The sequence below is a fragment of the Massilia sp. LC238 genome (assembly GCF_000735635.1).
Taxonomy (GTDB): Bacteria; Pseudomonadota; Gammaproteobacteria; order Burkholderiales; family Burkholderiaceae_D; genus Telluria; species Telluria varians.
In genome coordinates this window covers 1-56,238 of record NZ_JNNN01000074.1, presented here as the reverse complement: position 1 = coordinate 56,238, position 56,238 = coordinate 1, and the positions used below count along the sequence as shown (strand labels likewise).

Below are 56,238 nucleotides of genomic sequence, written 5' to 3'. Positions count from 1 at the left end.
GCGCGCAACCTGCTGCGCCTGCTGTCCTTCCGCGTGCGGGCGGCCAACGCCCAGCTCAAGCGGCGCCAGAAACTGGGCGAGTTCTACCGCCAGCTCTCGCTCAACGACGGCCTGACCGGCCTGTACAACCGCGCCTGGCTGGCCGAGATGCTGCCCAAGCTGGCGATGCGCGCGCGCCAGGACGGCAGCCCGCTGTCGGTCATCATGATCGACCTCGATCACTTCAAGCGCTTCAACGACACCCACGGCCACCTGGCGGGCGACGCCGCCTTGTCGAGCGCCGCCGGCGTGATCCGCGAATCGCTGCGGCCCTCGGACTTCGCGGTGCGCTACGGCGGCGAGGAACTGATGGCGGTATTGCCGGACACCCCGACCGCCCTGGCCGAGATGGTGGCCGAACGCCTGGCCGAGCGCCTGCGCACGACCCTGGTCTTCCCGGACATGCGCCTGCCGCTGCCCCACGTCACCGGATCGTTCGGCGTGGCCAGCCTGGCGCCGGGCGGCGACGAGCAGGGCCTGATGGCGGCGGCCGACGCTGCCTTGTATCGTGCCAAACAGGCAGGCCGCGACCGCGTCAGCATCTAGTCACGCTGCCAGCCCTTTGGCTGACGCCGCGCCGATTCTGTGCCACCATGGCGCCTGCCCGCCCCAACGGCGACACAAGAACAATACCTGAGCAATACATGAGCACGCATACCTTCCTCTGGCACGACTATGAAACCTTTGGCGCGACCCCGCGCCGCGACCGCCCGGCCCAGTTCGCCGCCATCCGCACCGATGCCGAGCTGAACGAGATCGGCGAACCGATCATGCTGTACTGCCAGCCGGCGCCGGATTTCCTGCCCGACCCGCAATCCTGCCTGATCACCGGCATCACCCCGCAGCATTGCCTGGAACATGGCGTGCCGGAACACGAATTCGCCCGGAGAATCGAAGCCGCCTTCAGCGAGCCCGGCACCATCGGCGTCGGCTACAACACGATCCGCTTCGACGACGAGGTCACGCGCCACCTGTTCTGGCGCAACCTGATCGACCCGTATGCGCGCGAGTGGCAGAACGGCTGCGGGCGCTGGGACCTGCTGGACGTGGTGCGCATGACCTACGCATTGCGCCCGGACGGCATCGAGTGGCCGCGCAAGGAAGACGGCAAGCCGAGCTTCCGCCTGGAAGACCTGAGCAAAGCCAACGGCCTGGTCCACGATGCGGCCCACGACGCGTTGTCGGACGTGCGCGCCACCATTGCCCTCGCTCGCCTCATCCGCTCGAAGCAGCCCAAGCTGTTCGACTTCTGCCTGGAACTGCGCCGCAAGGAGCGGGTGGCCGCCGAGATGGGCCTGCACCTCGACCCCGGCCAGCGCCAGCCCTTCCTGCACGTGTCCGGCATGTTCCCGGTCGAGCACGGCTGCCTGGGCCTGGTCTGGCCGCTGGCCCAGCACCCGACCAACAAGAACGAGATCCTGGTCTGGGACTGCCGCCACGACCCGTCCGAGCTGTTCGAGCTCGACGTCGAGACGATCCGCACCCGCCTGTTCACCCGCAGCGCCGAGATGCCGGAAGGGATGACCCGCCTGCCGATCAAGAGCGTGCACCTGAACAAGTCACCGATGCTGGTCGGGAACCTCAAGACCCTGCAGCCCGCCATGGCGGCGCGCTGGAACATCGACGTCGAGCAGGCGCGCGCGCACGCGGCGCTGGCTGCGGGCGGACGCAACATGAGTGCGGTCTGGGCCGAGGTGTTCAAGAAGCCGGCCGCGGGCGGCGTGGTGGACGTCGACGAGGACTTATACGGCGGTTTTGTCGGCAACGGCGACCGCCGCAAGCTGGAGTCGCTGCGCCACGAAAAGCCGCAAGCGCTGGCCGGCATGCGGCCCTCGTTCGAGGACGAGCGCCTGGGCGAGCTGTTCTTCCGCTACCGCGCGCGCAACTTCCCCGCCACCCTGTCGGCAGACGAGCGGGAACTGTGGGAGGCGCACCGGGCGGCGCGGCTGTTCGAGGGCGCTGCGGGGGCGCGCACCGTCGACCAGCTGTTCATGGAAATCGACACCCTGTCCGAGAACGCGGACGAGCGCGCGGAGGAGATCCTCGGCGCCTTGTACGACTATGCGGAGACGATTGCGCCGAGCAGGTATTGAGTTTTTTGTTCGCGCTGCGCGCTTGGATGCGTTAGCGGCTGCGGCACGAACTTGGGTCCCGGCCTGCGCCGGGACGACGGTTTTAAGAATAACGGTAGAACAAAGCTAACGTATTTCGCGTGTTGACTGTAGAACGTCGTTCCGGCGAAGGCCGGAACCCAAGTCTCAGCAAACCACCAGCGCCTCCTTACCCCCGCGCCGCATTGATTGCGTCGCGCGTCTCGGTGGCCACCCGCCTTGCCGCAGCGGCGAAATCTTCCCCTGCCTGCGGCGCCGCATACAGGATCGCGCGCGAGGAATTGATCATCATCCCGGTGCCGTTCGCCGTACGCCCGGCCTGCACGGTCGCCTCCACGTCCCCGCCCTGCGCGCCCACGCCCGGGATCAGCAGCGGCATGTCGCCCACCAGCTTGCGCACCTGCGCGATCTCTTCCGGGAAGGTCGCCCCCACCACCAGCGCCAGCTGGCCGTTGCGGTTCCACTTCTCGGCCACCAGCTGGGCCACGTGCTGGTACAGCGGGCGTCCGCCCACGTCCAGGAACTGCAGGTCCGAGCCGCCCGCATTCGAGGTGCGGCACAGCACGATCACGCCGCGGTCGGCCCACTCCAGGTAGGGCTCGACCGAGTCGAAGCCCATGTAGGGGCTGACCGTGACCGCGTCGGCGCCGTAGCGCTCGAAGGCTTCGCGCGCGTACTGGTGCGCGGTGGCGCCGATGTCGCCGCGCTTGGCATCCAGCACCAGCGGAATGTGCGGGTAGTGCTCGCGCAGGTAGCGGCAGATTTCTTCCAGCTGCGCTTCGGCGCCCAGCGCCGCGAAGTAGGCGATCTGCGGCTTGAAGGCGCAGGCCAGGTCGGCGGTCGCGTCGATGATCGCCTTGCAGAACTGGACGATGCCGTCCGGCTGGCCTTGCAGGTGCGCGGGGAAGCGCGCCAGGTCCGGGTCGAGCCCGACGCACAGCAGGGAATTGTTGCGGGTCCATGCTGCGGAAAGTTTGTCGATGAAAGTCATCCGGGCCTCTTGTTTGTCAGTGATTGCGAACCCAATATTGTACCGCCAGCCGTGGCGCTGGACGGGTGCAGCCCGGGTTTGGCCCCGGACGATGCGCCAAAATATCTTTACATCATGTATATTTTGACCATTCGACAACCTGCCATGGAATGATCATGACATCTACCCTCTTCTCGCGCTGGACCCGAACCCTGGCCGTGGCCGTCCTGACCGGTACACTGCTGTCCGGCTGCGGCTACAACGAGTTCCAGACCAAGGACGAGGCAACCATCGCTGCCTGGGGCGAGGTGGTCAACCAGTACCAGCGCCGCGCCGACCTGATCCCGAACCTGGTCAACACGGTCAAGGGCTATGCCTCGCACGAGCGCGAGACGCTCGAGGCCGTGACACGGGCCCGTGCCGCCGCGACCAGCTTCCAGATCACGCCGGAGGTCTTGAACGACCCGGCCGCGTTCAACAAGTTCCAGCAGGTGCAGGGCGAGCTGTCCGGCGCGCTGTCGCGCCTGATGGTCGTGGCCGAGAAATATCCGGACCTGAAGGCCGACACCAGTTTTCGCGACCTGCAGTCGCAGCTGGAAGGCACCGAAAACCGCATCACGGTCGCACGCCAGCGCTACATCGCCTCGGTGCAGGACTACAACGTCACCGTGCGCAAGTTCCCGACCAACCTGACGGCGATGGTGTTCGGCTACGAGACCAAGCCCTCGTTCACGGTCGAGAACGAAAAGGCGATCTCGACGGCGCCGACGGTCGATTTTGGTAAATAAGCGGCACACAGCGATGCACGCGCCGACCGGAGCCGGTTTCCTTCGTTGCCTGTGGGCCCTGCTGCTGGCCTTTGTGCTTGCAGCACCCGCCTTCGCCCAGCTCAAGCCGGTGCCCCCGCTGAGCGGGCGCGTGGTCGACGAAGCCGGCATGCTCGACGCCAGCCAGCGCGAGCGGCTCACGGCGGTGCTGGCCGACTACGAGGCGCGCACCGGAAGCCAGATCGCGGTGCTGCTGGTCAAATCGACCGAACCCGAAGCGATCGAGCAGTTCAGCATCCGCGTCACCGACGCCTGGAAGCTGGGCCGCAAGGGCATCGACGACGGCGTGCTCCTGATGGTGGCGCGCGATAACCCGAGTTCGCTGCGCCGGCTGCGCATCGAGGCCGGGCGCGGCGTGCAGGGCGTGCTGACGGACGCCCAGTCGAAACGCATCCTGCAAGACGTGATCGCCCCGCACTTCCGCCAGAACCATTATTACGAAGGCCTGGTGGCCGGCGTCGGCGCCATCGCAACGCTGCTGAACAAGGAAAGCTTCCCTGCCCCGCAACAACAAAACCCGCAGCCGGCGCCGCAGCGTCAAGTGCAGGTCGACAGCGGCGCCGGGTTTTCCCTGTTCGGCATCATTCCTCTCCTGATCGGCTTTTTCCTGCTGCGTTCGATCTTCCGTCCGCGCCGCAGCCGGCTCTCGCCGCACCACTGGGGCCACCGCCGCAGCAGCGGCCTGGGCGATGTCGCGACCGGCATCATCCTCGGTAACATCATGAGCGGCATGGGACGCGGCGGCGGCTTCGGCGGCGGCGGAGGCGGATTCGGTGGCGGCGGATTTTCCGGCGGCGGGGGCAGCTTCGACGGCGGCGGCGCCTCGGGAGACTGGTAATGGGTATCGGACAACGCATCAAACGCGCCTGGCGCCACCTGCGCAGCAGCGACGGCGAGGCCAAGCGCGCCTTCCCGGAAACCACGCTCAGCGCGATCAGCGAGGCGATTACCGCCGGCGAGCAGACCCACCGCGGCGAAGTGCGGCTGATCGTCGAAAAGGGCCTGCCCTTCGACGACGCCTGGGACGGCGTCAGCAACCGCCAGCGCGCGCTGGCCCTGTTCGCCGACTACGGCGTGTGGGACACCGAGGACAATTGTGGTGTGCTCATCTACATCAACCTGGCCGAGCACAAGGTGGATATCGTGGCCGACCGCGGCATCGACCGCAAGATCGACAGCGCTACCTGGCAGGGGGTGTGCCGCACCATGACGGACGGCTTCAGGCAAGGCAGCTTCCACGACGCGACCCTGGCCGCCATCGGGCAGGTCAACGAGCTGCTGCGCCAGCACTTCCCGGCCAACGGCAGCCGCGCCAACGAATTGCCGGACAAGCCGCTGATGCTCTGAGCATTCTTTTGATGCCGCGCTGTCGCCGGCGACGGCGCGGCCTTATCATGGGCACCCACGCACTTCATGCAGCGCCCATGGCCCACCGGATCACGACCATCCCGCCACGAATGGCTTGCTGGCGCGCCAGCCTCGAACGCCGGCGCTACCGCAGTGCGCTTGCGCTGGGTACATGCCTGGGCCTCGCAGGAACGTTGTGCGCACTCTGTGTGTCCGCGCTCGTGCTGCAGTTTCTCCCTCCGGAGCTATGGGGACATTCCGCTCCTGCCGGTCTCGCCCGGCTCACCCCGGCCGGCATCTTCCTGGCGGCCGTCGTCTATGCCCCCATCATTGAAACCATGCTCGGCCAGGTCCTGCCGATTGAAGCCGCGCACCGCCTCGGCGCGCCACCCGTCGCCTGTGTCCTGCTGAGCGCACTGGTGTTCGCCTACGGCCACTACCTGAATGGCGGGCTCGCCCACGGGATGACGACCTTCTTCGGCGGGATGATCTTCGCCTGCGCCTACGTGAACATGCGCTGGGCCGGCATCGCGCCGGCCGCCCTGGCTGCGGCGACGGCACACGCCGTGCAGAACGGAACGGTCCTGTTCGTCATCGGGCCCCTGTTTCCGGAATGGCCATAGGCGGCAGCGGCAAAACGCCGGCGCCGTTCGCGGGCTGGATACAATGACGGCTTTACAAGCAAGGATGCCGCCATGAGACTAGCCAACAAGACAGCCATCGTAACGGGCGCCAGCCAGGGCATCGGCCTGGCCTGCGCCACGCGCCTGGTGCAGGAAGGCGCACGCGTCATGCTCGTCGACATCCGCCCCGAAGGCCGGGATGCCGCAGCCAGGCTCGGGGAAGCCGCCCGCTTCCACCAGGCCGACGTCAGCCTGAAAGCCGATGTCGATGCGATGATCGCCGCCACGCTGGAGGCATTCGGACAGGTCGACATCCTCGTCAACAATGCCGGCGTCACGCACGCGGCGGACTTCCTCGAGCTGGCGGAGGAAGACTTCGACCGCGTGCTGCGCATCAACCTGAAATCGATGTTCCTGTGCAGCCAGGCGGCGGCGCGCGAGATGGTGAAGCGCCAGACGGGCTGCATCATCAATATGTCCAGCGTCAATGCCGAGCTGACCATCCCGAACCAGGTGCCGTATGTGGTCTCGAAAGGCGGCGTCAACCAGCTGACGCGCGTGGCCGCGATCAGCCTGGCCGAGCACGGCATTCGCGTCAACGCCATCGGCCCTGGCACGATTCTGACCGAACTGGCAAAGAAAGCGGTACTCGGCAGCCCGGAAGCGCGTCACACGTTCCTGTCGCGCACGCCGCTCGGACGCTGCGGCGAGCCCGAGGAAGTCGCGGCCATCTGCGCCTTCCTGGCGAGCGACGACGCTTCTTACATCACGGGCCAGACCCTGTACGCGGACGGTGGCCGCATGGCGCTGAACTACACGGTACCCGTGCGCGAGTAAGTTCGCCACGCCGGCATCTTGATGAAACAGATATTCGAAATATCAATGTCTGGTATCCGTATTCTAAATTGGACGTATATTTGGCGACGCAGCATAATCTCACCTGTCTCCACTATTCTCCTCCAAGAAAATAGTTTTAAGCCCGCCTCTAGCGGGCTTTTTTTTTGTTCGGCGCGTCCTGCGCGATATTGTTGAGATCACGGACATCCGGAACAGTTCGGTCGTCTCGGTTCACGTTTGATCGCTGTCATAGCGTGGTCACATTCAACTCGTATACTTTGAATCACCTGCGATACACGCAACCGATATGCGTGATGGCAGCAGGTGTGCTGCACCAGGCGTGCAACACACCAACCGATTTACGTCTCTTGGCCCGATCTTGGGTTGTGCCCGTCAGTTCCTGACGGGCATTTTTTTCTTCACATCGGCAACACAATCATAAAAATTACCCCGCTGGGCTTGAAGCCCTGCAGGATTTCGCTATGATGAAGCTCCCGCCCTGCGTTTCCCTGCTGCGCAGGCTTGTGGAGACAACACGATAATGGGAGCTTGTCCTATGAATCTACGTGTATCCGAGAACTACGCGCATCCGCCTGAATCAAGCGCCTGCCGCCGCCACCATACCGACGGCAACCTGGTGCTGAGCGAACTGAATCCCCTGGCCGTCACCGACCAGCTCGACGGTGACAGCGCCCCGCTGAACCTGCTGACTTTCGGCAGCGTGCGCGAAATCTGTCCCAAGTGCCAGCACACCCACCTCAAGCTCGTGCTGCGGCAGAACAGCGTCCGCATGGCACACCTTTTCTGCGCCGACTGCGAAAGCTGTTTCGACGCCCACTATACGAACGGCGCTCCCGCGCTGACGATCTGAACAGGCGACCCGCCGGGATGCCGGCGACCGGTGCGTCGAGCCGGTCGGTGCGACAGGAAAGACAAGTGCTGTGATATCGTTCGCTTTTGCCAGCGTTTCGTCGTCATGCCAGCTTTCCTGTCCTTCCTGTTGCTCGATCCCCGCCTGCGCTCCGCCCGCATCAAGACCGCCCTCGTTCTGTTCGCGGGCATCGTCGTAGCCGGATCGATTCCGGGGGCGCGCGCCGAAGTGGGCGAATTCGCGCCCGGCGTGGTGCTGCATGGCCTGACCTACGCCTTCCTGACCATGCTGTGGTTCTTCGGCAGCACCGGAAGCGGTCCCGTGCGTGCCGCGAAGGCACTACTGGCGATCGCCCTGATGGGCGCCGCCGACGAGCTGGTGCAGAGTTTCCTGCCCTACCGCAGCGGCGACGTGCGCGACTGGATGGTCGACGTGAGCGCAGCGCTGCTGACCAGCACCCTGCTGGCGGTGATCGTGCCGCAGCACGGCAGCGTGCGCCAGCGCTGACCTTCCGCACCGCAAAAAAATCCACCAGCCTCGTGGGCACCTTGATACAGCTCAGGCTCAACCCGAGTCAGCTGGAACGCTGACGCGCTTCCCCCCTCTCACTCCAGTGGCACGTGGCATCGTCACGCATCCGATTGAACATCCACCATAAGGAGTTGACCATGAAGCAAAAACACCAGAGCATGCTCCTGGCGGGCTTGCTGGCTGTATCGCTGGGCCTGGCCGGGTGCGCCGGCATGCGCGGCGGCGGCGACGAGTCATCGAGCGGCACCAGCAGCAGCGGCACTACCACGGGCGGTTCGAGCGGCACCTCCGGTGCGACCGGCACCGGCGGCTCCAGCAGCTACGGCTCCGGCAGCGCCACCGACGCCTCCGGCAACCCCACCGGCAGCAGCGGCAGCTCGAGCAGCCAGGGCACCATGGGCACCGGCACCGGCACCGGCACCGGCACCTCGGGCAGCTCTGGCACCTCGGGCACCAGCGGCTCCTCGGGCTGGGACCAGTCCGGCAGCAGCGGCGCATCGGGCAGCACCGGCTCGTCCGGCTCGTCGGCAGCGGCCGGCACCTCGGCCGCCGGCAGCGCCGCACCCAACAGCACGGTGCTCGCCATCGAGGTCGTGCCGAGCGAAAGCATGAGCTCGGGCAGCTCGGGCACGGCCGGCAGCACCGGATCGAGCGGCGCAGCCGGGCCAGCGGCGCCAACAGCTACCGCGTCACGGTGCGGATGGACGACGGCAGCACCCAGGTCGTCAACCATGCCAGCACGCCCGACTTCCGCAGCGGCGACCGCGTGAACGTCACCAGCGGCGTCATTCAGCGCTAAGCAGTCTCGCTCCGAGCGCGCTGCGGCACGGACTTGCTGCAGCGTTCCCACCGCCCCCCGCCACACGAAAAAAAACGCGCACCGCACCGGTGCGCGTCTCTATCGCTTGCGCGTGCGCTTACGGCATGCCGGTTCCGCCGGGGATGCCATCGCCTTCCGCTTCGACCTCCTTGCGCTGCAGCGCCACGTTGCGGGTGGCGGCGCTGATCACCTCCAGCGGCAGCTTCGGCGTGCGGTCCGCGTTGAGCAGGCCGTTGGCTTCCTGGAAGGTGTCGGTGAACTGCGTGTAGCAGAAGCCGCTGAACATGAAGGTCTCGTTCACCACCCTCAGGAGATCGCGGTACAGCGACAGGTAGCTCTCGGCCGTGTGCGCGCGCGAATACCCCCAGGTGGTCTTGTCTGCGTCCGGATCCTGGGTCGGATCGTAGGCGATGCCGCCGAACTCGGTCAGCACGATCGGCTGGCCGCGGTGCGGGAAGCCGTCCAGGGTCAGGATGCGGCCGCCCGGACGCCGCTGGTCGAACAGGGTGCGCACCGGATCGGTGACCGCGTAGCGCGCCTGCAGCTTCTCCGGGTCGCAGTCGTAGTCGTGGATGCCGAGGATGTCGGTGGCCGAGGCTTCCCAGCCGTCGTTACCGATCACCGGCCGGGTCGAGTCGAGCGTGCGGGTCAGGTGGTACAAGGCCTCGACCGCGTTGCGGTGCGCCTGGGTGAGCGTGAGGTTCGGCACGCCCCAGGATTCGTTGAACGCGACCCACACGATGATGCAGGGGTGGCTGTAGTCGCGCTGGATCGCTTCGGTCCATTCGCTCACCATACGGCTGATGGCGCGCGAGCTGAAGCGGTAGGCCGAGGGCATCTCTTCCCACACCAGCAGGCCCAGCTTGTCGGCCCAGTACAGGAAGCGCGGGTCCTCGATCTTCTGGTGCTTGCGCACGCCGTTGAAGCCCATCAGCTTGACCAGTTCGACGTCGCGCTTCAGGTGCTGGTCGGACGGTGCCGTCATGAAGGACTCGGGCCAGTAGCCCTGGTCGAGCACCAGGCGCAGCTGGTAGGGACGGCCGTTGAGCATGAAGCGGTCGCGGTTGATCGAGACCGAGCGCAGCGCCGTGTACGAACGGATGCGGTCGAGCACGCGGTCGCCGCAACGCAGGGTCACTTCGGCATCCAGCAGGGTCGGTCGCTCCGGGCTCCAGAGGATCTCGTTGCGCGAATCGTCGATGCCGGGGTCGGACAGCGCGATCTTGCGGTTCGCCTCGCCCTGCAGCAGCTTGTAGTAGTCGTCCGCCAGCAGCTGCTCGCCATGCCAGATCTTGACTTCGACAAACAGCTCCTGGTGGGTGTGGCCGGTGGCGAACACCTCGCAACCGATCTCGTAGGTCTCGAAGATCGGGGTCCAGCGCAGCGAGGCGATGTAGGTGTCCTCGACCTGCTCGACCCAGACCGTCTGCCAGATGCCGGTGGTGCGCGGGTACCAGATCGAGTGCGGCTCCAGCAGCCAGTCCTGCTTGCCGCGCGGCTTGGCCAGGTCGGCCGGATCGTCTTCGACGAACACGGTCACCACCTGCTTGCCGTCCGCATTCATGACGTCGGTGATGTCGGCCTGGAAAGGCGTATGGCCGCCCTCGTGCTCGGCCACCAGGCGGCCGTTCACCCACACCCGCGCCGAGTAGTCGACCGCGCCGAAGTGCAGGATGGTGCGCTTGTCGTTGGGCGCCAGCTCGAACTCGCGCTGGTACCAGACGGCGGTATGGAAACCGGTGTCCTGAATACCGCTCAGTTCGGTCTCGACCGCGAAGGGCACGTTGATTTCATGGGTCCACTCGGCGACGTCTTCCGGTTTCGCATAGCGCAGCTCGTCGTCGAAGGTGAAGCGCCATTTCCCGTTGAGGTTGATCCAGTTGTCGCGCACCAATTGGGGACGGGGATATTCAAACTGATTCATTGTTGTCCTTTCTGGTCAGTCGGAACCGGAATCAGGATCCGGCCCTGTCGTCCGTTCTTGTTGTAGGCCGCCAGCGCGGCGGCGGCCGCTTGCTGTGCCTGACCTGCCCGGCACAGCGCCACACATGCGCCGCCGAAGCCGGCGCCGGTGAGGCGTGCCCCGAGCACGCCGGGCGCCGCACGCAGGTGCTCGCACAGCTCGTCCAGCTCGGGGATTGAAACTTCGTAGTCGTCGCGCAGGCTGACATGCGACGCGTTCATCAGTTCGCCGAAACGCTCGGCGCTCACGCCGCCCGCCGCTTCCAGCACGCGCAGGTTTTCCTGCACCACGTGGCGGGCCCGCTCGCGCATCGGCGAGGGCAGGCTTTCGACGGACGATGGGTCGGTGACGTCGCGCAGGGCCTGCACGCCCAGCTTGCGCGAGGCCTCTTCGCACTCGGCGCGCCGTTCGTTGTACTTGCTGGCCGCGAGCTTGCGCGCCACCCCGGAGTCGACCACGATCAGCTCTGTGTCGGGCGGCATCTTGACCAGGCGGTGTTCCAGCGTGCGCGCGTCGATGAACAGCATGTTCGTTTCGTCGGCCAGGCTGGACGCCATCTGGTCCATGATCCCGCAGTTCACGTGCGCGAATTCGATCTCGGCGCGCTGGGCGATGCGGGCCAGCTTGACGTCGTCGAGCTCGAAGCCGAGCAGCGCCCGCATGGCCCGCAGGGTGGCCACTTCGAGCGCGGCGGACGAGGACAGGCCCGAGCCGACCGGCAGGTCGGTGGTGATGTAGACGCGCAGCGGCGGCACCTCTACTCCTTGCGCCTGCACCAGCCGGATGCAGCCTTCGATGTAGCTGCCGTAGCCCTGCGGCGCGCTGCCGCCCTGCGCGAAGGTGACGGTGTTGTCGAAAGTCGGCGAATAGAAGTGAAAGTGGTCGTCGCCACTGCGGCTCATCGCCACCAGGGTGCGCTGCGGGGTCGCCACCGGCAGCATGAAGCCGTCGTTGTAGTCGGTATGCTCGCCGAGCAGGTTGACGCGTCCGGGCGCCGACGCGTTCACCTCCGGCGCGCCGCCGAAGAAGGTGTCGGTGTTCGTCATGATGATGCTTGCGCCTCCAGCCAAAGGGGCCGCTTGCGGCCATGTACGTCCACCGCCGGCCAGCCGGGGTCGAACGTGAGATTCTCGAGCCCGTCGGGGCCGAGCAGGAAAGTGTCTTCGATTTTCAGGCCCGCGAAGCTCGGGTTGAATGCGAATGCCATGCCCTCTTCCAGCAGAGTGGCGGTGGTGGGACCGGTGACGACTTCGCGCGCCCGGTAGCCGGTGATGCCGCCCTGGTGGTGCTCGCGGATCGCCGCCTCGCGGTCGGCGTGCTTGTAGGCCGCCTCGAGCGCGTGGTACACGGCCGACAGCGACTTGCCCGGCTCGATCGCCGCCAGGCCGGTGGCCTCGACTTCCATCAGGGCGCGCTGCGCGTCCAGCGGCACCGAATGCTCACCGGCGAAACTGACGAAGCGGGTCAGGTTGGCGTACAGGCCGTGGCGCCGGGCGCAGAACACCAGCATGGCGCGCGCGCCCAGAGGTTCGCCGGTCGGGGTCGGATGGCGCCAGGCCGGCAGGCGCCGCTCGCCGGCGGCCAGCACCAGGGCCGGGTGGATGCCGCGCCGCCATAGCGCCTCGGCGCCCGCGCCCGCCAGCTGGAATTCGGTCCAGTCGGGCCGCGCACGGCGCAGGGTGTCGCTCATCGCCTCGGCGGCCTCGCGGCCGAGCAGCCGGTAGCGTTCGCGCTCGCTCGGTTCCAGCACCATGCGGCGCTGGCGCAGCGCGTAAGGCAGCGGCTGCTCGCCGTTCGCGGGGCGGTCGGACAGGATCGTGCGGCCGGCCGCAGCGTTCTGCACGTAGCGCTCGCGCAGCTCCGGCTCGGCCCAGGGTTCGATGTGGAAGGTGAAGCCCTCGGGCAGTTCCTCGGCGCGCAGGCGCTCGGCCTCGATCGCATCGGTCAGGATGCAGGCTTCCTCCGGCGTCACCAGGACCTCGGCCACGCCGCCGTCGGTGGTCTGCAGCACGGCGCTCGAGCCGCCCGCCGTCACCCAGGCGAACCAGTCGACGCCGCGCAGGCGGATCGCCCCGGCTTGGGCCCCGGCCAGGTGGGCGCGCAACAGCGCCAGCTTGTCCGCGACCTCGGCGGCGCGCTGCCGGACCGGGGTCATGCGCGGGCCTCCACGAGTTCACCGCTCTCATCCAGGCTGACGTCGACCTGCTGCAGCTCATAGGCGGTGGTCTCGGGCAGCACGTCCATCGCGAACATCCCGGCAGCCAGCTCGGTGCCGGCCAGGTACTTCAGGCGGTCGCGGGTCCGGTACGGCGGGTAGAACTGCGCGTGCAGCTGGGTCTCGGGATGCGCGGCGCCGTCGGTGGGGGCCTGGTACCACGCCATCAGGTAGGGGAAGGGACGGTTCCACAGCGTGTCGAACTTCAGCAGCACGGTCTTGAGCGCGCGCGCCAGGCTTTCGCGCTGCGGCGGCGTGAGCGCGGCGAAATCCTGGCAGGGCGCGGTCGGCATCACCCAGACCTCGTAGGGATAGCGGGCGCAGGCCGGCACGAAGGCGATCGCATAGTCGTCGTGGTACAGCACGCGCTTGCCGTCCGCCGCTTCGTCGCGCGCCATGTCGCACAGCAGGCTGGCGCCGTGCTGCAGGAAGTACTCGCGCTCCTGCGCCAGCATGCGCGCCGGCACCGAAGGCACGAAGGGATAGGCGTAGATCTGGCCGTGCGGATGATGCAGGGTCACGCCGACTTCGGCGCCGCGGTTCTCGAAGGGCAGCACGTAGTGGATGTGCTGGTAGCGGCCAATGCGCGTCGTGCGGTCGCCCCAGACCGATAGCAGCAGCTCGATGCGCGACAGCGGCAGCGAGGACAGCGAAGCCTGCGGGTCCTGGGTGAACACCACCACCTCGCAGTGGCCGTTGGCCGGGGCGGTCGGCACCGTCACGCTGGGCGGCTCGTGCGACTCCAGCGCCAGCGAGGGGAAGCGGTTGTCGAACACCGCGATCTCGTAGTCGCCGGCCGGCATCTCGGTGGGGTGCTGCGGGTCGTTCATCGGCGCCAGCGGGTTGTACTGCGGTGGCGGCTGGTAGGTACGGTTCTGGCGGAAGGCGGCGTAGGTCACCCATTCGCCGCGCAGCGGGTGCCAGCGCAGGTGGGGATTGGCATGCTGGGGATCAGGAAAAGGGCTGGGCGCAACGATACCTTCCGGGATCGGGTGGTTGCTGTACAGGGTCAGGTTGCGTCCGTCCGGCTTCTTGAGATCTTTGCTGTGCATGGCATCCAAAAAATGTCGGGCATTCGTAAAGCAAGGAGCGCGAGCCGGCACCGGGTTCTCCGGTGTCCTCGCGGTCTGTAACAATGATCCTATCATGCTGCTTTCGCCACATTTTCCCTCTAGCACCGTGGCATTTTCCGGCTATCAACGGCAGGGACAGCGGAGCGAAAAGCCGGCTTCGCAGCCTGCCCTGTCGCTCCGAGGGAAAGGCGCATTTACCCCTCAGGCGCCACCCTCTTTTGTAAGTACACTCCTACAAAAGCAGTGGAAATATTTACACATTTTGGCGAGCCAGAGACCTACTAGCTCAACATGAACACGATGGCGGACCTGATGCCGGAATCGAGCGGAAGCGGGCGAAAAAAACCCCGGACGATGCCGGGGCTGGAATGTCAGCGTGCGCGCTTACCTGGCCAGTTCGACCAGCACCGCCGTGTACATCTGCAGGTTCAGCAGCAGCTGCTTCTCGGTGATGAACTCGTGCTCGGAGTGGCCGGTGTAGACCTTGCCCGGCATCGCCGGACCGAAGCTCACCGCTCCCGGGAACAGGCGCGAATTGGTGCCGCCGCCGATCGCGATCGGCTGCGGATCCTTCATGCCGGTGAAGTAAGAGAACACGTTCATCAGGGTCGGCAGGTGCGGCGCATTCTTCTGCACCCAGGGCTCGCCGATGCGGACCTTGACGTTGGCCAGCGGCAGCCGGCGCGCCTGCCACTGCGCCAGCGCGGCATTGACTTCATTGGTCAGCTGCTCGCTGCTCTTGCCCTGCGGGCGGCGCAGGTTGATCTGCACTTCGATGCCGTCGTCGTTCTGCTTGATCACGGTCGGCGCAAAGCTCATCGGACCCATGAAGCTGTCGCGGTAGGCGATGGCGCCGAACTTCTCGCCGTAGATGCCGGTCCCCACCATCTCGTTCAGGTAGTTCACCGCGCCGCCGGCCGTGGTGTTGGCCCAGGGGCGCACGGCCAGCGCATCGGCCAGCATGCTGACTGCGTTGACGCCGTCTTCCGGCTTGGACGAGTGGGCCGATACCCCCTTGGCCTTGACGCTCAAGCTGCTGCCTTCCCAGCTGAAGCTGTACTGCATGCCTTCCTGCCTGGCGCCGCGCGCGCGGATGGCCTGCTCGATCTCCGGGGTCGCGTTGGCGATCACGGCGCTGGCATCCTCGGGAATCTGGGTAATGAAGAAACCGCCGCCGAATTCCGCCACGTAGGCTTCGCCTTGCGGCGGCGCGACCGCGCCCGCCTTCGGGATCGTCACCGCGACCAGGCCGGAGCCCTTCTCCGCCGTCACCGCCGGGTATTCGGCGTCGAGCGTGATGTTGACCTGCGGCGGCTGGTGGGTCTTGAGGAACTCCACCAGCGGCTGCCAGTCGGACTCCTCGCCCATGTACACATAGAGTTCGATGCGCTTGGACAGCGGCAGGCCCTTGTCCTTGATCGACTTCATCGCGTACATGGCGGTGGCGATCGGGCCCTTGTCGTCCTCGGCGCCGCGCGCCAGCAGCTTGCCCGGCTCGCTGGTGCGGTCCAGCACGAAGGGCGACTTCTTCCACTTGCTCGGGTCGACCGGCTGCACGTCGCCATGCGTGATCACGCCGACGCGTTCGCTGCCCTGCCCCAGCCCGATGATCACGGTCCAGCCGTGGTCGGCGTAGTCCAGTCCCAAGCGCTGGGCTTCCGCCTTCAGCGCTTCCTTGAAGGCGATGTGGACCGGGTTCTTGTCGGACGGGACGTTCTTGTCGGCCACCGTGTTGTAGCTCACCAGCTTGGCCAGCGTGTCGACGATGTCCTTGCGGTAGGTGCTGGCCGCGTACTTGGCGGTCTTGACGGCGACCTCGCTCGGGGCCTTGACGGGCGCCGGGGCCGCTGCGGCGGGCAGCGTAAAGGAAGCCAGCAGCAAGCTGGCCAGCAGTGTTTTTCGAATCATGAGGTCCCGTCTCCAGTGCAAAGCGATGGTTGCAAAAGCGCAAGAAGTCTAGCACAGGCGTGTGCGCCCGGGAGGGGCCTTGGAGTATCGTTTAGGACGAATGAACCATAGGAGCGACCCACCATGACAGCCCGCAGTGTCCACCGCCTGCATCCCGCGATGCGCGACGATATCGGCGACCTCATCACGCAGCGCCCGCTGCCCGGCCGCTTGGTCGACCAGATCGATCCCTTCCTGTTCCTCAACCACCACGGCCCGCAGACCTACCCGCCGCACAACCGTGGCCTGCCCTTCGGTCCGCACCCGCACCGCGGCTTCGAGACCGTCACCTTCATCCTGGAAGGCATGCTGGCCCACCGCGACAATGCCGGCCACGAAAGCGTGATCCATGCCGGCGGCGTGCAGTGGATGACGGCCGGGCGCGGCATCGTGCATGCCGAGGTCTCGCCACGCGAATTCCTCGAGCAGGGCGGCCCGATCGAGATCCTGCAGCTATGGGTGAACCTGCCCTCGCGTCTGAAGATGAGCGAGCCGGCCTACACCGGCCTGCAGCGCGCGGAGATCCCTGCCCTGGCGGTCGACGAGGGCAAGGTGTTGCTGAACCTGATTGCGGGGGAATGGGAAGGCAGCACGGGCCCGGTGCATTCGCTGACCGGCGTGTTCATGAGCACGCTGGAGATGCGCGCGGGCGGCAGCATCCGCTTTGGCGGACTGGAGGGGCGCAACGTGTTCCTCTACGTCGCGCGCGGGGTGGTCCAGGTGGGCAACCATGCCGACCTGGTCAGCCCGATGCACCTGGTGGAGCTCGACGAGACCGGCGACACGGTCGAGATCCGCGCCAGCCAGGACGCCCTGGTGGTGTTCGGCCATGCGGAACCGATCCGGGAACCGGTGGTTTCGCACGGCCCCTTCGTGATGACCACGCGCGAGGAGATCGCGCAGGCCATCGACGATTACCAGGCCGGACGTTTCGGCTCAGCGCTGGGCTAGGGCGACCTGGCGGCCGGCCAGGTTGCTGACGCGGACGGTGTCGACCACGCGGCGCTCGTTCGGACGGTCGAAGGACAGGCGCAGGTCCTTGTTCATCGCCACGAAGCGGTTCTTGCCGACGTGGACGATCTCGGTGGCGCCGTCGCCGAGGTCGGCGTACAGCTTGCGCGCCTGGCCATCGCGCTTGCCGCTCACGGTGAGGACGCGGCCGTCGTCGAGCTGGTATTCGCCCTGCACCCGGTCGAACATGAAGGCAGCCATCTGCGCCTGCTTCGGCTGGGCGCCGACCACGTCGACGCGCTCGGAGACGATGCCTTGCGGTGTCGCGCTGGCGGTCAGGGTGAAGAAGGTGGCGGCGGCGGCCAGCAGCAGTTTGGTGCGCATGATGTACTTCCTTTCGGGTCGAAATTGAATGGGTTCGGACCTGTGCGCTTCCTGAAGTATTTCGATTCGCGCCGCGCGGTCCACGTTGTTCAGTTTCGCCAGGGTTTCTCTCGGTTTGTCTGGCGATGAGGGAAGTGTAGCGACCTGCCGTGCAGGCTCAAGCCGGAAGCGCTGGAACGCCGAAAACGCGCGACGAAATGCAGAAAACAGCTACCAAGCGGGGCATGCATATCGGCGCGGGTTCTGGACGTCTGCACGCCGTGCAGATGTCCCGAAAAGCCTGGATTGACGGGCGAAACGCGACGCTTCCATGCATATGCAGGAACGTGCGTCTGCATGTTGCGCAATGCCTTACAGTAGGGTTCCGATCGCTTTCCACACACCTTTTGCCACGACACCATGCAAGCCATTCCCCTCGTCGCCACCACGCGCGGCTACCCCGATTCCGGCTACGTCGTCGAGAACATCCATGCCGGCTCGATCGCGGTCGTCGACGTGCAGGGCCGCCTGCTCTACGCGAGCGGCGACCCGTACTATCCCACCTTCACGCGCTCGGCCCTCAAGCCCTTCCAGGCCCTGCCCTTCATCCTGTCCGATGGTCCCGCACGCTTCGGCTTGAGCCGCGACGAGCTGGCGCTGCTGTGCGCCAGCCACTCCGGCGAAGAGAAGCACCTGCAGGGCGTGGAATCGGTCCTCGACAAGATCGGCCTCGATCCCGGCCACCTGGAATGCGGCTGCGCCACGCCGCTGTTCTACGAGTTCACCGGCCAGCCGGTGCCCCAGGACCGCAGCTGGACCCCGCTGCATCACAACTGCTCGGGCAAGCACAGCGGCTTCCTGGCCTGGTGCCGCCTGCATGGCGCGCCCACCCGCGGCTATGTCGAGCGCAGCCACCCGCTGCAGCAGGCGATCCGCAGCACGCTGGCCGAAGTGGTGGGCATGCCGGCCGACTGGATGCAGGTCGGGCTGGACGGCTGCTCGGCGCCGAACTACGCGATGCCCCTGTCGACCCTGGCGCACCTGTATGCGCGCCTAGCGCAAGGCGCCGCCGACCCGCAGCTGGGCGGCGCCATGGGGATGCTGTTCGATGCCATGACGGCGCGGCCCGACCTGGTCTCGGGCACGGCGCGCACCGACCTGGCCTGGATGACGGCCGGCGGCGGCGACTGGGTGGCGAAGATCGGCGCCGACGCGGTGCAGGCAATCGGCATCCGCTCGGCGGGGCTGGGCATCGCGATCAAGATTGCGGACGGCAACAGCCGCGCCCTGCACCCGGCGGTGTACGGCGTGCTCGACCAGCTCGGCCTGCTCGACGAGGAGCGGCGCGCGCAGCTGGAAGGGTTCCGCCAGCCGCCGATCCGCAATGCGCGCGGCGCCGAGGCGGGCGACATCCGCACCCTGTTCACCTTGATGCCGCAGGCCGATCCGCTGTCCTAGGCGGCCAGGCGGCGCAGCATGGCGGCGATGGCGGCGACGACGGTAGCGTCGTCCCAGTAGCTGTTGTGCGAAAACGGGTTCCAGCTGCGCAGCAGCAGGCTGGCGACGCCGCCGCTGGCGTTGACGATGCGGTCTTCCACCAGTTCGTTGTAGCCGCCCGGCAGGGGCTGCAGCGGCCAGCCCAGCACGTCGTCCGGATCATAAAAATTGATCCACTTGAAGAGCGAGGTCGGCCGCTCGATCGGGATGATGTGCATGATCTTGTGCGCGGCGATGAACACCGGGATGTTGCAGCCGGTCGTGACCAGCGCAGCGCAGGTGCCCGCGCCCAGGAAGGTCTTCTCGCTCGCGGTAAGCGCGCGCCCGATGGCAGCTAGCGCCCAGGCATCGATGTTGCGCCAGATGCCGGCGCCGACGGGCTGGCCCCTGGCGGCCTTCTGGGCGTCGTAGATGTAGCTCGACAGGACCTGGCAGCCGAGCGACTGCGCCACGAACACGACCGGCATGCCGGGCCGCAGCGCGTGCGCCGACAGCAGCGTGCGCGCGATCTCGCCCTGCGCCAGCTCGTAGACCGAACCGGGGATCTCCTTGCGGTTCTCGAGCCCGGCCGCGTCGCCGAAGCCGAACAGCACGAACTTGCGCAGGTCGGGGTAACGCACCGTGCTGTGTTCGCGGGTACGCTCCCACACATAGTTCTGGTTGTCCTGCAGGATCTTCTGGTAGTACACGGAGCGCATCACCACCTGCCCCGCCAGGCTGCCTAGCTGCCCGCGCAGCCGGTCCATCAACCCGTCGGCATAGGTGGGCGGGGTTTCCCCCATCCCGTGCACCGTGATCAGCGCCACGTCGGCCATGGCATCCTCCCCTTCCCGGGCCGCGTGTTTTTGTGAATCCTGCGGCCATCCATCGATGGAGACAGCGTACCAGTTTTCGTGGCAATGCATGCGTTCGCGCTGCCGCGCCGGCGTGCGCTACCATGAGGCTTTCAGCGACCGCCGCTCCCGATGCCAGAACCGCTCTTTCCCCGCTACCGCGAAGCGATCCGCAAGCTCGACCTGGCGCAGGTGGCGGCGCCCGCGCAGATCCCCGAAACCTTCCTGCTGGGTCGCGAAGGACGCTACAGCGCCCATTACATTCCCTTCGAATCGATCCACCCGCAGGCGCGCATCGTGGTCGCAGGCATCACGCCCGGTTTCGTGCAGTGGAAGAACGCGATGCGCGAGGCGCAGCGCCAGCTGGCGGCCGGCAGCGGCGACGCCGAGCTGCTGCGCGCGGCGCGGCTGGCAGGTGCCTTCAGCGGCGCGATCCGGCCCAACTTCGTGGCCCTGCTCGATGCGATCGGCGTGCAGCGCTGGCTCGGCATCGCCGGCTGCGCCACCCTGTTCGGCGAAGATGCCGGGCTGGTGCAGGTGAGCGCGATCCTGCGCCACCCGATCTTTGTGGACGGCAAGAACTACAGCGGCTCGCCCTCCCCGCTGCGTAACGCCTTCCTGCGCGAACAGGTACTGCGCTGGTTCGCGCAGGAGGCGCGCCAGCTGCCGGACGCGCTGTACATTCCGATGGGCGCCAGCGTCAGCGAGACGCTCGACTGGCTGGTCGCCGAAGGCGTGATCCGCGCCAGGCAAGTGCTGCACGGGCTGCCGCATCCGTCGGGGGCGAATGCGGAGCGGGTGGCGTACTTCCTGGGGCGCAAGGAGCGTGCTGCGCTGTCCAGCAAGACCAATGGGGCGCAGATCGATGCGGCGAGAGAAGGACTGCTGGCGCAGATGGAGGCTTTGCTGGCTAAGCGTTTTTCGTAGGGTGGGCAAGTTTCTTGCCCACGCGGTGATAGACATCGGCTCCGCTCTCGTGCACGATGATCTTGCTGCAAACTATCACCGCGTGGGCGGCATAGCCGCCCACCCTACGCGATCGACAACGCGAACTCGGTGACGCCTTCGACGCCGCCGCGCAGCTGGTCGCCCGGCTTCAGGGCCGCGACGCCGGCCGGCGTGCCGGTATAGATCAGGTCCCCGGGCGCCAGCGTGACCAGGCGCGACAGGTGGCCGATCACGTCCGCGATCGGCCAGATCATCTCGTTCAAGTTCCCCTCCTGGCGCAGCTCACCGTTCACCTCGAGCCAGATGCGCGCTTCCCGCGGATGGCCGAGCTTCGCCGCCGGAATGAGCGGGCTGCACGGCGCCGAGGCGTCGAAGCCCTTCGCCATGTCCCAGGGCCGGCCGGCATCCTTGGCCTGCGCCTGCAGGTCGCGCCGGGTCAGGTCCAGGCCCACGCCGTAGCCCCACACGAGCGACATGGCATCGCTCGGGTCGATGTTGCTGCCTCCGGCGCCAAGCGCCACCACCAGCTCGACCTCGTGGTGCAGATCCTGGGTGGCGGGCGGGTATGGCACGGCGCCGCTGGCCGGCACCACGGCGTCGGCCGGCTTGGTGAAGAAGAAGGGCGGCTCGCGGTTCGGATCGCTTCCCATCTCGCGCGCATGGGCGCCGTAGTTGCGGCCGACGCAGAACACGCGGCGGATCGGGAAGCGTTCCTGGCTGTCCGCCACGGCCAGCGAGAGCTGGGCCGGGGCGGTGATGACGTAACTGGACATGCGAATCCTTTCATGGACGAGCGCCCATGATAACCGCCTGGCCGGCGCTTCGTCAGGGCGCGGCCGCCAGCGACTCCGCCCGCGCCGCGCCGGCGCCGACCGATTCCAGGACGCGCCCCAGCGCCGTCATGTCCACCGGCTTGACCAGGTGGTGGGCGAAGCCGGCCTCGATGGCGCGCTCGCGGTCCCTGTCCTGGCCGTAGCCGGTGATCGCCACCAGCACCGTGTGGCGCGTTTCCGGCATCGCGCGCAGCTGCTGCGCCAGGTGATAGCCGTCGATGTCGGGCAGGCCGATGTCGACCAGCATGGCATCCGGGCGCTCGGCGCGCGCGCGGCGCAGGGCCGAGCGCGCGTCGTACTCGACCGCCGTGTGATAGCCCTGCACGCCCAGCAGCTGCGACAGGCTGTCGGCCGCATCGGCATTGTCGTCCACCAGGACCAGGCGCAGCGGCCGGTCCAGCCGCGCGCTTTCTTGCTGCAGCGGCCCCGTCGCCGCGCCGGCGTCGGGCGCCGCCTCCACGCAGGGCAGCACGAGCGTGAAGCGGCTGCCCAGGCCGACGCCGTCGCTGTGCGCGCCAACCTCGCCGCCGTGCAGCTCGATCAGGCGCTTGACCAGGGTCAGGCCCAGCCCGAGCCCGCCCTGCGAACGCGCCAGCGTGCGTGCGCCCTGGGTGAACAGGTCGAACACGCTCGGCAGCAGCTCCGGCGGCATGCCGGAACCGTTGTCGCTGATGTCCAGGGACATGCGCCCGTCCCTGCTGTCGAGCGCCAGCGCGATGCGTCCGTCCTTCTGGGTGTACTTGGCCGCGTTGTTGAGGATGTTGGTCACGCTCTGCACCAGGCGGGTCTGGTCGCCGCGCACGTACACGGGAGCGGGCGGCAAGGCCAGCTGCACTGCATGGCTCTTTTCTTCGAGCAGCGGGCGCGCCTGGTCGAGCGCGCCCGAAACGATGTCGCGGAAGTCGACCACGTCCAGCTTGAGCTTGACGAGCCCGCGCGTGACGCGCGACACGTCCAGCAGGTCGTCGATCAGGCGGCTCATGTGGCGCACCTGGCGGCTGATGATGGTGCTGGTCTGGCGGATGCGCGGCTCGTCCTTGAACTGCATCGACAGCAGGCTGGCCGAACTGCTGATCGGCGCCAGCGGATTGCGCAGCTCATGCGCCAGCATCGCCAGGAACTCGTCCTTGGCATGGCTCAGGCGCTCGGCCTGCACGCGCGCCGCGCGCTCGCTCTGCAGCAGCGCGTCGCGTTCCTGCGCCGACTTCTGGGCCACCTCGTACAGGCGCGCATTGTCCATTGCGATGGCGGCCTGGCCGGCCACGCCGGCGACGATGCGTTCGGTGCGCTCGGTGAACACGCCCGCTTCCGGATGGCCGAAGAACAGCCCGCCCAGCACCTGCCCCGCACGCGACACCACCGGCACCGCCAGGTAGCTGCGCACTGCCAGGTGGCCGGGGGGCATGCCGCTGCCGGGGCCCAGCTGCGCATAGCGCGGATCGGCGGTGATGTCGTCGCTGCGGATCGCGCCTTCGCCATCGAAGGTGGGGCGGAAGATCTCGGTGGCGCGCGGCTTGTCCAGGCGCTCCATGTCCTCGCGCAGGGCGCCGGACAGGGTGTACAGCTGCAGGCGCTCGCCATGCTCGTCTTCTGCGTTATAGAAGAAGGCGCCGAAGCGCGCCCCCGCCAGCTCGGTGCCGGCGTCGGTGATCGCCTGCAGCAGCGTGTCCAAGTCGAGGGTCGAGGCCAGCGCCTGGCCGGTGCGGTTGACCATCTCGAGCACGCGCTTCTCGTCGCGCAGCGATTCCTCGACGCGGGCGCGCCGCACCACCTCGCGAGTATGGCGCGCCACGTCCTCGGCCAGCGCGGCTTCCTGGTCGCTCCAGTGGCGCACGCGCTGCTCGTGCAGGTAGAAGATGGCCGCCAGGCGTCCCTCTTCGATCAGCGGCACGATGATCATCGAGCGCGCGTCGATGCTGGCATAGCCGGCCGCATACGGCGCCGCGTGCTCGTCCAGGGAGATATCGTCCAGGCGCAGGGTGCGCCCGCGGCGCAACTGGTCGATGATGGCCGGCCCGAAGCTGTCGAGTTCGCGCGATTCTCCCGCCAGGCTGGCGATGCCGCCGTCGGTCCAGTCGCGGTCCACGCTCACCAGGCGGCCGGAGCTGTCGATCTCGCCGTAGCCGACCCGCGCCACGCCGAGGTATTCGCCGGTCAGCCGGCTCGCGGCCTGCATCACGTCCACCGCATCGATCAGGCCGCGCAGCGTGTCGCTCAGCTTCAGGTGGAAGGCATGGCGCTGCTCGGCGAGCACGCGCGAGGTGCAGTCGGACAGCACGAAATACACGCCGATGATCTCGCCATCGTGGCGTACCGGGGTGATCGAGGACGAGAAGTAGCGCCGTTCCAGCTTGCCGTTGCGGTGGAACTCCAGCAGCGCATTCTCGAACTGGGCCGGCTGGCCCGACAGGACTTCCATGACGTAGGGCTGCAGGCGCGGCCAGAGTTCCGGCCGCACCAGCGGGAGCGGCTGGCCCATGGCGCCGGGATGCTTGTCGCCCAGCAGGAAGGCATAGGCGTCGTTATAGAACAGCCTGAGCTCCGGCCCCCAGGCGATCGCCATCGGAAACTGCGAGGCGACGATCAGGTCGGCGATGGCTTGCATGCCTTCTGGCCAATTGTCGGGCTTGACGGAGGGGAAGACGGGCCAGGGACGTTCGATCGCCTGGCCGGGCAGCGTCGCGCTACCTTCCGCAAGAAGGGAGAGACTGCTTTCGTTACTCATCAGGATAGTCCCGGTTCGATTCCACGCGGCGCCCGGTCGCAGGAGTGGGAAACCTGTCGCCGTGGTTTGTTGTATCGCCGCTAACTTTTTGTAAGCGGACGATTATAACGAGCTATCCGGATGAGCCGCGCGCGATAGCGCCGGACTAGCTGAAACGCGACTGGTACTCGCTGGGCAGGACACCCAGCTGGGTGGAAAAGGCGCGGCGCAGCTTGTATTCCGTACCATGGCTGCTGTCGCGCGCCGCCCGCTTGACCTGATCGAGCGGCTGGACATCTCACTGGAGTGATCAGCCTTGGCGATCAACAGAGAAGCGGAAGCGCGACTCGGTCTGGTACACCTCGCCCGGACGCAGGATCACGTTCGGGAAATGCGGCTGGTTGGGCGAATCGGGGAAGTGCTGCGGCTCCAGGCACAAGCCGCTGCGATGGGCATAGGTCTGCCCCTTGCCGGTGAGCGAGCCGTCCAGGAAGTTCCCGCTGTAGAACTGCACGCCCGGTTCTTCGGTGAACAGCTCCAGCACCCGGCCGGAGTTCGGCTCGAGCACGCGGGCTGCGCGCGTCATGCCCTTGCCGTTCGGCTTGTCGAGGGCGAAGCAGTGGTCGTAGCCCTGGCCATTGCGCAGCTGGACGTCGTCTTCCTCGATGCGCGAACCGATCGGACGCGGCGTGCGGAAATCGAAGGGCGTGCCCTCCACCGGCGCCAGCGCCCCGGTCGGGATCGATTCCTCGTCGATGGCGACAAACGCATCGGCATCGATGGAGAGGATGTGGCCGAGGATGTCGCCGCCACCGGCCAGGTTGAAGTAGCTGTGCTGGGTCAGGTTGACCGGCGTGGGCGCGTCGGTCACGGCATGGAAGCGGACGACGAGTTCGTTGGCATCGAGGAGTTCATACACCACGGTGACGTCCAGCGTGCCCGGGTAGCCCTGCTCGCCGTCGCGGCTGGTGTAGGCCAGGCGCAGGCTGTCGCCTTCCACCGTGGCGCTCCACTTCACCCGGTCGAAACCGGGGACGCCGCCATGCAGGTGATTGTTGCCGTTGTTGGTCGGCAGCGCATATTCCCGGCCGTCGAGCGTGAACCGGCCCTTGGCGATGCGGTTGCCATAACGCCCGATCAGGGCCCCGAAATACGGGCTGTCGCATCCGTAGGGTGCGAGCGTGTCGAAGCCCAGCACGACGTCGGCCAGCCTGCCGTCACGGTCCGGGGCGTGCAGCTCGGTGATGATGCCGCCGAAGTCGATGATCCTGGCTACCATGCCGCCGGCATTGGTGAGCGTGAACTGGGTGATGGCCTGGCCGTCCGGCAGTGTGCCGAAGGGGGCTTGTGTAATACCGGTGCGCACGTTGTTCTTGTCCTTGGATGTGGGTCGATGAACCGATCCTAACATGGTGTGCAGACAGTCCTGCGCAACGTAGCCCGCCCGTCCGGCATGGCGGTTTCGTTACCTAAATACAACAGCACCCTAAGTAGAACCACTTAGTTTGCGTTGGATCGTGCAGCTTTTTGGCGACGCGCACATGCTTTCCAAAAACCGAATAAGCAAAGAGCTAACGAATCGTGGCATCATTTCGAGTGCACTGGTAATGTAAGCTTTTTGCAACTGTACGTTTCTGTCAATATTTAAATCGACAACAAGAACGGCGTTCGGAAACACCATTCATCCACACTGGAGATATCAATGAAAAAGAAGAGTCTGGCCATCGCCATGCTGTCCCTCCTGCCGTTGGCAGCCGCCCAAGCGCAAACCAGCGTCCAGATCTACGGCATCGCCGATGCCTCGGTCGGCATCGAAGACACCGACGCACCGGGTGAAGACAGCCGCACCGTGATCAGCTCGGGCACCCAGTCCACCAGCCGCATCGGCTTCCGTGGCACCGAGGACCTGGGCAATGGCCTGAAGGCGCTCTTCAACATCGAAGCCGGCGTCGCCCTCGACAGCGGCGCCCAGGATGCCGCCGGCACCTTCCAGCGCCGCGCCGTCGTCGGCCTGCAGGGTTCCTTCGGTACCGTGACCATCGGCCGCGAATACGGCCCGATCGCCGCGGTGGCCCAGTCGGCCGACCCGCTCGGCCACGGCTTCTACGGCTCGACCCTGACCAGCTTCGGCAACGGCCGCCTGACCCGCCGCCTGTCGAACTCGGTGAACTACAAGAGCAACGACCTGAGCGGCCTGACTTTCCTGGCCGCCTACAGCGCCGGCGAACGCCAGACCGACGACCCGTCGGGCAACCTGGTCGGCGCCGCCCTCGAATACAAGAACGGCCCGCTGTACCTGGGCGCGGGCTACCAGCAGACCGAGCGCCTGGCCACCGGCGACGACAAGGAATACGCACTCGGCGCCGGCTACAACTTCGGCGCCTTCGACCTGCGCGCGGCCTACCTGGAAGCCGATCCGACCGGCGCGAACAACGAGTACAAGTTCATCACCCTGGGCGGCGTGTTCACCTCGGGCCCGAACAAGTTCTACCTGTCGGGCCACCAGCAGAAGCTGGCAACCGGCGCCAAGGGCAATGGCTTCTCGGTCGCCTACAGCTACACCCTGTCCAAGCGTACCAACCTGTACAGCTCGTATGGCCGCGTGCGTAACAACGGCCGCGCAGCCTTCGGCCTGGCTTCGGCGGGCGGTACTTTCGCACCGCCGGCTACCGCGCTCGGCGCCGATCCGTCGGTGTTCAACGTGGGTGTGCGTCACTCGTTCTAAACGAGCGTCCGCAAGCAAAAACGGCAAGCCCATGCGGCTTGCCGTTTTTTTTTGCCCCTGGCGTTCTTACGCCGCGAGCGCCTTCAAGGCACGCTGCGGTGCGCGCACGGGTTCCGGCGCCGCCTGTTCGCCGGCGCCGATGCGGAAGGCCGCCATCGCCGCGTTCAGCTTGGCCGCCTGGTCCTTCATCGCTTCGGCGGCGGCGGCCGCTTCTTCCACCAGCGCGGCGTTCTGCTGCGTCACGTGGTCCATCTCGACCACGGCCTGATTGATCTGCTCGATGCCGGCGGTCTGCTCCTGGCTGGCCGAGGTGATCTCGCCCATGATGTCGGTCACGCGGCGCACGCTGTCGACGATCTCCTGCATCGTGGCGCCGGCTTCGGCCACCAGCTTGCTGCCGTTCGCGACCTTGTCGGTCGAGTCGTTGATCAGGGCCTTGATTTCCTTGGCCGCCGCCGCCGAACGCTGCGCCAGGTTGCGCACTTCGGTCGCCACCACCGCGAAGCCGCGGCCCTGCTCGCCCGCACGCGCCGCCTCGACGGCGGCGTTCAGGGCCAGGATGTTGGTCTGGAAGGCGATGCCGTCGATCACGCCGATGATGTCGCTGATCTTGCCGGCCGATGCATCGATGTCGGACATGGTGCCCACCACCTGGCCGATCACGGTGCCGCCGCGCAGCGCCACCTGCGAGGCCGCTTCCGCCAGCACGTTGGCCTGGCGCGCATTGTCGGCGTTCTGCTTGACGGTCGAGGTCAGTTCTTCCATCGAGGACGCGGTTTCTTCCAGCGAGGACGCCTGCTGTTCGGTACGGCTCGAGAGGTCCTGGCTGCCGGCCGCGACTTCCGAGGCGGCCACGGTGATGGCATCGGTGCCGCTGCGCACTGTGCCGACGGTGCGCGCTAGGTTCTCGTTCATGGCCTTCAGCGCCTGCAGGAGCTGGCCGGCTTCGTCACGGGTCGTCACCTCGATGCGGCTGCTCAGGTCGCCGGCGGCGACCGTATTCGCCACTTCCAGCGCGCGTTGCACCGGGCGGGTGATCGAACGGGTGATCCACCATGCCACGCCTGCCGCCAGGGCCAGGGCGAGCGCGCCCAGTGCCCACATCATGCGGACGGTGTTGTCGTAGGTACGCTGGGCTTCGCCAGCCTTGTCCATGGCGATCGATTTCTGCAAGGCCGCCTGCTCGTTGATGTCCTTCTTCAGCTCCGCCATCCTGGGACGTAGCTCTTCGGCCAGGTATTGGCGCGCTTCCTCGTCCAGTCCGTCGTTGACGAGCTTGAGCAGCTGCTCCTGGCCCTGCAGGTAGCGGCCGGCCTGCTGCTTCATCCGGTCCAGCAGCGCGCGTGCCTGCGGATTCTGCAGGGTCTTGTCCAGCTGGGTCATGTCGGCCTCGATCGCCTTGCGCGCGGCGGCGATTGCCTCGATCTGCTTGGTACGGTCGCTGCGCTCTTCGTTGAGCATCATGTTGCGCAGTGCGATGGCGATCACGTCGACCTGGCCGAGCAGATGACCGGTCATCTCGAGTTTCGGCATGCGGTTGTTGACGATTTCATCGGTGCCTGCATTGATGCGGCCCAGCATAGTCGTGCTCATCACGATCATGCACACGAGCAGGACGCAGAGCAGGCCGAAGCCGAGGCCGAGGCGCGTGCCGATTTTCAGGTTGGCGAGGTTCATGTGGTTCTCCTTATGGCTGGATGTCCTGCGCGGTGGGTGGTATCCGCTCAGGCGGCTTTCTGTACGTTGGTGATCAGGCCGAGCTGCTCGGAGCTCATCAGCTTGTCGATGTCGAGCACGATCAGCATGCGCTCGCCGACCGTGCCCAGGCCGAGGATGGTGTCGCCGTCGGTGGTAGCGCCCATGTCGGGCGCCGGACGCATCTGTTCGTCCATCAGGGTGACCACGTCCGAGACGCTGTCGACCACCATTCCGATCACGTGGTTCCTGATGTTCAGCACGATGACGACGGTGAACTGGTCGTAGCTCGGCTCGCCCAGGTTGAACAGGATGCGCATGTCGACGATCGGCACGATCGAGCCGCGCAGGTTCATGATCCCCTTGATGCAGGCCGGTGCGTTCGGCAGCATCGTGGGCTCGTCGTAGCCGCGGATTTCCTGCACTTTCAGGATGCTGATTGCGTACTCTTCCTTCGCCAGGCGGAAGGACAGCACTTCGTTGTCTTGGTTGGTCTTGTGGGTATCCATCGTTGTCACTTTCTGGTTTCTTGCGCGAGATCATATTGCCTGAGCGCAAGATACATTACGTCCAATCCGGTGCGGATTCGATGGCGAAACGGCAAGACAGGGCGATTTTTTTGCCAAAACGGTGCACGGTATGGCGCCCTTGCAACGCCTTTGTCCCGCTTACCGCTGAGTTCTTATTGTTCAGAAAACATATCGCACGACCGTTCGTCGCTTTCGATGGACTGGCACGTATCCTGCATGGACCAAGGGGTCATACATCACCAGGGAGGCAGGCATGATCATCCGCAGACTCGATGCGCGCGCCATCGGAAAGGTGCGCACCCAGCTCGCCACCCTGTTGCTGGACGCGGTCGCCGATGGCCATTCGCTTGGTTTCCTGGCGGGCCTCGACGACGTGCAGCTCGAGACGTACTGGTGCGGCGTGGAGCGCGAAGTGGCGCGCGGCACCCGCGTGCTGCTGGCCGCCGAGCGCACCGGAGTGCTGGTCGGCAGCGTGCAGCTCGACCTGTGCCAGAAACCGAACGGCAGCAACCGCGCCGAACTGCAGAAGATGCTGGTGCATTGCACGATGCGGCGGCGCGGCATCGGCAGCGCCCTGCTGGAAGCGGCCGAGATCGAGGCGCTGTCGCTGCGCCGCGGCCTGCTGTTCCTCGAAACCGAAGCCGGCGCCACGGCCGAGCAGCTGGTCGGCAAGGCCGGCTACGTCCGCGTGGGCGAACTGCCCGAGTACTGCTCGACCCCGAACGGGCACTGGCGCGCCGCGGCGATCTGGTACAAGACCCTGTTCTCGCGCGTGCGCCCATGCTGATCCTGAATACCCGCATCGACGCGGCCACGCGGGTGCACGGCACCCTGGCGCTGCCCTGGGACCGGCGCGAGCGCTGCCGCATGCGCGCCACCCTGGCCTGCGGCGAAGAGGTCGCGCTGTTCCTGCCGCGCGGCGCCCCGCTGCGCCACGGCGACCTGCTGCGCGGCGACGACGGCCGCGTGGTGCGCGTGGCGGCCGCGCCTGAACCGACCTATGCGCTGCGCTGCCCCGATCCGCTGGTGCTGGCGCGCTGCGCCTACCAGCTCGGCAAGCGCCACGCCCGGCTACAGGTATGCGCCTGGGGCTTGCGCATGCGCGCCGAACCGGTGCTGCGCGACCTGGTGCTGGGACTGGGCGCCGCGGTGGAGGAAGAGCTGGCCGCGTTCGAACCGGAAGCGGACGCCTGCGCCGCCACGCTCGCAGGCGCCGGCAACCGGCCGGCAACGCTGCCACGGAAACACCATCGCCCGGTCGAGGTGGACGGCGCCTGAACGCCCTCGGGCACATACTAAGTCGGTGCTCATGTGAAATGTCACGTAGAATCAGGCATTACCAAGTGTCCAGAATACAACGTGACCGGCACCAGCTCCTCGATCGTCCGCAGGCCCCTGCGCGCCTACCTGCTCTGGCTGGTGCTGGCTACCCTGCTGCCCGGCGTCATCGGAGCGTCAATCCTGTTCGTCCACCAGTACCAGAAGGCGCGTGCCCAGATCGAGAAGAACACGCTGCAGACGGTGCGCGCCCTGGTGCACAGCACCGACAACAAGCTGCGCGAGGCGCGCTCGATCGCCCAGACCCTGTCTACCATCGACGCCCTCGCGGCCGAGGACTTCGCCCGCACCCACTACCAGGCGCGCGAAGCGCTGGCGCTGGCCGGCGGACGCATGAACGCGGTGCTGCGCGACCGTAGCGGCCAGCAGCTGATCAACACCGCGGTCGACTACGGCACCCCGCTGCCGCGCCACCCCACCCCTTCCATCGAGCAGGTCTTCGTCACCGGCCAGCCGGCGGTGTCGGACGTGTTCCAGGGCCAGCTGCGCAAGAGCGCGCTGGCCAGCGTCGACGTGCCGGTGCGCGTGCGCGGCCAGGTGCGCTACGTGCTGAGCATCGGCCTGGGTCCGGAAGAGTTCGACAGCCTGCTGGGCCCGACCTCGGTGCCGGAAGGCGCCGTCGCCTCGCTGTTCGACCGCAAGGGGATCATCTTCAACCGCAACATCAACCGCGACAAGTCGATCGGCCAGCCGGTCAACCCGCTGTTGCGCGACGCGGCCAGCCGCCAGCAGGAAGGCACGATCGCCTCGCGCTCGCGCGAAGGCAAGCCGCTCCTCACCAGCTACGCGCGCTCGCCCCTGAGCGGCTGGGGCGTGGCGATCGGCATCCCGCGTGAATCCCTGCGCACGGAGTTGATGGACCAGCTTGCCCTGATGGCCGGGGTGGCCGCGGCTCTGTTCGCGATCGGCCTGTGCCTGGCCTGGCTGATCGGCGGCCGCCTGGCGCGCTCGGTGCAGGCGCTTACGGGCCGGGCTCAGGCGCTCGGCGTGGGCGACACGCTGCCGCCCCTCGAAGACGTGCACGTGCGCGAGGCCGCGGAAGTGGCGTCGGCCATGGCCGATGCCGCCACGCTGCTGTCGGAGCGCTCGCGCCAGCTGGCCGCCAAGGAATCGGCGCTGCGCGAGACCCACATGCTGGCGCGTTTCGGCACCTGGCAGTGGAAGCAGGGCAGCGAAGAAATCGAGGTCTCCGATTCGGTTCCCCACATCTTCGGGCGCCCGATGCCGCCCTTCCCGCAGCAGCGCGGCACCGTGCTGAGCGAAGAGTCGTGGCTGCAGGTGCAGCGCCTCACCGGAGAACTGGTGCGCCAGGGCGGCAGCGGCAAGCTGCAGCTGCACGCCTTCCACGCCGACGGCCACCGCATCTGGCTCGACTACCGCTGCGAGAGCGTGCACGGGCCCGACGGCCGGGTGGTGGCGCTGCGCGGCAGCATGCAGGACATCACCGAGCGCGTGCGCGCCGAGGAAGCCCTGCGCCAGGCCGACCAGCGCAAGAACGAATTCCTGGCGATGCTGGCGCACGAGCTGCGCAACCCGCTGGCGCCGATCTCCTCGGGCGCCCAGCTGCTCGGCCAGGACAGCCTCGAGCCGGCGCGCGTCAAGCAGATCAGCGCCATCATCGCGCGCCAGGCGCGTCACATGGCCGGCCTGGTGGACGACCTGCTGGACGTCTCGCGCGTCACGCGCGGCCTGGTGGTCCTGACCAAGGAGCGCATCGACATCAATGCGGTCGTGCAGGACGCCGCCGAACAGGTGCAGGCCCTGGTGCACGGCAAGGAGCACCGCCTGGAGGTGCAGCTGCTGCCCCAGCCCTGCTTCGTGCTGGGCGACCGCAAGCGCCTGGTGCAGGTGGTCGGCAACCTGCTGCACAACGCGGCCAAGTTCACCGAGCGCGGCGGCCGCATCGCGGTGGCGGTGAGCAGCGCCGGCGAGACCGTGATGGTGGAGGTGCGCGACAACGGCATCGGCATGCTGCCCACGGAACAGGAGCGCGCCTTCGACATGTTCGTGCAGGGCGAGCGCACGCCCGACCGTTCGCTCGGTGGCCTGGGGATAGGCCTGGCGCTGGTGCGCAGCCTGGTCGAGCTGCACGGCGGCAGCGTCCATGTGAGCAGCGCCGGCCATGGCATGGGAAGCAGCTTCACGGTGCGCCTGCCGCGCTGCCATGAACGCGCCGGCGACGCGGACGGCGACGCCGGCGACGCGGCGCCAGGATCGAGCCTCAGGGTGCTGGTGGTGGACGACAACGTCGACGCGGCCCAGATGCTGTCGATGTACGTGGGCGCGCAGGGACATGAGGTGCGGGTCGAGCACGACTCGCTCGAGGCGCTGGCGCAGGCCGCCAGCTTCGCGCCCGAGCTCTGCCTGCTCGACATCGGGCTGCCGGAGATGGACGGTTACGAACTGGCGCGCCGCCTGCGCCGGCACCCGGCCACCGCCGGTGCGACCCTGGTGGCGGTGACCGGCTACGGCCAGGACCAGGACCGGCGCAACAGCGCGCAAGCCGGCTTCGACCACCACCTGGTGAAACCGGTGGACATGGCGGCGCTGGAGAAGATCCTGGCCGGCGCCGCGGCCGAGCCTTCCAGCGCGTAGTTCAGCGTTTCACGCTGCCGAAGGGGTCACCCTTCTTCCAGGACGGCATGGTGGGCGCGTTGGCCACCGCATAGCCCAGGTTGAGGGTGAACTGGGCTTGTTGCACCATGCCCGACAGGTCCCACTCGGGGCGGTACTCGTCGCTCACCTGGTGGTAGTCCTTCTTGAAGCCCACCATCTTCTCGCTCGAGGCGGCGTGGTCGTGGGCGAACTCGAAGTGGCCGTCGCCCGAGAACACGGCCGAGCCCACGTTAAAGGCCGGCACGCCCGCCTTGGCGAAATTGAAGTGGTCGGCGCGGAAGTAGGCACCCGACAGGTCGGGGATGGTCGGCGCCAGCTTCAGTCCCATTCCCTTCGCCACCTGGGCGGCGGTGTCGTACAGGGTGCTGCGCTCGGCGCCCGGCACCCCGATGTCTTTCGTCTTGCCGACGAAGTTCAGGCTGTCGAGATTCAGGTCGGCGGCGGTCCGGGCCAGCGGCACCGCCGGGTTCTTCACGTAGGCGGCACTGCCCAGCAGGCCCTGCTCCTCGGCCGCCGGCCACAGGAACACCTGGGTGCGGCGCGCCGGCTTCTTCACCGCCTCGGCGGCCATTGCCAGCAGCGCGGCGGTGCCGGAGGCGTTGTCGATGGCGCCGTTGTAGATGCGGTCCGTTTTACCGGGCTGGGGCTTCTCGTCGATGCCCATGTGGTCCCAGTGCGAGGAATACACCACCGCCTGTTCCTTCAGTTTCGGGTCGGTGCCGGGCACGATGCCGGCCACGTTGTACTGCTCGACCATGCGGATGGCGGACTTGATCTCGACGTGAGCGGCGATCTTGAGGTCCACAGGACGGAAGTCGCGCCGCTCGGCCTGGGCGCGCAGCTTGTCGAGGTCGAAGCCGCCGGCTGCGAACAGCTCGCGCGCAGTCTCTTCGTGCAGCCAGCCTTCGACCGGGTTGCCCGGCCCCGCCAGGTGGAAGCGCTCGTGCGAGAAGCCGTTGGCCGGCACGCTCCACGGGTAGGACGAGGACGGCAGCGTATGGATCAGCAGCACCCCGGCCGCGCCCTTGCGCACGGCTTCCTCGAACTTGTACAGCCAGCGCCCGTACCAGGTGTAGGCCTTGCCGGCGAAGCGCTTCGGTTCTTCCACGGTGGGCTGCGGGTCGTTGACCATCATGACCAGGATCTTGCCCTTGACGTCGAGGCCCTTGTAGTCGTCCCACTTCTCCTCGGGGGCCGATACGCCGTAGCCGACGAACAGCAGCGGCGCGTCGAAAGACAGCTGGGTGCGCCCGCTGGCGGTGCCGAACACGATGCCCTTGCCGATCTCCGGCACGATGCGCCTGGATCCGGCCTGGAAGCTCACCGCGCTGCCCGGCAGCAGCCTGGTGCCTTCGATCTCGACTTTCTGGCGGTAGCCCTCGCCCTTGGGAAAGGCCGGTTTCAGGCCGATGATCGCGGCCTGGGTCTCGAGGTAGCGCACCGCAAGCTCGCCGCCGCGCTGGCCGGTGCCGCGGCCTTCGAACAGGTCGTCCGCGAGGAAGGCCAGGTGGCCGCGCAGGACCGGTTCGGAGACCGCGGGCGCCTGCTGGGCAAGGGCGTGGGTGGACAGGCCCAGCGCGGCGGCCAGGGCAAGGGGGGAAAATCGCATCGAAGAATCCATTCAGGAATGCCGGCTCGGCAAAAGCGCCATCTTAACCCGGCAACCATATTCGGCGCGGCTGCCTTGCGGCGCCCTGCCTCGCGCGCCTATACTTGCCTTCTACCGAACAGGGACATGCCATGACCATCACCCGCCGCACCGCCGCTACCACACTGGTTGCTCTGGCCGCCCTGCCCCTCGCCACCCGGGCCCAGACCGGGAAACACAAGAAGGAAGCTTCGCCCATGTACGGATTGATCGGAAAAATGCGCGCCCATCCGGGCCAGCGCGATGCCCTCATCGCCATCCTGCTGGAGGGCACGGCCGCCATGCCGGGCTGCCTCAGCTACGGCATCGCCAAGGACAAGCTCGATGCCGATGCGCTGTGGATCACCGAGACCTGGGTCGACCAGGACAGCCACAAGGCCTCGCTGTCGCTGCCCGCGGTGCAGGCGGCAATCGCCAAGGGACGTCCGCTGATCGCCGGCTTCGGCGAGCGCTTCGAGACCGAACCGGTGGGCGGCCACGCCACGATGTCGAAGAAGTCCGCGTAGCGTTCAGGCGGCGGTGGGCGCCCCGGCAAAGGGCCGCGCGTCAAGCGGAATGTCGATGACGAAGGCGGTGCCCTCTTCCAGGGAACTGGACATCATCACGCTGCCTCCATGGGCTTCGGCCACCCGCCGCACATAAGGCAGGCCCACGCCCCAGCCTTCGCCATTGCCCTCCGCCAGGCCCTGCTTGCCGGCGCGGCGGTACAGCTGGAAGATGCTCTCGCTGTCTTCCGGCGCGATCGGCGGGCCCTGGTTATGCACCATCAGCTGCACCCGCTCGGCCGTGGTCGATACCGTCACCTGGATCGGCGCCTCGTGGTCGCCGTACTTGATCGCATTGTTGACCAGGTTCTCGACGGCGCGCCAGATCGCCTCGCCGCACCACCAGCCTTCGAGCGGCTCCGCATCGATCGCCAGTGCGATGGGGTGGAAAGCCTCGGCCGACTGGACGACGTCGCGCACCAGCGCCACCAGGTCGACGCGGTCGATCTGCAGCGTCACCATGCCGGTCTTGCAGAAGGCGATCCGGTCGAGCAGCTCGCGCGTCATGCCGTCGATGCGCTGGGTACTGGCCACGATCTTGTCGGCGAAGCGGCGCGCGTTCGGGTCCTGCGAGGTGTGGTTGATCATCTCGGCCGCCATCTGGGCCGTGGACAGCGGCGTGCGCAGGTCGTGCGCCATCGCCGCGACAAACTGCTCGCGCAGGGCCGCCTGCACCACGGTGAAGGCGTTCGCGCTCTCGCGGATGGTGGCGTCGATGTGGGCGAACAAGGTGGCGCGCTGCCCTTCGTCCAGCAGCACGTCGTGATGGGCCAGTTCGCGGAACAGGACGTTGCGGAAGATCTGCATCTCGTGGATGACGGCGGTGGCATCGTAGCTCGTCATGCGCGCACGCTCGCCGCCATGCTCGCTGGCGAGCGCGCCGAGGTCGGTGAGCAGGCGCGCCGAATGACCCGGGGTGAGCAGCGCAGCCAGGGTATCGAAGTAGGCCGGCAGGGTGTTCTCGGCGATCGGCGGGGCCAGTTCCTGCGCCTGCGGCACCGCGGCGCGTACCTCGATCATCCAGGCGTCGATGATGGGGCGGCGCAAGGCCACCATCGCCCGCGTGACGGGCGACAAATCGGGATCGTCCGGGGACAGGTGTCCGGTCAGGTTGGCGCTCATCGGGAAAGCGGTCGCGTTGTCAAATTAGAACGTGACCCCAGTCTACACGACGGTCTTTACGGGCGGCGCGTGAAGGAATGGCCGCCAGCGGCCCAGTCGCGCAGCGCTGCCGGGCTACTGGCCGAGCCAGAGGCGGTAGCCGACCCCGGTTTCGGTCAGCAGGTGGCGCGGCTGGGCCGGGTCGTCCTCCAGCTTGTGGCGCAGGTGGCCCATGTAGATGCGCAGATAGTGTCCGTTTCCGGCATGGCCCGGTCCCCAGACCGCCCGCAGCAGCTGGGGGGTGGTCATGACCCGGCCGGCATTGCCGACCAGGACCGACAACAACCGGTACTCCGTCGGCGTGAGGTGCACGTGCTTGCCGTCGCGCGAGACGCTGCGTTCCTGCGGGTACACGGCGACGCTGCCGAAACGCACGCTGCCGTCGTCGCGGGTAAGCGGCTGGCGCTGACGCCGCAGCGTGGCGCGTACGCGCGCCAGTAGTTCCCCGGTGCCGAAAGGCTTGGTAAGGTAGTCGTCGGCGCCGGCGTCCAGCGCGCGGATCTTTTCGCTCTCCATCGAACGGGCCGACAGCACGATGACCGGGGCCGCCGACCATTTGCGCAGGTCGTGGATGAAGTCGATGCCGTCGCCGTCGGGCAGGCCAAGGTCGAGCACCACCAGTTCGGGGCGGCGGGTGCCGGCGTCGATCAGGCCGCGCGCCATGCTGGCCGACTCATGGACCTGCCAGCCCTCCTGCTCCAGCGCGGCGCGCACGAAGCGGCGGATGTGGGGCTCGTCCTCGACCAGCAGGGCACTCGGTTTGTCACTCATTGCTTGCTTTCATCGAAGCCGTCGGGGAGTTCGGCGTCCGGCATGTCGGGCGGACTGCCTGCCGGCAGCGAAAACACGAAGGCGGCGCCGCCCAGCGGCGAAGCACAGGCGCGGATGCCGCCGCCGTGCGCCTCGACGATGGCGCGGCAGATGGCCAGCCCCAGGCCGACGCCCGGCAGCGCCGATTCGCGCTCGCCTCGGGTGAACTTGCCGAAGATCCGATCCTCGCTCCCCGGGCTCAAGCCAGGACCGCTGTCGCAGACCATGACCTCCACCACCGCGCCGCGCAGCGTCGCCGACACTTCGATGCGCGAACCCGCCGGCGTATATTTTGCGGCATTCTCGAGCAGGTTGCACAACACCCGCTCGACCAGTACGGCGTCGAAGCGCAGCAAAGGCACGTTGTGCTGCAGGCGCACCATCACGTGGTGACTGCGCAAGGCCGCGCGGCTGGCGCGCAGCGCGCTCCCGACCACCTCTTCCAGCGCCTGCCAGTCGAGGTTGACCTGCACCTGGCCGCTCTCGATGCGCGCCATGTCGAGCAGGTTGGTCACGAGGGTGCTCATGCGCAGCGCCTCCTCGTGCAGCGCCCCGGCCAGGCCGGCGGCCTGCTCCGCCAGCGGCGGCTCGCCGCGCAGGAGCGATTCCGACAGGCCCACCAGCGACGTGAGGGGCGTGCGCAGGTCGTGCGAGAGCGCGGCCAGCAGCGAATTACGCAGGCGCTCGGACTCCATGCTGACCAGGGCCGACTGCGCGACCTCGACGTAGTGCACGCGCTCGAGCGCGATCGCGGCCAGCGCCGCCAGGGCGTCGAGCTGGCGGCGCTGCTCGGGAACCAGGACCCAGCGCCCGGCATCCGGCTCGATCGCCAATACCCCGCGGGTACGCATCGGCGCCACCAGCGGCAGGTAGAACACCGGGCTGGCCGGCAGCGTATCCGTGCCCAGGCCGGCGCTTTGCGCATGATCGAAGGCCCACTGGGCGATGCCCGCATCGAAACCCGGCGGCACGGCGCCGGGCACGGCCAGCCTGCCGTCCGCATCGGGCGCGAGCAGGACCGCTCCGGCCCCGAACGAGTCGCGGACGACGGCCTGGGTAGCCTCGACCACCTGGTCCGCCACCAGCACGCCCGAGAGATCGCGCGCGAATTCGTACAGCGCCCGCACGCGGCGCTCGCGCTGGGCCGCGACCCGCGCCTGGAAGCGCAAACCGGCCGTGAGATGGCCCGTGATGAGCCCGACCGCCAGCATGACCGCGAAGGTGATCAGGTACTGGAAGTCCGACACCGCGAAGGTGAAGTGCGGCGGCACGAAGAAGAAATCGAAGCAGGCCACGCCGACGCAAGTGGCGGTGACGGAAGGGGCGCGGCCGAAGCGCACCGCCACCAGCAGCACCACCAGCAGGAACAGCATGGCGATGTTGGCAGGGTCGAGCCAGTCCTGCAGCGGCATCAGGACCGCTGCGGCAAGCAAGCCGGCGCCGGCCGCCGCCAGATGCGGCAGGGGCCGCAGCGCGCGCGGAGCGGCGTCGCGCGTGGCGGACGCCGTTTCGGGCTTGGCCGCGACGGCCGGGGCGCCGACCTCGATCAGGTCGAGCCCGGGCGCCAGCCGCGCGAGACGGCGCGCTACCCGGCGCTGCCAGGGCCAGCGTGCGCCGGAACGGCCGAGCGCGATCTTCGACAGGTTGTGGCTGCGGGCATAGTCGACCACGGCCAGCGCGACGTCGTCGCCCGCGACCGTGGACGTGTCGGCCCCGAGCTTGGCGGCCAGCCGGAGTGCGGCCAGCGTGCGCTCGCGGGCGCGGCCCGGCATGCGCGACAGGCCGGGCGTCTCGACGTAGAGCGCATGCCAGTTGGTGCCCAGCTGCGAGGCCATGCGCGCGACGCTGCGCACCAGGTGTTCGGCTCCGCCGTCCGGCCCGACGCAGGCCAGCAGGCCGGCGCCGGTCTTCCAGATCGCCTCGACCGACTGCTCGATGCGCCAGGCGCGCACCTCGTCCTCGGCTCGGTCGGCGGTGCGCCGCAGCGCCAGCTCGCGCAGCGCGATCAGGTTGCCCTTCCTGAAGAAGTTGCCGGCCGCGCGCTCGGCCTGGGCCGGCTGGTAGACCTTTCCCTGCTTGAGGCGCGCCAGCAGCGCGTCGACCGGGAGGTCGACCAGCACGATCTCGCTCGCCGCGTCGAACACGCCGTCGGGCACCGTCTCGGCCACCCGCACGCCGGCGATGCCGCCGACCACGTCGTTCAGGCTTTCCAGGTGCTGCACGTTGACGGTGGTGAGCACGTCGATCCCGGCGTCCAGCAGTTCCTCGACGTCCTGCCAGCGCTTGGGATGGCGCGAGCCGGGCGCATTCGAATGCGCCAGCTCGTCCACCAGGATCACCCCTGGCCGCCGTGCCAGCGCGGCATCGAGGTCGAACTCGGCGATGCGCACGCCGCGATGCTCGACCTGGCGGCGCGGCAACACCTCGAGGCCGTCGAGCAAGCGTGCGGTCTCCTCGCGCCCGTGCGTTTCGACCACGCCGACCAGCGGGCTTGCGCCTTCCTCCCGCAAGCGGTGCGCTTCCTGCAGCATCGCGCAGGTCTTGCCGACGCCGGCCGATGCACCGAAGTAGATGCGGAGCTTGCCGCGCGCGGCGCTGCGCTCCTGCTCGCGCAGCTGCGCAAGCAGGACATCGGGGTCGGGTCGTTGGGAAGCGTTGTTCGGCATCGTTCAGCGAGTATCGCGCACCTGCGCGTCCAGCGCCAGGTTCAGGGCCAGAACGTTGACGCGCGGGGTGCCGAAGGGACCGGCCGCGTTGCCCTCGGCGTGGGCATCGATCAGTCGCTCGACGTCGGCGCGGGCAAGGCCGCGCGCCCTGGCCACCCGGGCCGCCTGCCAGCGCGCGCCCGCCAGGCTGATCTCGGGATCGAGCCCGCTGCCCGATGCGGTGACCAGGTCGACCGGGATCGGCGCATGGTTCTCCGGGTCGCCGGCGCGCAAGGCTTCGATGCGGGCCTTGACCGCATCGTGCAGGGCCGGGTTGAGCGGCCCCTGGTTGGAGCCGGACGAGCCGCCGCCGTTGTTCGGCATCGGGCCGGTAGCGGAGGGACGGCCCCAGAAGTATCGCGGGGCGCTGAAATGCTGGCCGATCAGGCGCGAGCCGACCACCCGGTCGCCCTGCTTCACCAGGCTGCCGCCGGCCTGCTCGGGAAAGGCGGCCTGGGCGACGCCGGTGACCAGCAGCGGATAGGCGACTCCACAGACCAGGGTCAATGCGCCGAACAATACCAGCGCGGGACGAATGACAGATTGCATGCTCGGTTCCTCAAACCAGGTTCAGCGCGGTCAGCGCCATGTCGATCAGCTTGATGCCCGCGAAGGGCAGGACAATGCCGCCCAGGCCGTACACCAGCATGTTCCGGCGCAGCAGGCTGGCGGCGCCAATCGCGCGGTAGCGCACCCCTTTCAGGGCCAGCGGGATCAGGAACACGATGATCAGGGCATTGAAGATCACCGCCGACATGATGCTCGACGCCGGGCTGGCGAGCTGCATGACGTTGAGCGCCTGCAGCGCCGGATAGGTGCCGACGAAGGCCGCCGGCACGATGGCGAAATACTTGGCGATGTCGTTGGCGATCGAGAAGGTGGTCAATGCGCCGCGCGTCATCAGCATCTGCTTGCCGATCTCGACGATCTCGAGCAGCTTGGTCGGGTTCGAATCCAGGTCGACCATGTTGCCGGCCTCCTTGGCGGCCTGGGTGCCCGAGGCCATCGCCACCGCCACGTCGGCCTGGGCCAGCGCCGGCGCGTCGTTGGTGCCGTCGCCGGTCATCGCGACCAGCTTGCCCTCGGCCTGGTAGCGCCGGATCAGCGCCAGCTTGTCCTCGGGAGTGGCCTCGGCCACGAAGTCGTCGACCCCGGCCTCGGCCGCGATGGCGGCGGCGGTCAGCCTGTTGTCACCGGTGATCATCACGGTCTTGACGCCCATGCGGCGCAGTTCCGCGAAGCGTTCGCGGATGCCGCCCTTGACCACGTCCTTCAGCTCGACCACGCCCATCACGCGACCGCCGTCGGCCACTACCAGCGGCGTGCTGCCGCGGCGCGCGGCGGCGTCCGCGAGCGCCGCCACCTCGGCGGGATAGGCCTGCCCTGACGCCTCGACGTAAGCGCGGATGGCGCTGGCGGCGCCTTTGCGCAGGCGGCGCGCGCCGACGTCGACGCCGCTCATGCGTGTCTGGGCCGTGAAGGGCACGAAGCTGGCGTCCAGCGCCGCCATGTCGCGCTCGCGGATGTTGAAGCGGCTCTTGGCCAGCACCGCGATGCTGCGCCCTTCCGGGGTCTCGTCGGCCAGCGACGCGAGCTGCGCGACGTCGGCCAGTTCCCGTTCGGTGACGCCCGGCGCCGGCAGGAAGGCGCTGGCCTGGCGGTTGCCGAAGGTGATGGTGCCGGTCTTGTCCATCATGAGCACGTCGACGTCGCCCGCCGCCTCGACCGCGCGGCCCGAGGTGGCGATGACGTTGGCGCCCATCATCCGGCTCATGCCGGCCACGCCGATGGCCGACAACAGGCCGCCGATGGTGGTCGGAATCAGGCAGACCAGCAGTGCCACCAGCACCGTGATCGTCACCGGCGTGCCGCTGCCGGCAGCCTCCACCGCGAACAGTGAGAACGGCAGCAGCGTGACAGTCACCACCAGGAACACAATGGTCAATGCCACCAGCAGGATGGTCAGCGCGACCTCGTTCGGGGTCTTCTTGCGCGAGGCGCCTTCGACCATGCCGATCATGCGGTCTAGGAAGGTCTCGCCCGGGTCGGCGGTGACGCGCACCACCAGCCAATCCGACAGCACGCGGGTGCCGCCGGTGACGGCGCTGAAGTCGCCGCCCGACTCGCGGATCACCGGCGCCGATTCTCCGGTGATGGCGCTCTCGTCGACCGATGCCACGCCTTCCAGGACTTCGCCGTCGACCGGAATCACGTCGCCCGCCTCGACCAGGAAGTGCATGCCCTTGCGCAGCTCTTCCGACTTCACCGGGTGCCAGGTGGCGCCATGCTGCGGCGACGGCAGCTTCTTGCCCATGACGGTCTGCTTCAGGCTGCGCAGCGAGGCGGCCTGCGCCTTGCTGCGGCCTTCGGCCAGCGCCTCGGCGAAGTTCGCGAACAGCACCGTGAACCACAGCCAGGCGGCGGTGGCGGCGATGAAGCCGGCCGGCGCCTCGCCCTGCCCCGCCAGGGCGTCGAGCGCCAGCAGAGTGGTCAGGATGCTGCCGGCATAGACCACGAACATCACCGGGCTGCGCAGCTGGATGCGCGGATGCAGCTTGCGCAAGGCATCGACGACGGCCGGACCGACCAGTTTCGCGTCGAACAAATTCAGGTTGCGGCGTGCCGGCAGGGCCTGGGGAATGGGTGCTTCGATGACAGGTGTATTCATGATCACTTCGCGAACAGCTGAAGGTGCTCGACCACCGGGCCCAGTGCGAGCGCCGGCACGTAGTTGAGGATGCCGACCAGCAGGACCACGCCGGCCAGCAGGCCGACGAACATCGGCCCGTGGGTCGGCATGGTGCCCGCGTTGGCGTCGAGGCGCCGGCGCGCGGCGAGCGAGCCGGCGATGGCCAGCACCGGGACGATCACGCCGAAGCGGCCGAACCACATCGCCACCGCCAGCAGGGTGTTGTAGAACGGGGTATTGGCGGACAGTCCGGCGAAGGCGCTGCCGTTGTTGTTGGCGGCGGAGCTGAGCGCATACAGGATCTCGGAGAAGCCGTGCGCGCCAGGATTGGCGACGCTGGCCCTGCCGGCGTCGGCCACGACCGCGACGGCGGTGCCGAGCAGGACCAGGCATGGCGTGATCAGGATGACCAGCGAGGCCATCTTCATCTCGTAGGCGCCGATCTTCTTGCCCAGGTACTCGGGAGTCCGGCCGATCATCAGCCCGGCGATGAAGACCGCCAGAATGGCGAACACCAGCATCCCGTACAGGCCGGTGCCGACGCCGCCGAAGACCACTTCGCCGAGCTGCATCAGCACCATCGGCACCATGCCGCCGAGCGGCATGAAGGAGTCGTGCATGGCGTTCACCGCGCCGCAGGAGGCGGCGGTGGTGACGGCCGAGAACAGGGTCGAGGCGGCGATGCCGAAGCGGGTTTCCTTGCCTTCCATGTTGCCGGCCGAGGCATCGACCCCGAGCGCGCCCAGCAGCGGATTGGCCTGCTGCTCGGCCGCGAAGGCCAGGCTGGCCGCGACGACGAACAGCACGGTCATGGTGGCCAGTACCGCCCAGCCCTGGCGCATGTCGCCCACCGTGCGTCCGAAGGTGAAGCACAAACCTGCGGGTATCAGGAAGATGGCGATCATCTGCACGAAGTTCGACAGCGCGTTCGAATTCTCGAACGGATGGGCCGAGTTGGCGTTGAAGTAGCCGCCGCCGTTGGTGCCCAGCAGCTTGATGGCTTCCTGCGACGCGACCGGTCCCATCGGGATGGTCTGCGTGACGGCCTGCGCGGTCCCGGCGCCGTCCGGAAGCGCATAGCTGGCCGGATCGAGCACCTGCGCGTCGACGTGCGTGGAGAAGCCCTGCACCACGCCCTGGCTGGCGAAGAACAGCGCGAACGCGATCGACAGCGGTAGCAGCACGTACAGGGTGGCGCGGGTCAGGTCGACCCAGAAGTTGCCGATCGCGCTGCTCGAGCGCGCCGCGAAGCCGCGGATCAGGGCGAAGGCCACGGCGATGCCGGTCGCGGCCGAGAAGAAGTTCTGGCAGGCCAGTCCCAGCATCTGGGTCAGGATGCTCATGGTCTGCTCGCCGCTGTAGCCCTGCCAGTTGGTGTTGGCGACGAAGCTGACCGCGGTGTTGAAGGAAGAGTCGGCGCCGACGTTGGGCATGCCTTCGGGATTGAGCGGCAGCCAGGCCTGCACGCGCTGCAGCGCATACACAGCCAGCGCGCCGACGGCATTGAAGGCGACCAGCGCCAGCGCATAGCTTTTCCAGCCTTGCGCGGCCCTGGAGCCGTGGCCGGCAGCGCGGTAGAACAGCGCCTCGACGCGGCCCATCCAGCGCATGCCGGGCAGCGCCGCGCTATCGGCGACACGCGCCATGAACAGCCCTAGCGGATAGCCAAGCAGGAGCAACACCAGCAAGAAGACCGCCAGCAGCGGCAGGAAGTCGGAGAACATGCTCACAGTTCCTCCGCCATGAACAGGGCCGCCAGCAAATAGGCCAGCAGGCCGGCGGCGACCAGGGCGCCGACGAGATAAAAGGTGGTCATTGCTTGCCTCCCAGGCGGTGGCAGCCGGCCAGCAGCAGCCAGGTCAGCGCGAAGAGGAGGAGGAAGGCGCCGATGAAAAGGAAGTCCATGTGCACTCGTACCCAGTGTTGTGATTGGATGGAAGGTAGCGGCGCCACGCGAAATGGTGCGTAAAAAGCGCGCGGCGCCGTGTAAACGGGGTGTAAATGAGGTGTATGCCGCGGAGCGGGCGTGACCGGCTTAGAAGCTGGCCGCGACGCTCAGCACGAGCGCGGTCTTGCCCATGAACTTGCCGTTGACGGGCGAGGCGTAGGCGCTCTTGCCGGCGTTGGTGCCGACCACCGCCAGCGCGACGCTGGCGGCGCCGAACGCGCGGCTGGCGCCGAGCTTCCAGTCGGTATAGCTGGCGGCGCCGTTGTTCTCGACGCGCTGGCGACCGGCGTGCAGCTGCACCGTGACGCCGTTGCCGGCATCGAGGTTGGCGCCGAGGTCGAGATAGGACGTGTTGTCGCTGCCGACAAAGCCGAACAGGTTGGTGGTGGCGTGCGAGTACTTGAGGTAGGCCGGCCCGTAGCCGAGTTGGGCGTATATTTCGTTGGTGTTCGCATTGGCGAAGCCCGGTACGCTGCCGAGGTCATTGCCTGCGTACAGGTAGCGCAGCACGCCGACGTCATAGCTCAGGCCGCGCGCGAGTTCGCCGCGCTTGCCGCCGTAGAGGTCGAGTTCGACCTTGCCATGGCCGCCGGCGTCCTCGATCCACTTGATGGTCGAGGCCCAGGCCCCGGCGTACCAGCCGGAGGAATGGACGTAGTCGGCGCCGCCCTGCAACGCGGGCTGCAGGCGCGTCTGCGAGATTCCGCGGTAGCGATAGTCGCTGGTGGCGGCGAGGTTGAAGGTGGTGGTCGATGCCGGGGCATCGGTTTGCGCGTGGGCGGCCGGGGCCAGGATGGTGGCGGCGAGCACGGAGGCTTGGATCAATGCTTTCATGGTGTCCTGCTGTTGTTGTTGGAGCAGGTGAAAGCCTAGGTGATCGCGTGTAAAAACGCGCTAAAAGCTGGGGGACAGAGCGTAAACGGGATGTATCGGACTGCGGGGGAAATTGGCCCCCGCCTGCGCGGGGGCGACGATGCCGGCTTAGCGGGCCGTTTTCAGATACTGCATGTATTTCGCGACGCCGGTTGCGACGTCGGTGAAGGGCTCGGAGTAGCCGGCGGCGCGCAGCGCGCCGATGTCGGCCTGGGTGAAGCTCTGGTACTTGCCCTTCAGCTTGTCCGGAAACGGGATGTATTCGAGCAAGCCCTTGTCCACGATCTGCGCCAGCGTGAGCGGCGCATTGCCCTCGTTGGCCAGCGCATTGACCGTGGCCACCGCCAGGTCGTTGAAGGGCTGGGCGCGGCCGGTGCCGAGGTTGAAGATGCCGCGCTTGTCCGGATGATCGAGGAAGAACAGATTGACCTTGACCACGTCTTCCACGTAGATGAAGTCGCGCATCTGGGTGCCGGCTTCATAACCTTCGTTGGCGCCGAACAGCTTGACCTTGCCCTCTTTCTGGAACTGGTGGTATTGGTGGAACGGAACCGAGGCCATCGTGCCCTTGTGCCCTTCCAGCGGTCCGTACACGTTGAAGTAGCGCAGGCCCACCACCTGGCTGCCCTTGGCCATGCCGTGCTGCGCCCAGTAGCGGCGCATGTACTGGTCGAACAGGAACTTCGAATAGCCGTAGACGTTGAGGGGGCGCTCGTGCTGGCGCTCTTCCTTGAACACGCTGCCGCCGCCATACACCGCGGCCGACGAGGCGTAGATGAAGGGAATACGCTCGCGCTGGCAGAACTCGAACAGCGCGATGGTGTACTCGTAGTTATTCTTCATCATGTAGCGGCCGTCGGTCTCCATGGTGTTGGAGCAGGCGCCCTGGTGCAGCACGGCGGAGAACTTGCCGTCGAATTCGCCGGCCTTCAGGCGCACGATGAAGTCTTCCTTGTCGAGGTAGTCGGCCACTTCGGCATCGACGATGTTCAGGAATTTCTCCGGACGCGCCATGTTATCGACCGCGAACACGCTGAAGGGTTTGCGCTTCGACAGGGCGTGGACCAGGTTGGCTCCGATGAAGCCTGCAGCGCCAGTAACCAGTATCATTTTCTACCTCGTTTCAGTAATCGTTCAGGCTGCGAGCATGGGCTGCAGCGGTTGCCACACATCCTTGGGCAGGATCTGCTTCATGCAGTTCTGGTGCCCCAGCGGACATTCGCGCTGCTGGCAGGGCGAGCACGCGATGTGCAGCCACAGGATCTTCGCCAGCTCGGACAGCGGCGGCGTGTGGCGCGGGTCGGTCGGGCCGTAGATCGCCACCACCGGGCGGCGCAGCGCGGCGCCGATGTGCATCAGGCCGGAATCGTTGGTCACCACTGCGGCGGCAACCGAGATCAGCGCGATCGCCTCGCTCAGCGAGGTGGAACCGGCCAGGTTGCTCGCTTGCGGCACGATGGCGGTGATCTCGTCGCAGACGGCGCGGTCCTTCGGCGAGCCGAGCAGCAGGATCTGCGCGTCCGGCACATTCGCGCGGATAGTCTGCGCCAGCTCGGCGAAGTATGGCGCCGGCCAGCGCTTGGCGGGGCCGAACTCGGCGCCGGGCGCGAAGGCCACGTAGGTGCCCGGCGGCAGGCCGAGGCGCGCGATGGCGGCCTCGGCCTGGCCTGCTTCGACCCGCATTTCCGGCTCCGGCAATTTTTCCGGACGCGGCAGGTGGCGCACCGGCTCGTCGGCCAGCGCCTGGTAAAACTGCGCCATCGGGCGTGGCGCGGCCTTGTCGTCGTGGTGCATCACGTTGACCAGGCCGTAGCGCATCTCGCCCTTGTAGCCGACGCGTTTCCTGATACCCGCCAGCCAGGGGATCAAGGCGAACTTGAGCGTGTTCGGCAGCACATAGGAGTCGGCATAGCCGCGCGCCTTGAGCATTTTCGCGAAGGCCTTGCGTTCCTTCCACTGCAGCGAACCATGCTTGAAGGGCGATTCGATGACCTCGTCCACTTCGCGCATGGCGCGCCAGACCGGCGCGACCCAGGTCGGCGCCAGCACGTCGATCGGCCGCTCGGGATGCTGTTCGCGCAGGCGGCGCAGCAGCGGCTGCGCCATGACGGCGTCGCCGATCCAGTTGGGGGAGATGACAAGCGTGCGCAACATGATCGTAGGTGTCGGTGCGGGCGAGGCCGCGAGCTGAGAACCCGTGATTATAACAATGCACCTTCGATCCCGCCCCGGATTACCCGACATATGCATGTTGCATCAAATTAATTATTTTTTTGTTATTCGATCTTCGTGCCTGTACTATTGAAACAGTTTGTCAACCGGTCCATGCCGTGTCAAAGGCGCTTCGATAATCGCATTTCATGAACTTCCCCAGGCTTCGTACCGCAGGACGAAATATCGCGTTCGCCCTCTGGCGACACCCGCGCCGGACAGCGGCCGCGCGCTGCATTGGCGAGGCATTGCTGCCGCGCCTGGCCCGCAATACCTGGGCGGCCAGGGCCTGGCGCTTGTCGTGCATGTTGTCCGTCCTGGCCATGGCATCGTTCGCGATGCTGTTCCTGGGCGACCGGCTTGATGCGAGCGGCATGGTCATGACCCGCTTCATGGCGACCGCCCAGGCTCCGCTGACCTCGGTCGCCTATCCGGAAACCGTGCGCGACCAGATCACGGTGCTGACCTACGACCGGGAATTTCTCGACGCCACCGGCAACGCCTGGCCGCTCAGCTACCGGGACCATGCGGACTGGCTGCTGCGGCTGGCAGCCGATCCGCTGACGCGACCCAGGGCCCTGCTGGTGGACATCACCTTCGGCCAGGAACGTCCCGACCCCAGCCTGCCCGCCTTGCGGGAAGCCTTGTGCACCATCCAGAACATCTACAAGGTTCCGGTTTTCCTGGCGGCCCTGAGCTCGCCCGACACCGGCCGGCTGGCATTGCGGCGTGGCCTGGAGACGGCGCCGGGCGCGCTGCCCTGCTTTACGCTGGTTGGCGTAGACTACCTGCCCGACCCGCTCGACGGCTACGCGTGGACCTATCCACTGACCCGGCATCTCGCTGCGGATGGCTGGCAGGCAGGCCCGCCCTCCGCGCCCGGCCAGCCCGCGCACCGAAGCGCCGCGATGGCAATCGCGCAGGATGTCGCCGGCCTCGATCTCGGCCCGGAGACGGTGCCGATGGCGCTGGTATGGGGGCTGGACTCGGCGCCTCAGCCGCATCGCCCCGCGCTGCTACGCGATTGCGCGCCGGGCCGCTTCGATCCGCGCCTGCTGGTGCCCGGGGTCATCCGCTCGAATTTCATGAAGGAGAGCCCGCCGCCCTGCCCTTACCACCGCACGCTGTCCATGGCGCAGGCAGGCGAACTCTCGCCACAGGAACTGGCGCCCTACCTGGCTGGCCGCTACGTGATGGTGGGCGCTAATGTCCCCGGCTACAACGACTATGCGAACTCGCCAATCCACCGGCTGATCCCCGGCGTCCACCTGCACGCAATGGCGCTGGACAACCTCCTGACCTACGACAGCGACTACAAGTTGAGCGCCGAATGGACCATGCCCCCGTCGCTGGCGCTGTTCGTGCCGGGCATGATTACGCTGGCAATCGTCCTGCTGGTGCGCTTCGGCGCCGAGAAACTGCTTGACCTGCCGATGTATGACGACGGCCAGGCTGGCCGGCAACTGGCGAGTTTCGGACAACGCCTGCGCCACGTCGCCGCCGGCGCTGGCTCCTGGCTGCTGCGCCTGGCGGTGCAGACGCTGCTGGCCATGATCGTGATCGCACTGCTCCAGACCTGGTTCCGGATCGGCTTGCTGCCAGTGGTCGAACTGGTAACGATGGCGCTGTTCGCCGAAGGCATCAACTACATGGGCAGAATACGCTGGTTCTTCTTCGGCGAACTTCCCGCCTCCGCTGGCGGCCTGCACCAGGCGCAGGCGCAGGACCGTCAACCATCACATCTGGATACAGAAAGGGCATCATGAAACCGTCGCAGTTCTTTTCCGGGCTCCTCCTCCTGGCGTCCGCCGCGGCATCGGCACAGGGGCTGGTCGTCGGCCCCGCCATGACCGGCGCGACCACCCTCAACCTGTACGATGGCCCAGACGCCGCGGCGCCGGTACGCCAGGTGGCACTGCGCGACGTCGCCCTTCCCCTTTCCATCGAGGAAAAGCAGCCGGGTGCCCTGCGGGTCATGCTCGACGACAAGCAATACTGGGTGCGCAGCGTGGAAGTGCGGACCACGCGCGGCGTCAACGCCAAGTGCGGCGCCATCGTCCAGGCCTCCAGCACCCAGAGCGCCGCCACCCCGGGAGCCGGAACCCGTGCCTGCAAATAAGCCCCTGCGCTGGCAGGCTGCCATCACGCTCGCCGCTGCGCTGGCCATCCTGTCCGGCTGCGAGACCGTTCCGACGCGCGGCACCGATTCCTTTGTCGCCGGCCCGGCCAAGTCGCCTGCCCTGCATCCGACCGGCGAGCTTCCGCCTCCGGCGGCGCGCGCCTGGCCCGGCACCGAGCAGGATGTCCTGAACGAGCGGGCCAAGGGATTCGGCCTGGTCAACGCACCCGAGGCGCAGGCTTACCTGAACAGGCTGTATGCGCGCATCAAGGACAAAGCCGGCGTGCCGGCTTGGCCGGGAGAGGTGCACCTGCTTGCGGACCAGTCGCTCAACGCCTACGCGACGGGCGCCGGCAACATCTACCTGTCGCTGCCCTGGTTTACCTCGGTGGAGAGCGAGGACGAACTGGTGGCCCTGCTGAGCCACGAGTTCGCCCACATCTACCTTCACTACCACCTGCTCGACACGGCGGTGCAGGATGCCGACACGGTCATGAGCCTGTCCGGCGCCGCTTATGCGCTGGCGAGGAAGACGGCGGAAGTGAAAGGTTGGAACAAGCTCGACAGCCTTGTCACCGCATATGTGCTGGGCCGCGGCGCCGCCACCGTGCAATACGGCCGGAGCCAGGAAAGTGCGGCCGCCATGCTCGGCCTGAACCTGTCGCTGAAGCTGGGCTACTCCTACGAACATGGCATGAAAGCCTTCCTCGAACGTCTGGCCTCCTGGGAAGACGACAATGTGGCTCTGCAAAAACAGCGCCAGGAAGCGCTGGTGGCGGAAGTACGCAAGCAGGCCAGGGACGAGACCATGCGCGACAGCGCCAAGCGCGGCGGCAATGCGCTCATCGCCCAGGGGGCGGGCGAGCTCAACGCCAGCATCAACGGCTTCTTCAAGCAGGTCGGCATCGGGGTCGAGAACCTCAGCGCCAGGCTGGCGAGCCGCCATCCCGAGACCACCGAGCGGATTTCCACGCTGGCCCAGGCGGTGGCTCCGGTGCCGCCCTTGCTGGCGCCAAGCCGGCCGGTCAGCGCGCCGCTGGAAGCAGTCCGCCAGGACAGGCGGACCGCCGCCTTGCTCGCCAACTACGCGCTGGCCTTCGAGGCGATCGCCGCGCCGGCCGCCCCGGCTTCGATCGCCGCCGCGCAAAAAGCGGCCTCCGGCAACACGGCAACGCACGCCGTTCCCCTGTATGCCCTGTACCTTGTGTTCGAAGCCCAGCCGGCCGCCATGGGAAAGAAGCGCTTCGACCCCGCCCTGTTGCTCGACAAGAACCTGGAGTCGGCGCCGGACCGCGCCTGGAAGGTCTACGTGGTGCGCAGCGAGCGCCTGAAGGACGGGCAGCGCGCCAATGCCAGGAAGATCCTGGACGCGGGCCTCCAGTATTTCCAGAATGCGGAAGAAGCCTGGCCCGACGCGGTACGCTTCTACGGCGAGACACAAGGCTGGGACGAAGCGAAGCGCATGGCGGGCAACTGCGGCCAGCGCTTCCGGCGCGTGTCGCAGCGCTGCACGAATGCGGCTGCCAGCCCGGCCGAACGCGCCGCACAGGAGAAACATACAGAGCAGAAGGCCAGCAGCATGGTCGACAAGCTGTTCAAGAAAAAATAGGTCCTCGGCTCAGGCGAGCCGCCATCCCTGCGTAATGGCGCGCAAGCGGTGGATCAGATCTAGGCGCTCGAGAAAGACCTCGTCGTGCGGGACCACCACCAGGCCCCGGGATACTTGCGTAGCTGGCCAGCAGGCTGGGTCACCTTGTGGGCGTCGGGGCCGGTCTGGGCCGGTAGGTGCGCAGCCGGTCCTGGCCAGAGGCCTGGCTCGCTTCCAGCAGCCGGTCGATCGTGCTGCTCCGTGGGTTCGAGGGTGCCGAGGTACTGGTCGAGCCAGACGCAGGCCGGGTCGCGCACTGCGCGCCCTGTCAATGACGCCAGCTCGCCGGCGATCACCTTCAGCAGGGTCGACTTGCCGCAGTCGTTCGGGCCGGAGCGGCGAACGGGAGTTCGGCATCGAACAGCTCGACGATGCGCTCCATCTGTCCCAGCAGGGCGCGGTCGTAGCTGACCACGATCAGGCCGCGCCGCCAGGCGCGCAGCTTCGCTGCCAAGGCATGGCGGCTCGGGCCGTCGAGGTGGTTGGTGGACTCGTCGAGGACCAGCCTCCATGGATGCCGCAATTCCCCTGCTGTTGCGGGATACCGGCGCCTCCGTCGGGCGCTGGTTATAATGTCCGCATGCCCCGCTCATCGACAAGCCAGGTCTTGCGTGCATGGATCGCCCTCGTGGCCTTCGTGTTCAGCCTGTTCGCGCCCGCGCTGTCGCATGCCTTCGCCCCGCCGCAATTTCTTGCGCAAACAAGCGAAATCTGTACCGCGGCCGGCATGGTCATGATGCCCGTGCCGGACAGTCCGGACAGGGCTCCGGGAGCGATACCGGACATGACGCACTGCGACCTGTGCTGCTCGCACCATGCGCCGGTGCTGCTGCCTCCGCCACCCGACCTACCGCCGCTTGTCGTCCTCCCGCGCGACAGTTATCCGCGACTCTTCTACCAGTCCCCGTCCCCGCAGTTCGCGTGGACACCGGCGCAGTCACGTGCGCCGCCAGGCGTCTCCTGACCGCTCGTCCCCCGTACCGGTTCTGATTACCGGAAGACTCGCTATCGCGTGTGACCCGCCACGCCTGTGCCGTCACACGCCCAAGGAAACGCAATGAAGAAGCTCGCACTCACCCTGCTCGCGGCCATCTCGCACGCCGCGCTCGCGCAGGACCAGGATGGACCCGTCAAACAGCTGGGCACCGTCACCATCACCGGCTTGCGCCCGACCTCGCTGCCGACGCAGATCCCGACCACCATCGAAGGCATCACCCGCGCCGAGATCGAGCACAGCATCAACGCCACCGACGCGGAAGACGCGCTGAAATACCTCCCCAGCCTGCTGGTGCGCAAGCGCTACATCGGCGACTACAACCACGCCGTGCCGTCGACCCGCGCCTCCGGCACCGGCAACAGCGCGCGCTCGATGGTGTACGCGGACGGCATCCTGCTGTCCAACTACCTCGGCAACGGCGCCAACTTCGCGCCGCGCTGGGGCATGGTCACGCCCGAGGAAATCGAGCGCGTGGACGTGCTGTACGGGCCGTTCTCGGCGGCCTATGGCGGCAATTCGGTGGGCGCCGTGGTCGACTACGTGACGCGCATGCCGACCAAGTTCGAGGCGCATGCCAAGTTCGGCTTCACCCACCAGCCTTTCGACCTGTACGGGACGCACGAGCGCTACAACGGGCGCCAGGCGAGCGCCTCGCTCGGTAACCGGGAGGGGCGCTGGTCCTGGTTCATCGACGTGAACCGGAGCAGCAACGAAGGGCAGCCGCTGACTTTTCCTACCCGCTACCTGAGTGCCGGCGCGGCGCCGGGCGGCGCGCCCGTTATCGGAGCTGTCCTCGGCCAGGACCGGACCAATCGGGCGTGGTACCTGCTGGGCGCCGGCACGCAGTACGACACGGTGCAAGACCATGTGAAAGTGAAGCTCGCCTATGACCTGACGCCGACGCTGCGGGCCAGCTATACGCTGGGCGTGTGGCAAAACGATTCCGAAGGCCGGCCGACGTCCTACCTGCGCGACGCTGCCGGGACGCCGGTGTACAGCGGGCGCATCGATATCGACGGGCGAGGCTATACCCTTGGCGCCACCGACTTCAATGCGTCGAACGAGGAGCTGCGCCATCTCATGCACGGGCTGTCGGTGAAGAGCCACAGCAAGGGCGTGTTCGACTGGGAGCTGGCGGCGAGCCTGTATGACTATGACCAGGACCTGCTGCGCGCGCCGACCATCGCCCTGCCCGCTGCGCTGAAAGGCGGCGCGGGACGAATCGTGGACATGTCGGGGACCGGCTGGAATACCTTTGCGGCCAAGGGCATCTGGCGGCCGTACGGCGTGGCCGGGGCGCATATCGTGGAATTTGGGTACCAGCGCGAGGCCTACAAGCTGGCCAGCATCGAGAATGCGACGGGTGATTGGCTGGGTGGTGCGCCCGGTGCCCGCAATCAGGCATTCTCGGGTCGTACCACGACGCAGGCCTTGTGGGGACAGGATACGTGGAAGTTTGCACCAAGCTGGAAAGCCGTGCTGGGGGTGCGGGTGGAACGCTGGCAGGCGCGGGATGGGCGGACGTCGAATGCTGCTACCACTGTCGCGCATGGGGAACGTTCAGGAAGCTATGTGTCGCCGAAGATGGCGCTGGCCTGGCAGGTCCTGCCTTCCTGGGTGTTGAAGGCATCGGCGGGGCGGGCGGTGCGCATGCCGACGGTGTCGGAGCTGTACCAAGGGGGCATCAGTGGCAGCGGGACCTTGATCAACAATGATCCGAACCTGCAGCCGGAGCGGTCGTGGACGGGGGAGCTGAGTGCGGATCGCCAGCTCGACAAGGGATTGCTGCGGTTGACGGCGTTTGCGGAGCGGACCTCGGATGCGCTGTATTCGCAGACCAATGTGCTGGTGACGCCCAACGTGACCAACGTACAGAACGTGGGGCGGATCGAGACCAAGGGGCTGGAGGTGGCTTACGACGCGGACGACGTGGGGGTGGATGGGCTTGATTTGCAGTCGAGCGTGACCTGGACGGAGTCGGAGATTACGCGTAATGACAAGTTTCCAGCCAGTGTAGGCAAGTGGCAGCCGCGGATTCCGCGCTGGCGGGCGACGGGAGTGGCGACTTACCGTGTTGGTGATCGGCTGGCGTACTCGCTGGCGGCGCGCTATTCGGGGCGGCAGTTTTCGACGCTGGATAATTCGGATCCGAACGGGTTTGCTTATCAGGGGGCGAGCAGGCACTTCACGGTGGATGGGCGGGTGACGTGGAAGCCGGTGAAGCACTGGACTGTGGCGGTGGGGGTGGATAATCTGAACAATTACCAGTACTGGAATTTTCATCCGTATTCGCAGCGGACCTGGGTGCTGGAGGCGCGTTACGATCTGTGATGGATGCGCAAGTAAACGGTCCACCTTCCCTCCAAGCGCCAGACAGATTCAGCACACGGTCGGGCGACTCTGAATGGCTGTAAGAGTATGTTTGCTCTCTACCTGTAGCTTTAGTAACACTACCTACGCTCTTGCAACGCAGGTAGTGCTACCAGCTTGCAAACTGTAGAAAATGCTCCTATACTCGACTTGTACAACTTACAGTACAAGTACAAATTTATTGCATGTTTTACTACGGGCCACATTGACGAAACAGATAGTCATCATCGAACTAGCTCATCACGCACGAGACTAAAGGCAACAACATGTCTCTCTACAATATGATTATGCGGAGTAAAGAAATGCGAATCGTTAACTTTTCCGATGCTCGCAACAGTCTTCGGACTGTTATCGACCAAGTAGTCGAGGACGCTGACGTTACCGTTATCTCGCGCCGCGATGCGCCTGATGCGGTAGTGATGTCCTTCGATTATTACAGCAGCCTCATGGAGACTGTGCACCTGTTGAGCTCACCTGCTAATGCGGCTCACCTAGCCAGATCCATTGCTCAGGCACGTTCGGGTCAAGCGCAGCATCGGGAGTTAATAGAAACCCCCGAAGCTGAGGAACAGCAGCATGCTCAACCTGAAGTTCACACCTGAGTCCTGGGAAACTTACGTTTACTGGCAAACTCAAGATAAGAAGACGCTCAAACGCATCAATGATCTGATCAAAGATGCACAGAGAAACCCTTTCGAGGGAATCGGCAAACCCGAAGCTTTGCGATACAACCTGAGCGGCTTTTGGTCACGAAGGATTGATGAAGCAAACCGTCTTGTCTACGAAGTACGTGATGAGGAGTTGGTTATCATCTCGTGCCGCTATCACTACTGATCGCACCAGGGGGCGGAAACGCTCCCTTTTTTGCATAATGCGAGTCGCCTTTGGTGCGCCGCTTCTACAAAAACACATGGCCACCCAAGGGTGGCCGACTTCGATGTCGTTCATGGCAGAGCAAGCAGGGATTCGCCCACGTTCCGCGGGCCGCCCTCGCGCGAGTACGCGCGAGGCTTCGAACCTGCCGCCTTGGCGACCACGCAGAGGCCGCGTTGCAGGGCGCCCCACGCCCTGCAACCCTTGCTTCTCTCCGCCAGGCAACAAAAAAAGGCCACCCGATGGGTGGCCGGCTTCGATTCGTTCACGGCAGAGCAAGCAGGGATTCGCCCACGTTCCGCGGGCCTGATCTTGCCCCGCTTTTCCCGGACACAGCCTGATGCTTAGTTAGCGTCAGTTTCCAGAGCCTGACGGCGTCGCTCTTTCCTAAACATGCGCGGCGATTTGTAGCCGAGCGCCGAATGCGGATGCAC

General features: G+C 67.0%; 51 protein-coding genes (1 of these 51 only partly in view). 25 read left to right on the top strand and 26 right to left on the bottom strand.

Annotated elements, in window-relative coordinates; all coding sequences use genetic code 11:
• Together FG94_RS20385 and sbcB are read left to right on the top strand one after the other, a co-directional pair.
• Window positions 1-585: the 3' portion of a GGDEF domain-containing protein gene (locus FG94_RS20385; RefSeq protein ID WP_036215498.1), read on the top strand. Its footprint begins 381 nt before the window's first position; 585 of the gene's 966 nt are visible here — the last part of the coding sequence; the start codon falls outside the window, past its left edge; its stop codon occupies window positions 583-585.
• 98 nt (window positions 586-683) lie between these two features.
• Window positions 684-2,132: an exodeoxyribonuclease I gene (sbcB, locus tag FG94_RS20380; protein WP_036215496.1), complete on the top strand. Its 1,449-nt coding sequence runs from the start codon at window positions 684-686 to the stop codon at window positions 2,130-2,132.
• 187 nt (window positions 2,133-2,319) lie between these two features.
• On the opposite strand, the gene pyrF is transcribed toward sbcB, so the two are convergent.
• A complete protein-coding gene (gene pyrF, locus FG94_RS20375) occupies window positions 2,320-3,141 on the bottom strand; it encodes an orotidine-5'-phosphate decarboxylase (protein ID WP_036215495.1) in 822 nt (273 codons plus the stop codon).
• 155 nt (window positions 3,142-3,296) lie between these two features.
• Between pyrF and FG94_RS20370 the strand changes: the two genes are divergently transcribed.
• The 8 genes from FG94_RS20370 to FG94_RS27425 all read left to right on the top strand — a co-directional run bounded on the left by FG94_RS20370 (window position 3,297) and on the right by FG94_RS27425 (window position 8,926).
• Window positions 3,297-3,908 carry a LemA family protein gene (locus FG94_RS20370; protein ID WP_027866839.1) on the top strand — a complete coding sequence of 204 codons (612 nt, stop codon included), beginning with the start codon at window positions 3,297-3,299 and terminating at the stop codon, window positions 3,906-3,908.
• Between the two features lie 13 nt (window positions 3,909-3,921).
• The gene (locus tag FG94_RS20365; RefSeq protein ID WP_036215493.1) at window positions 3,922-4,785 is read left to right on the top strand and encodes a YgcG family protein; all 864 of its coding nucleotides are present in this window, start codon (window positions 3,922-3,924) and stop codon (window positions 4,783-4,785) included.
• The gene (locus tag FG94_RS20360; protein WP_036215491.1) at window positions 4,785-5,294 is read left to right on the top strand and encodes a TPM domain-containing protein; all 510 of its coding nucleotides are present in this window, start codon (window positions 4,785-4,787) and stop codon (window positions 5,292-5,294) included. Before FG94_RS20365 ends, FG94_RS20360 begins: the two co-directional genes overlap by 1 nt.
• 77 nt (window positions 5,295-5,371) lie before the next feature.
• Window positions 5,372-5,917, top strand: a complete 546-nt coding sequence (locus FG94_RS27430) for a type II CAAX prenyl endopeptidase Rce1 family protein (protein WP_161783986.1) — start codon at window positions 5,372-5,374, stop codon at window positions 5,915-5,917.
• A gap of 72 nt (window positions 5,918-5,989) precedes the next feature.
• Complete coding sequence (locus tag FG94_RS20350; protein WP_036215486.1) at window positions 5,990-6,754, top strand: SDR family NAD(P)-dependent oxidoreductase; 765 nt, start codon at window positions 5,990-5,992, stop codon at window positions 6,752-6,754.
• A gap of 556 nt (window positions 6,755-7,310) precedes the next feature.
• Window positions 7,311-7,625 (top strand): hypothetical protein, encoded by a 315-nt coding sequence (locus FG94_RS20345; protein ID WP_036215483.1) that lies wholly within the window; start codon window positions 7,311-7,313, stop codon window positions 7,623-7,625.
• Between the two features lie 105 nt (window positions 7,626-7,730).
• Window positions 7,731-8,132 (top strand): VanZ family protein, encoded by a 402-nt coding sequence (locus FG94_RS20340; RefSeq protein ID WP_036215480.1) that lies wholly within the window; start codon window positions 7,731-7,733, stop codon window positions 8,130-8,132.
• A gap of 161 nt (window positions 8,133-8,293) precedes the next feature.
• Window positions 8,294-8,926: a hypothetical protein gene (locus FG94_RS27425; RefSeq protein WP_152571063.1), complete on the top strand. Its 633-nt coding sequence runs from the start codon at window positions 8,294-8,296 to the stop codon at window positions 8,924-8,926.
• Window positions 8,927-9,073: 147 nt separating this feature from the next.
• On the opposite strand, the gene FG94_RS20330 is transcribed toward FG94_RS27425, so the two are convergent.
• The 5 genes from FG94_RS20330 to FG94_RS20310 form a co-directional block, all read right to left on the bottom strand.
• Window positions 9,074-10,900, bottom strand: a complete 1,827-nt coding sequence (locus tag FG94_RS20330; RefSeq protein ID WP_036215478.1) for a glycoside hydrolase family 2 protein — start codon at window positions 10,898-10,900, stop codon at window positions 9,074-9,076.
• Complete coding sequence (galK, locus tag FG94_RS20325; RefSeq protein ID WP_036215475.1) at window positions 10,897-11,985, bottom strand: galactokinase; 1,089 nt, start codon at window positions 11,983-11,985, stop codon at window positions 10,897-10,899. Before galK ends, FG94_RS20330 begins: the two co-directional genes overlap by 4 nt.
• A complete protein-coding gene (locus FG94_RS20320) occupies window positions 11,982-13,094 on the bottom strand; it encodes a Xaa-Pro peptidase family protein (protein ID WP_036215474.1) in 1,113 nt (370 codons plus the stop codon). The genes galK and FG94_RS20320 overlap by 4 nt, the downstream gene beginning before the upstream one ends.
• The gene (gene galT / locus FG94_RS20315) at window positions 13,091-14,206 is read right to left on the bottom strand and encodes a galactose-1-phosphate uridylyltransferase (protein ID WP_036215472.1); all 1,116 of its coding nucleotides are present in this window, start codon (window positions 14,204-14,206) and stop codon (window positions 13,091-13,093) included. Before galT ends, FG94_RS20320 begins: the two co-directional genes overlap by 4 nt.
• Before the next feature lie 405 nt (window positions 14,207-14,611).
• Complete coding sequence (locus FG94_RS20310; RefSeq protein WP_036215469.1) at window positions 14,612-16,135, bottom strand: dipeptidase; 1,524 nt, start codon at window positions 16,133-16,135, stop codon at window positions 14,612-14,614.
• A gap of 123 nt (window positions 16,136-16,258) precedes the next feature.
• On the opposite strand from FG94_RS20310, the gene FG94_RS20305 reads away from it, so the two are divergent.
• The gene (locus tag FG94_RS20305; protein ID WP_036215467.1) at window positions 16,259-17,125 is read left to right on the top strand and encodes a pirin family protein; all 867 of its coding nucleotides are present in this window, start codon (window positions 16,259-16,261) and stop codon (window positions 17,123-17,125) included.
• Here the strand turns inward: FG94_RS20305 and FG94_RS20300 are convergent.
• Window positions 17,111-17,509: a hypothetical protein gene (locus FG94_RS20300; RefSeq protein ID WP_036215466.1), complete on the bottom strand. Its 399-nt coding sequence runs from the start codon at window positions 17,507-17,509 to the stop codon at window positions 17,111-17,113. The two genes, FG94_RS20305 and FG94_RS20300, sit on opposite strands and share 15 nt — an antisense overlap.
• A 399-nt stretch (window positions 17,510-17,908) precedes the next feature.
• Here FG94_RS20300 and FG94_RS20295 point away from each other — a divergent pair, with 399 nt between their 5' ends.
• The gene (locus FG94_RS20295; RefSeq protein WP_036215463.1) at window positions 17,909-18,946 is read left to right on the top strand and encodes an asparaginase; all 1,038 of its coding nucleotides are present in this window, start codon (window positions 17,909-17,911) and stop codon (window positions 18,944-18,946) included.
• Here FG94_RS20295 and FG94_RS20290 read toward each other — a convergent pair.
• Window positions 18,943-19,800, bottom strand: a complete 858-nt coding sequence (locus tag FG94_RS20290) for a hypothetical protein (protein WP_036215461.1) — start codon at window positions 19,798-19,800, stop codon at window positions 18,943-18,945. The genes FG94_RS20295 and FG94_RS20290 overlap by 4 nt on opposite strands.
• Before the next feature lie 150 nt (window positions 19,801-19,950).
• Between FG94_RS20290 and FG94_RS20285 the strand changes: the two genes are divergently transcribed.
• Complete coding sequence (locus FG94_RS20285; RefSeq protein WP_036215458.1) at window positions 19,951-20,745, top strand: hypothetical protein; 795 nt, start codon at window positions 19,951-19,953, stop codon at window positions 20,743-20,745.
• A gap of 104 nt (window positions 20,746-20,849) precedes the next feature.
• Here FG94_RS20285 and FG94_RS20280 read toward each other — a convergent pair whose 3' ends face one another.
• The 3 genes from FG94_RS20280 to FG94_RS20270 form a co-directional block, all read right to left on the bottom strand.
• Complete coding sequence (locus FG94_RS20280) at window positions 20,850-21,539, bottom strand: fumarylacetoacetate hydrolase family protein (protein WP_036215456.1); 690 nt, start codon at window positions 21,537-21,539, stop codon at window positions 20,850-20,852.
• Between the two features lie 52 nt (window positions 21,540-21,591).
• The gene (locus tag FG94_RS20275; RefSeq protein ID WP_036215453.1) at window positions 21,592-24,324 is read right to left on the bottom strand and encodes a GAF domain-containing protein; all 2,733 of its coding nucleotides are present in this window, start codon (window positions 24,322-24,324) and stop codon (window positions 21,592-21,594) included.
• Window positions 24,325-24,613: 289 nt separating this feature from the next.
• Window positions 24,614-25,714: an aldose epimerase family protein gene (locus FG94_RS20270; protein ID WP_081926103.1), complete on the bottom strand. Its 1,101-nt coding sequence runs from the start codon at window positions 25,712-25,714 to the stop codon at window positions 24,614-24,616.
• 291 nt (window positions 25,715-26,005) lie between these two features.
• Here FG94_RS20270 and FG94_RS20265 point away from each other — a divergent pair, with 291 nt between their 5' ends.
• Window positions 26,006-27,028, top strand: a complete 1,023-nt coding sequence (locus FG94_RS20265; RefSeq protein WP_036215449.1) for a porin — start codon at window positions 26,006-26,008, stop codon at window positions 27,026-27,028.
• 66 nt (window positions 27,029-27,094) lie between these two features.
• Here the strand turns inward: FG94_RS20265 and FG94_RS20260 are convergent, their stop codons facing one another.
• Both FG94_RS20260 and FG94_RS20255 read right to left on the bottom strand, forming a co-directional pair.
• A complete protein-coding gene (locus FG94_RS20260; RefSeq protein WP_036215447.1) occupies window positions 27,095-28,705 on the bottom strand; it encodes a methyl-accepting chemotaxis protein in 1,611 nt (536 codons plus the stop codon).
• Between the two features lie 47 nt (window positions 28,706-28,752).
• Complete coding sequence (locus FG94_RS20255; RefSeq protein ID WP_036215444.1) at window positions 28,753-29,232, bottom strand: chemotaxis protein CheW; 480 nt, start codon at window positions 29,230-29,232, stop codon at window positions 28,753-28,755.
• Window positions 29,233-29,506: 274 nt separating this feature from the next.
• Here FG94_RS20255 and FG94_RS20250 point away from each other — a divergent pair, with 274 nt between their 5' ends.
• The 3 genes from FG94_RS20250 (at window position 29,507) to FG94_RS20240 (ending at window position 33,186) form a co-directional block, all read left to right on the top strand.
• On the top strand, window positions 29,507-30,040 hold the full coding sequence (locus FG94_RS20250; RefSeq protein ID WP_036215442.1) for a GNAT family N-acetyltransferase: 534 nt from the start codon (window positions 29,507-29,509) through the stop codon (window positions 30,038-30,040).
• Entirely contained in the window at window positions 30,034-30,531 is a 498-nt protein-coding gene (locus FG94_RS20245) for an urease accessory protein UreE (RefSeq protein ID WP_036215441.1), read from the top strand. The genes FG94_RS20250 and FG94_RS20245 overlap by 7 nt, the downstream gene beginning before the upstream one ends.
• Window positions 30,532-30,612: 81 nt before the next feature.
• Entirely contained in the window at window positions 30,613-33,186 is a 2,574-nt protein-coding gene (locus FG94_RS20240) for an ATP-binding protein (RefSeq protein ID WP_229446007.1), read from the top strand.
• Window position 33,187: 1 nt separating this feature from the next.
• Here FG94_RS20240 and FG94_RS20235 read toward each other — a convergent pair whose 3' ends face one another.
• Window positions 33,188-34,816 carry a M28 family peptidase gene (locus FG94_RS20235; protein WP_036215439.1) on the bottom strand — a complete coding sequence of 543 codons (1,629 nt, stop codon included), beginning with the start codon at window positions 34,814-34,816 and terminating at the stop codon, window positions 33,188-33,190.
• Window positions 34,817-34,947: 131 nt separating this feature from the next.
• Here FG94_RS20235 and FG94_RS20230 point away from each other — a divergent pair, with 131 nt between their 5' ends.
• Window positions 34,948-35,361 carry a putative quinol monooxygenase gene (locus tag FG94_RS20230; RefSeq protein WP_081926102.1) on the top strand — a complete coding sequence of 138 codons (414 nt, stop codon included), beginning with the start codon at window positions 34,948-34,950 and terminating at the stop codon, window positions 35,359-35,361.
• Window positions 35,362-35,364: 3 nt separating this feature from the next.
• Here FG94_RS20230 and FG94_RS20225 read toward each other — a convergent pair whose 3' ends face one another.
• From FG94_RS20225 to waaF, 11 genes are all read right to left on the bottom strand, one after another.
• Window positions 35,365-36,522: a sensor histidine kinase KdpD gene (locus FG94_RS20225; RefSeq protein ID WP_036215437.1), complete on the bottom strand. Its 1,158-nt coding sequence runs from the start codon at window positions 36,520-36,522 to the stop codon at window positions 35,365-35,367.
• Between the two features lie 114 nt (window positions 36,523-36,636).
• Window positions 36,637-37,332, bottom strand: a complete 696-nt coding sequence (gene kdpE / locus FG94_RS20220) for a two-component system response regulator KdpE (protein ID WP_036215434.1) — start codon at window positions 37,330-37,332, stop codon at window positions 36,637-36,639.
• Window positions 37,329-40,037, bottom strand: coding sequence for a DUF4118 domain-containing protein (locus FG94_RS20215; protein ID WP_036215431.1), 2,709 nt, complete (start codon window positions 40,035-40,037; stop codon window positions 37,329-37,331). Before FG94_RS20215 ends, kdpE begins: the two co-directional genes overlap by 4 nt.
• A gap of 3 nt (window positions 40,038-40,040) precedes the next feature.
• Entirely contained in the window at window positions 40,041-40,625 is a 585-nt protein-coding gene (gene kdpC, locus FG94_RS20210) for a potassium-transporting ATPase subunit KdpC (protein WP_036215428.1), read from the bottom strand.
• Between the two features lie 10 nt (window positions 40,626-40,635).
• Window positions 40,636-42,744, bottom strand: coding sequence for a potassium-transporting ATPase subunit KdpB (gene kdpB, locus FG94_RS20205; protein WP_051996947.1), 2,109 nt, complete (start codon window positions 42,742-42,744; stop codon window positions 40,636-40,638).
• Window positions 42,745-42,746: 2 nt separating this feature from the next.
• A complete protein-coding gene (gene kdpA, locus FG94_RS20200) occupies window positions 42,747-44,489 on the bottom strand; it encodes a potassium-transporting ATPase subunit KdpA (protein ID WP_036215425.1) in 1,743 nt (580 codons plus the stop codon).
• A gap of 2 nt (window positions 44,490-44,491) precedes the next feature.
• Complete coding sequence (locus FG94_RS20195) at window positions 44,492-44,581, bottom strand: potassium-transporting ATPase subunit F (RefSeq protein WP_036215423.1); 90 nt, start codon at window positions 44,579-44,581, stop codon at window positions 44,492-44,494.
• The gene (locus FG94_RS27975; RefSeq protein ID WP_200880009.1) at window positions 44,578-44,670 is read right to left on the bottom strand and encodes a potassium ABC transporter ATPase; all 93 of its coding nucleotides are present in this window, start codon (window positions 44,668-44,670) and stop codon (window positions 44,578-44,580) included. Before FG94_RS27975 ends, FG94_RS20195 begins: the two co-directional genes overlap by 4 nt.
• 130 nt (window positions 44,671-44,800) lie before the next feature.
• Window positions 44,801-45,547, bottom strand: a complete 747-nt coding sequence (locus tag FG94_RS20190; RefSeq protein ID WP_036215421.1) for a TorF family putative porin — start codon at window positions 45,545-45,547, stop codon at window positions 44,801-44,803.
• A gap of 147 nt (window positions 45,548-45,694) precedes the next feature.
• Window positions 45,695-46,696: an ADP-glyceromanno-heptose 6-epimerase gene (gene rfaD, locus FG94_RS20185; RefSeq protein ID WP_036215419.1), complete on the bottom strand. Its 1,002-nt coding sequence runs from the start codon at window positions 46,694-46,696 to the stop codon at window positions 45,695-45,697.
• A gap of 24 nt (window positions 46,697-46,720) precedes the next feature.
• Window positions 46,721-47,740 carry a lipopolysaccharide heptosyltransferase II gene (gene waaF, locus FG94_RS20180; RefSeq protein ID WP_036215417.1) on the bottom strand — a complete coding sequence of 340 codons (1,020 nt, stop codon included), beginning with the start codon at window positions 47,738-47,740 and terminating at the stop codon, window positions 46,721-46,723.
• 362 nt (window positions 47,741-48,102) lie between these two features.
• Between waaF and FG94_RS20175 the strand changes: the two genes are divergently transcribed.
• The 3 genes from FG94_RS20175 (at window position 48,103) to FG94_RS20165 (ending at window position 51,525) form a co-directional block, all read left to right on the top strand.
• On the top strand, window positions 48,103-49,563 hold the full coding sequence (locus FG94_RS20175; RefSeq protein ID WP_229446008.1) for a CHASE2 domain-containing protein: 1,461 nt from the start codon (window positions 48,103-48,105) through the stop codon (window positions 49,561-49,563).
• 80 nt (window positions 49,564-49,643) lie between these two features.
• Window positions 49,644-49,916: a hypothetical protein gene (locus FG94_RS27715; protein ID WP_161783984.1), complete on the top strand. Its 273-nt coding sequence runs from the start codon at window positions 49,644-49,646 to the stop codon at window positions 49,914-49,916.
• Window positions 49,903-51,525 (top strand): M48 family metallopeptidase, encoded by a 1,623-nt coding sequence (locus FG94_RS20165; protein ID WP_051996946.1) that lies wholly within the window; start codon window positions 49,903-49,905, stop codon window positions 51,523-51,525. Before FG94_RS27715 ends, FG94_RS20165 begins: the two co-directional genes overlap by 14 nt.
• A gap of 337 nt (window positions 51,526-51,862) precedes the next feature.
• Here FG94_RS20165 and FG94_RS20160 read toward each other — a convergent pair whose 3' ends face one another.
• Complete coding sequence (locus FG94_RS20160; protein WP_036215412.1) at window positions 51,863-52,087, bottom strand: hypothetical protein; 225 nt, start codon at window positions 52,085-52,087, stop codon at window positions 51,863-51,865.
• Window positions 52,088-52,171: 84 nt separating this feature from the next.
• Here FG94_RS20160 and FG94_RS26795 point away from each other — a divergent pair, with 84 nt between their 5' ends.
• From FG94_RS26795 to FG94_RS26790, 4 genes are all read left to right on the top strand, one after another.
• Entirely contained in the window at window positions 52,172-52,528 is a 357-nt protein-coding gene (locus FG94_RS26795; protein ID WP_229446006.1) for a DUF2946 family protein, read from the top strand.
• A 93-nt stretch (window positions 52,529-52,621) separates the two neighbouring features.
• Complete coding sequence (locus FG94_RS20155; protein WP_036215410.1) at window positions 52,622-54,892, top strand: TonB-dependent receptor; 2,271 nt, start codon at window positions 52,622-52,624, stop codon at window positions 54,890-54,892.
• Window positions 54,893-55,233: 341 nt separating this feature from the next.
• Window positions 55,234-55,533: a type II toxin-antitoxin system Phd/YefM family antitoxin gene (locus tag FG94_RS20150; protein WP_051996949.1), complete on the top strand. Its 300-nt coding sequence runs from the start codon at window positions 55,234-55,236 to the stop codon at window positions 55,531-55,533.
• Window positions 55,508-55,765, top strand: coding sequence for a Txe/YoeB family addiction module toxin (locus FG94_RS26790; RefSeq protein ID WP_081926098.1), 258 nt, complete (start codon window positions 55,508-55,510; stop codon window positions 55,763-55,765). Before FG94_RS20150 ends, FG94_RS26790 begins: the two co-directional genes overlap by 26 nt.
• Window positions 55,766-56,238 lie beyond the last annotated feature (473 nt).

Coding starts and splice junctions, on each gene's coding strand:
- FG94_RS20365 (WP_036215493.1), top strand. CDS start 3,922: ATGCACGCGCCGACCGGAGCCGGTTTCCTTCGTTGCCTGTGGGCCCTG.
- waaF (WP_036215417.1), bottom strand. CDS start 47,740: ATGTTGCGCACGCTTGTCATCTCCCCCAACTGGATCGGCGACGCCGTC.
- kdpB (WP_051996947.1), bottom strand. CDS start 42,744: ATGAATACACCTGTCATCGAAGCACCCATTCCCCAGGCCCTGCCGGCA.
- kdpC (WP_036215428.1), bottom strand. CDS start 40,625: ATGCAATCTGTCATTCGTCCCGCGCTGGTATTGTTCGGCGCATTGACC.
- FG94_RS26790 (WP_081926098.1), top strand. CDS start 55,508: ATGCTCAACCTGAAGTTCACACCTGAGTCCTGGGAAACTTACGTTTAC.
- FG94_RS20305 (WP_036215467.1), top strand. CDS start 16,259: ATGACAGCCCGCAGTGTCCACCGCCTGCATCCCGCGATGCGCGACGAT.
- kdpA (WP_036215425.1), bottom strand. CDS start 44,489: ATGTTCTCCGACTTCCTGCCGCTGCTGGCGGTCTTCTTGCTGGTGTTG.
- FG94_RS27975 (WP_200880009.1), bottom strand. CDS start 44,670: ATGGACTTCCTTTTCATCGGCGCCTTCCTCCTCCTCTTCGCGCTGACC.
- FG94_RS20155 (WP_036215410.1), top strand. CDS start 52,622: ATGAAGAAGCTCGCACTCACCCTGCTCGCGGCCATCTCGCACGCCGCG.
- FG94_RS20340 (WP_036215480.1), top strand. CDS start 7,731: ATGCCAGCTTTCCTGTCCTTCCTGTTGCTCGATCCCCGCCTGCGCTCC.
- FG94_RS20345 (WP_036215483.1), top strand. CDS start 7,311: ATGAATCTACGTGTATCCGAGAACTACGCGCATCCGCCTGAATCAAGC.
- FG94_RS20260 (WP_036215447.1), bottom strand. CDS start 28,705: ATGAACCTCGCCAACCTGAAAATCGGCACGCGCCTCGGCCTCGGCTTC.
- FG94_RS20330 (WP_036215478.1), bottom strand. CDS start 10,900: ATGAATCAGTTTGAATATCCCCGTCCCCAATTGGTGCGCGACAACTGG.
- FG94_RS20370 (WP_027866839.1), top strand. CDS start 3,297: ATGACATCTACCCTCTTCTCGCGCTGGACCCGAACCCTGGCCGTGGCC.
- FG94_RS20245 (WP_036215441.1), top strand. CDS start 30,034: ATGCTGATCCTGAATACCCGCATCGACGCGGCCACGCGGGTGCACGGC.
- FG94_RS20300 (WP_036215466.1), bottom strand. CDS start 17,509: ATGCGCACCAAACTGCTGCTGGCCGCCGCCGCCACCTTCTTCACCCTG.
- FG94_RS20320 (WP_036215474.1), bottom strand. CDS start 13,094: ATGACCCCGGTCCGGCAGCGCGCCGCCGAGGTCGCGGACAAGCTGGCG.
- rfaD (WP_036215419.1), bottom strand. CDS start 46,696: ATGATACTGGTTACTGGCGCTGCAGGCTTCATCGGAGCCAACCTGGTC.
- FG94_RS20350 (WP_036215486.1), top strand. CDS start 5,990: ATGAGACTAGCCAACAAGACAGCCATCGTAACGGGCGCCAGCCAGGGC.
- FG94_RS20195 (WP_036215423.1), bottom strand. CDS start 44,581: ATGACCACCTTTTATCTCGTCGGCGCCCTGGTCGCCGCCGGCCTGCTG.
- FG94_RS20290 (WP_036215461.1), bottom strand. CDS start 19,800: ATGGCCGACGTGGCGCTGATCACGGTGCACGGGATGGGGGAAACCCCG.
- kdpE (WP_036215434.1), bottom strand. CDS start 37,332: ATGAGTGACAAACCGAGTGCCCTGCTGGTCGAGGACGAGCCCCACATC.
- galT (WP_036215472.1), bottom strand. CDS start 14,206: ATGCACAGCAAAGATCTCAAGAAGCCGGACGGACGCAACCTGACCCTG.
- FG94_RS20265 (WP_036215449.1), top strand. CDS start 26,006: ATGAAAAAGAAGAGTCTGGCCATCGCCATGCTGTCCCTCCTGCCGTTG.
- pyrF (WP_036215495.1), bottom strand. CDS start 3,141: ATGACTTTCATCGACAAACTTTCCGCAGCATGGACCCGCAACAATTCC.
- FG94_RS27430 (WP_161783986.1), top strand. CDS start 5,372: ATGGCCCACCGGATCACGACCATCCCGCCACGAATGGCTTGCTGGCGC.
- FG94_RS20175 (WP_229446008.1), top strand. CDS start 48,103: ATGTTGTCCGTCCTGGCCATGGCATCGTTCGCGATGCTGTTCCTGGGC.
- FG94_RS20225 (WP_036215437.1), bottom strand. CDS start 36,522: ATGAGCGCCAACCTGACCGGACACCTGTCCCCGGACGATCCCGATTTG.
- FG94_RS20280 (WP_036215456.1), bottom strand. CDS start 21,539: ATGTCCAGTTACGTCATCACCGCCCCGGCCCAGCTCTCGCTGGCCGTG.
- FG94_RS27425 (WP_152571063.1), top strand. CDS start 8,294: ATGAAGCAAAAACACCAGAGCATGCTCCTGGCGGGCTTGCTGGCTGTA.
- sbcB (WP_036215496.1), top strand. CDS start 684: ATGAGCACGCATACCTTCCTCTGGCACGACTATGAAACCTTTGGCGCG.
- FG94_RS20295 (WP_036215463.1), top strand. CDS start 17,909: ATGCAAGCCATTCCCCTCGTCGCCACCACGCGCGGCTACCCCGATTCC.
- FG94_RS20270 (WP_081926103.1), bottom strand. CDS start 25,714: ATGTTAGGATCGGTTCATCGACCCACATCCAAGGACAAGAACAACGTG.
- galK (WP_036215475.1), bottom strand. CDS start 11,985: ATGACGAACACCGACACCTTCTTCGGCGGCGCGCCGGAGGTGAACGCG.
- FG94_RS20250 (WP_036215442.1), top strand. CDS start 29,507: ATGATCATCCGCAGACTCGATGCGCGCGCCATCGGAAAGGTGCGCACC.
- FG94_RS20310 (WP_036215469.1), bottom strand. CDS start 16,135: ATGATTCGAAAAACACTGCTGGCCAGCTTGCTGCTGGCTTCCTTTACG.
- FG94_RS20230 (WP_081926102.1), top strand. CDS start 34,948: ATGACCATCACCCGCCGCACCGCCGCTACCACACTGGTTGCTCTGGCC.
- FG94_RS20285 (WP_036215458.1), top strand. CDS start 19,951: ATGCCAGAACCGCTCTTTCCCCGCTACCGCGAAGCGATCCGCAAGCTC.
- FG94_RS20360 (WP_036215491.1), top strand. CDS start 4,785: ATGGGTATCGGACAACGCATCAAACGCGCCTGGCGCCACCTGCGCAGC.
- FG94_RS20275 (WP_036215453.1), bottom strand. CDS start 24,324: ATGAGTAACGAAAGCAGTCTCTCCCTTCTTGCGGAAGGTAGCGCGACG.
- FG94_RS20255 (WP_036215444.1), bottom strand. CDS start 29,232: ATGGATACCCACAAGACCAACCAAGACAACGAAGTGCTGTCCTTCCGC.
- FG94_RS20150 (WP_051996949.1), top strand. CDS start 55,234: ATGCGAATCGTTAACTTTTCCGATGCTCGCAACAGTCTTCGGACTGTT.
- FG94_RS27715 (WP_161783984.1), top strand. CDS start 49,644: ATGACCGGCGCGACCACCCTCAACCTGTACGATGGCCCAGACGCCGCG.
- FG94_RS20235 (WP_036215439.1), bottom strand. CDS start 34,816: ATGCGATTTTCCCCCCTTGCCCTGGCCGCCGCGCTGGGCCTGTCCACC.
- FG94_RS20215 (WP_036215431.1), bottom strand. CDS start 40,037: ATGCCGAACAACGCTTCCCAACGACCCGACCCCGATGTCCTGCTTGCG.
- FG94_RS20190 (WP_036215421.1), bottom strand. CDS start 45,547: ATGAAAGCATTGATCCAAGCCTCCGTGCTCGCCGCCACCATCCTGGCC.